Source organism: Streptomyces sp. SDr-06 (assembly GCF_003324565.1).
Lineage (GTDB): Bacteria > Actinomycetota > Actinomycetes > Streptomycetales > Streptomycetaceae > Streptomyces.
In genome coordinates this window covers 57672-114912 of sequence record NZ_QOLA01000020.1, presented here as the reverse complement: position 1 = coordinate 114912, position 57241 = coordinate 57672, and the positions used below count along the sequence as shown (strand labels likewise).

Here is a 57241-nt window from a genome sequence, read left to right as displayed (position 1 = left end):
CGTACTGATAGCCGCCCAGAGTCTCACACGTGATCACTTCACGGTATCGGCCCGAGTCGCACCAGGTTTTGTTTCCATGGTGGCCCGCGCTGCCGAACACCCGCTGGCCCCAACACGACCGCAGCGCGGAATCGCTGGACGCGGGGGCGGCCGTCGGTGACGAGCCGCTGTCCGCGACAGCGCTCGGGGTGATGGACAGCGCTCCTCCCAAGACGAGCGCCGTTGTGGCAACGGTCCTTGCGATACGACCTTTGAGCATGCGGATCCTCCAGTTGTTGACGAGATGTGTGGCCGCGTCGACCACATAACTGGCTCGCGGCGCCTCAACCGGCGCTTCCCCGCGGCGGGTTGACGGCGCGACCCCCTGACGTCGGGGTGCGTACGATGCTGCCGTCTGCCCCCTGCCGCCGACAGGACGTCCGGCGGACGTTCAGCGGACGTTCTCCCGGGTAGGCCACAGTCCCGCAGGGAACTGACGCCGCGTGGCCCAGGGCCGCGCGGCCAGGGCCCTCCGGGCGAGGAGGAGGACATGCCGGAACGGTTCGACACCGTGCTGCGCACCTTCAGGCGGCGGGCCGGACTGACTCAGGAGGAGCTGGCGGAGCGGGCGGGGTTGTCGGCCCGGACGATCCGTGCGCTGGAGCGCGGGCAAGGGCGGACGCCCCGTATGGCCTCGGTGCGGGAGGTGGCCAAGGCGCTCGGGCTGGGGGTGGACGACCAGCGACGCCTGCTCTCCACGGCCGCGGCCGACGAGCCGGAGGCGTCGGCGGAGCCCGGCCCGCTGGGACGCAGGCGCTATCTGCCCTACGACATACCGGACTTCACCGGGCGCACCTCCGAGTTGGACCGCCTCGCGGAGCTGGTCGGCGGCGGCGGCGCGAGCGCGGTGGTGGTTTCGGCGATCGACGGCATGGCGGGCGTCGGCAAGACCACGCTGGCGGTGCACGCCGCCCATCTGATGGCCGGAAGGTTCCCGGACGGCCAGTTCTACTGCGATCTGCACGGCTTCACCCCGGGGCACGCCCCGATGGACCCGGCATCGGCACTGGAGGCACTGCTGCGCATGGCCGGCGTCGACGGCACGCGCATCCCGCACACCCTTCAGGAACGGTCCGCGCTGTGGCGTACCACGCTGTCGGGCTGGCGGGCGCTGGTGTTGCTGGACAACGCCGCGGACGCGGAGCAGGTACGGCCGTTGCTGCCCGGCTCCGCCTCGTGCGCGGTCCTGGTGACCTCGCGGCGGCGGCTCCTGTCCTTGGAGGGTGCCGTCCCGCTCTCGCTCGATGTGCTGCCCGAGGCCGAGGCGTGCGCGCTGGTGACCCTGGTCGCGGGACGCCACCGCTTCACCGACACACCCGAGGCCGTCGCCGAGATCGCCGAGCTCTGCGGCTGCCTCCCCCTGGCCATCCGGATGGCCGCGGCGCGGCTCGCCCACCGCCCCGCGTGGCGGGCGGAAGACCTCATCGCCGAGCTTCGCGTGGGTTCCCCTCGATCCGGCCGCGGCGGCGACGAGCAGGCGGTCAGCGCGGCCTTCACCCTCTCCTACGCGCGCCTCAGCCCGGGCCACCAGCGGCTGTTCCGGCTGCTCGGCCTGCATCCGGGCGCAGATCTCGACCCGTACGCGGCCGCGGCGCTGGCGGGCACGGACGTGGCCACGGCACGACAGCGGCTGGAGGACCTCGTCGACGTACATCTGCTGGAGCAGTACGAACCCCACCGCTATCAACTGCACGATCTGCTCCGCCGCCACACGCTGGAGGTCCTGCACGAGATCGAGCCGCCCGCGCAGCGGGAAGAGGCGGAGCTGCGGCTGCTCGACCACTACCTGCACACGGCGCTGAAGGCCCGTCCCCTGGTGGCGCCGGGACAGCGGCTGCTCGCGTTCGAGGTCGCCCGGCAGCCCGCCGGCACCCCGGACGTGAGCGACCGGGCCGCCGCCTTGGCCTGGTACGAGGCCGAGCACACGAACCTCGTCGAGATGATCAAGCACGCGGCCGCACAGGGCAGGAGTGAGCACGTCTGGCGGTACGCCCATGTTCTCCAGCACTTCTTCGACATCCGAGGACGCACCCTGGACTGGGTCCACACCCATGAACTCGCCCTGGCCGCCACCGAGCACCTCGACGATCGCCTGGCCCACGCCGAAACCCTGATCAGTCTCGCCGTCGCCTGCTGGTACGCCGGGCGCTACGAGGACGCCTTCCACCGCGGGTTGGAGGCACTGGCCCTGTGCCGCGAGATCGACGACGCGTGGGGCGAGGCCGTGATCCTCACCAACTTCGGTATCGCGCAGGGCACTTTGGGGCAGAGCGAGGAGGCCATCGACCTCCACCAGCAGGCGCTGGCTCTCTACAGCGGCATCGACGCGCCCTGGGGCGAGGCCCTGAGCCTGACGAGCCTGGGGACGGTCTATGCCCGGCTCGGGCGGGTCGCCGAGGCCCTCGACCACCATCGGCGGGCGCTCGACCGCTACCGCGGGATCGGTGATCCGTGGGGCGAAGCCCTCACCCTGACCAACATCGGTACCGGCTACCGGCAGTTGGGGCAGTTCGGCGAGGCGGTCGGCCATCATGCGAGGGCGCTCTGCCTCAGTCGCCGGATGGGCGACCGGCGTGCCGAGAGCGAGGTCCTCAACGACCTCGGCGCCACCTACCACGCGGCCGGCCGCCGCGAGGCCGCCCGCCGTCGACACCAACAGGCGCTGGACATCGCCGGCGCGATCGACAACAGCCCGCAGATCGCCCGCGCCCACCAGGGCATGGCCTACGCCCTGGCCCCGGAGGACCCTGCCGCCGCCCGCGATCACGCAAGGCAGGCGCTCGCGGCCCAAGGCGAACTGAGCGCCCCCGAAGCCGCCCAACTCACCACGTTCCTCGACACCCTGGCCCCAGGCCCGCCCCCCGGGCACTGACGCCCACCGGGCGCGCGGTGGACACGCCCCGCCCCGCATTCGCAGGGCTTGGTCGCACGCGATCTTCCACCCTGCCCTCACTCGATGAGGTGAACCATCAGTCACTCGCGCATGGGCCGGAGACGGCCCGGACAGCCTCGACGGGACGTTTCACACGCAGCACGTGCGCCATAGCCGCGCACGCACAGCCAGGGGGGCCGGCATGGGGGCAGCATTCGTCGGCGAGACCCCGCCTCGTCGCGCGTTGAGGCGTGCACCGGTTCTGTGCCGCCACGACTCGATACGCACGACAGCGGCGCCGCACGACCCCCCACCAGTCCGGCCCGGCTCTTCGGGAGCGTCGGCGCGGGCGTTCTGCTCCTGATCCCGGTCCCTGCCCCGCGGTGGCTCAACTTACGCCGCTCCCCGGGGACATGTCCGTCGCCACCCCGCCGCCGCCATCGCGGCGCTCCTAGAGTGCCCCTGGTTCGCACGGTGTGAACGGCTTGAAGGCCTCACGACGTTTGACAAGGAACTGACATGGCCGCATCTCAACCACCGCCCCCGTACCGGCTGTTACGGGCAACCGACCTTGTGGACCTCCAGTTCACGTTTCTCGGGCTGCGGATGGACCGCCCCTTGCTCGGCGCCCGCCGACTGGTGCGCCAGGACGCGGCCCAACCGGCCTACCTCGTCGTCACGTTCGGGCCGCAGCACGTGGCGGAACAGGCCTTCTTCGAGCTGAGCCCGGGTTTGCCCGAACCAGCCCCGCCGCTGTCGGGCTCCCCAGCCTCCACCGCGGGGGCGCCGGGCGCCCCGCTGTCCGGCAGCGAGACCCACAAACCACCCCCTGTGAACTCCCGCATCGCCGGCCGCAGCGCGCTGGTGTTCGCGGTGGGCGCCGACGACGCCATCGAGTACAGCGAGGCCGGACTGCTCACCGCGATGCGGACGCTCGCGCTGCACGTGGTGGACGCCGCCCGGGAGCCGGCCGCAGCGGCGCGGCTCCAGCCGACCGCAATCGGCCAATCCCCGGACGTGTTCCAGGCGCTACGGCTTGCCCGCACCATCGCGGAACTGACAGCGCGTCACGGCCCCGCCGGCCCGGCCGATGCCGGACTGCGTACCGATGAGTCACCCGCCGCGCTCCCCGCCTCCGGTCCGGGCCCCGAGAACCCCCTCGCCGACGCCGCGCATCCGCGCACCGGCATCGAGCTGCCCTACCGGCTGCTGCTGTCGCCCCCGCAGACCGCCGCCTGGACCCACACCGTCGCCCAGGCCGACCCCGCGGGCCGGATCGAACTCTGGCACACCCGGCTCGTCGGGGGACGGGCCCGCGCGGTGTGGACGCGCGACACCGGATTCGATCCCGCCGACCCCCACCCGCTGCCCAAGGGCGGCAGCGAGTTCACCATGGCGATGGACCGCAAGGACCGCTCGTCGGTGGTCCATCTGAGCTCCAACACCAACCTGCCGGACGCCTTCCGGCCCGCGCCGCTGAGCGTCGACCATCTGATGCTGTCGACCATGGGCGGCTGGCTCGACTCACTGGGCCGGTGGGACCGTCCGCCCACGGGCTTCGACGTCACCCAGTGGCGGCACCGGGCCGCCCTCGGCCGGGACCACTACGTACGGATCATGTACCGGGGCCGCCTGTTCCCCTTCGGGCACCTGGCCGATCTGGTCAAGGTCACCGAGCGGAAATTCGACCACGGCCGCCCCGACGGCGCCGCCTACCTCAACCAGCGGTACTTCATCATGGTGCGCGAGCCCGTGCGCACCTACGGCAGGCCGGGCGACAACAGCGACCAGACCCGCCTGCACCGGCTGTTCCCGTTCGGCAGCGTCCGGCTGCTCACCCTGACCACACCCGATCTCCAGCCGCCGCAGACCATCCCGGGCCTGTCCTCCGCCGGTGGCGAACCCAACGAGAAGCTCGCCTTCTTCCCGGTCACCGACAGCGAGGACCCCTTCTCCTTCCAGGTCGCCATGGTCGATGTGGACGGGCGGGTCCTCGAGTTCCGCACGCCCATGGCCTTCATCGGCAAGATCGTGCACGAGACCAAGGCCGACGTGCAGGCGGTCATCCAGCACTACCAGGCGCTCGGCACCGACGCGGTGCCCGGCCCGCCCGACCTCACCCGCCCCGGCGCCAACCGGGTGGTCGCCGATGCGCACGGCCAGGCGCTCGCGTACGCACCGAGCCGCAAGGCCGACGACACCACCCTGTCCACCGGGCAGCTGATCTGGGGCGCGGCCACCACGGACGCCATCCTCGCCCTGGACCCGACCGACAACCCGCGCTTCGTGCCCACGGTCCGCTGGGCGCGGGCCGTCGTCCCCGTGCTGAGCCGCTTCGGCACCGGCTTCGGCGGCGACCAGCCGCAATCGGTGCTCTATGCCGCGCCCTACGTCCAGGACGGATTCACCGACGCGAACAAGGGCCAGGTCTTCGTCGAGCTGGCCCAGCCGGTGGACCTGACCTTCCGCAACGGGGGCCAGAACGCCGGGGCCCTGGCCCAGCCCAACTTCCCCGTCGCCGGTCTCTCCCGGCTGACCGGACCAGTGGCCGCGACACCGGCGCACCTGCTCAGCGCCGATGCCGGGGCTTCGGACAAGTGGGCCAAGCTCGCCCAGGGCCGGTTCAACCCCCTGGACTACTTCGGCGCGCTCGCGGGAGCCAAGCTCTTCGGGATGTTCCCGCTCACCGAGATCATGAGCGAGATCGGCCTGGACAACCTCAAGGCGCCGAACTTCTTCACCGCGACCGTCAACGCCGTCACCTCGTTCCTGGGCGACCTGCGGGGGCTGCGCAACCTGCTGACGGGCGTCGAGGAACAGTTCCCGCAGATCGCCGACCTGGTCATCCGGGTGACGGATGCCGCCGCGGCCTTCGTCCAGGTACTGCTCGACTACCTCGTCAGCCAGCTGGACCACTCCCCCGCCCCCACCACCATCGAGGAGGTGGAGAACGCCTTCACCGCGTTCTCCGATGCCCTGACCGCGCTGCGCAACGCCCTGCCCGCGGCGGTCGACCCGGGTGTGCGCCGGCTCCTCGGCCGCGTCGCCGACCAGGTCGCCACCTGGGACAGCACCGTCGGCCAGGCCCTCGCCCTGAAGAAGGCCGTCGAACTCGCCGCCCTGGGTGCCAAGTTGCCCGATGTCGTCAACTCCCACCTCCAGTGGCAGCCCGACATCCACGCGTGGACCCCCGGAAAGCCGACCCCCACCCGGGCCGAAGACGCCGTGTTCTGGCCGGTGGGCAAACTGACCCTCGTCACCGACGTGCGAGGCTCGCTGCGCCCGGACCTGCCGCAAGCAGCCGATGTCACCTGCACCCTGGGCCAGTTCGACCTGCGCATGGTGCCCGGCTTCGACGCGGTCGTCCTGCACTTCGAGCGGATCCGGTTCACCATGCGCGCCGGGCAGAAGCCCGACGTGGAGGTGAAGTTCACGGGTGTCGACTTCGTGGGCAACCTCGACTTCGTGCAGACCCTGCGCAACATCATCCCCGGCGACGGGTTCAGCGACCCCCCGGCGATCACCGTGGACAGTTCGGGCATCCACGCCAACTACTCGATGCAGCTTCCCAACGCGGCTGTCGGCGTCTTCAGCCTGGAGAACCTCTCCCTGAACGCCGGCCTGTCGGTGCCGTTCATCGGTGACACCCCGCTCCAGGCCGGCTTCTCCTTCTGCCGTCGGGAGGCGCCCTTCCGGCTGACGGTGTCGATGCTCGGCGGTGGCGGCTACTTCGGGATCGTCCTCACCCCCAAGGAGATCGCGGTCCTGGACGCCGCCCTGGAGTTCGGTGCCGCCGTCTCCATGAACTTCGGGGTGGCCAGCGGCAGCCTGTCGGTGATGGCCGGCATCTACTTCCGCCTCGACCTGGCACAGAACAGCGTCAAACTGGTCGGCTATCTGCGGGCCCGCGGGGAGGTCGACGTCCTCGGCATCGTCTCGGCCTCCATCGAGCTGTACATGGAACTGGGCTACGAGAGCGGCTACGCGGTCGGCCGGGCCAGCCTCACGATCAGCATCGAGATCGGCTTCTTCGAGGAGTCGGTGACGATCCACTGCGAGAAGAGGTTCGCGGGAAGCGCCCCGAACACCACGCTCGCCGCCGCCGACGTCTCCCCCACAGCGGCCGCGGCGGGCCCGGTCGTCGCCCCGCCGACCTTCGCCGACCTCATGTCGCCGTACCCCGACCCGGTGACCGGCGCCCGCGTCGACCCGGTCTTCGACTACTGCACGGCCTTCGCGGAGGTGGCCTGACCATGGACAGCATCCGGTGGACCGTGCTCCCCGACGGCGTGGCCGACGGTGACGCGGTACGCGTCTCCGTCCTGGTCAGCCCGAGACTGACCGGCATCACCCGGCTCGGGGCCTCCGACCTCTTCACCGACTGGCCCCGCCACCTGGCCGCCCTGCTGCCCTCGCTGTGGCTGGAGTTCGACGCACCCGCGCAGACACTGGTCAAGGAGTGGCAGCCCACCGGCCGCTACCCGGCCGCCGATTCCTCCCTGTGGCGCACCCTGTTCACCGACGACACCTTCGTACGGCCACCCCAGGCACCGCCCGCGCTCGCCGCAACGGCTCGCCAGACCCTGCGGTCCTATCCGGGAAAGCTGGTCCATGACGAGATCACCGGTCTCTACGCGGCCGTCGCCGTGGACACCACGCGGAGCAGGCTGCGCCGCGCCTGGGCGCGGGAGGAGCGGCTCCTGTGCGAGGAGCCGCCGACGGACCACCGAGGCTGGGAGCATCCCCCGCTGTTCCGGCTGACCGGCATGATCTCGGAGCCCGTTCTGGGTCTCGGCAGGGATCTCAAGTCCGGATACGCCGCCGTGGACGCCGCGCTGTTTCCACGCGACTCCGTTCCCGCCGTCGGAGGCGGCGCCGACCACGCGCCCGTCTGCATGGACCGCACGAGCGCCCCGTACACCGACGCCAAACGACTGCTCGCGCTGGCCGAAGCGGCGCGCTTCTACCACCGCGGCACGGCACCGGTCAGTCTCGCCGAAGCCCCGCAGAACCGCGTCGACTTCCACGACGCGTGCGCTCTCCTCGGCGACTATCCGGAACTCCAGCGCAGGTTCGGGCTCGTGCTCGACCTGAGGTTCCCGGTGCCCGCCACGGTCGCCGACGGCGCGCGGATCCGGGTGCGCTTCGACGACCGGGCCGCCGGCGCCGCGCAGCTCAACGCCCCGGAAAAGCGTCCCTGGACACAGCTGCGCTTCACCCGGGGCAGTGTCTTCGCGGCAGCCGACGGCGGCCTGATCAGCGGCCGCATGCTGAACCTCGGCGCCCCCGACACGTGGCATCTGACCGAGCTGGACGTGGACGGCGCGGCTCTCAAGCACCTCGACTACGCCCGCACCGTCGACACCATGCGCAGCGACCGGCTGCCGACCGGCACGGGGTCGGTCGCCGAACTCCTGGTGAGCACGGCCACCCCGGCCGCCCGGGGCGCCGGGATCACGCTGCTGCACACGGACCGCGACCGGCATCTCGCCGGACTCATCGGAGCCGACCGCAGCCGCCAAGGCGCCACCGGGGACCTCGACCTGACGTCGCAGGACCTGGTCCGCGGCTACCGCGTGGACATCGGCACCCTCGACCCGGCCACCGGGCGGGTCACCCAGTGGCGCTCCTTGCTGCGGCGCCGCGGCAGCTACACCATCCGCCGCCCGGGGCAGCCGCCCGTCGCCGTCCCGGTCGGCCCGGACGAGGGCCTGGTCCGCGCCAGCACGGTGACGGTCGACGCCGCCGACGACCGCCAGCTGTACGGGCACCAGGCCGTGTTCGGCTGGCACGGCTGGAGCCTCGCGGCGCCGCGCCCCGGCCGGACCATCGGCCTCGACGACCAGCCGCACGCCCCCGCCCCGCCCGTCTCGCCCGACGTGCCGCTGGACACCACGTTCGTGCCGGAGCCGGGCTCACTGCCCGCGCTGCGCTACGGCCGCACGTACCGCATGCGCGCCCGCGTGGTCGACCTGGCAGGCAACAGCCTGGACCACACGGCGACCACACCCGACGCCGTCCACTCCGACGCCCTCGCCTATGGCCGCTGGGAGCCGGTGCCCCAGCCGGTGGTGGTGCCGCTGTTGCCGTTCAATGAAGGAGAGTCCACCGAGCGGCTGGTCATCCGCAGCACCGTCACCGACGACGACCGTCCGGTCTCCACCGACGCGTACGCGGCCCTGCGCTCCAACGTTCCCGACCACGCCGCGCACTCCGCGGTGGACGGCCTGGACCGCCGGTACAAGCCGGTCTCCGAGCGCCATGTCGCACCGCCCAAGACGGCGCTCCAGATGGCCGAGGAACACGGCGTGTTCGACCCGGTCTTCGGTGCGGACAAGCCCCAGCGGCTGCGCGAGGAGTACTTCGAGGCCGCCTCCCGCGAGTCCGGGTCGTTCCTGGACACCGTGGTCCGCGACGCCGAATGGCCGCACAGCGAGCACGACCTGCTGCAGGAGCAGGAGATCCACGTCGCCAAGCACTCCGTGCACGACCCGGACCCGCTCACCGCGCTGCCGCTGCCACGGCGCGGTGCCGGTCTCAAACGCGGCGAGTACGTGGTGCACAGCGGCGACCAACTGCTGCTGCCCTACCTGCCGGACGTGCTCGCCGAAGGCGTCATGCTGCGCGGTCTTCCCGGCGACACCGAGAACCGCAAGATCCCCTTCCCGGGTCCGTGGCCACAGGCCAAGCCGTTCCGGCTGCGCGTCAACGAGGGCACGGGCGAACCCGAGTGGCGCGACGGCCTCCTGGAGCGGGTCCTCGACGTCTTCCTCACCAAGGGCGAGGTCGCGACCGTCCGGCTCAGCTGCTACCTCGACCCGCGGAAACTGCCGCTGCTGCGCCAGTGGAACCTGCTCACCGCCTCCTCGTACTGGGCCGGCCTGCCCGACACCGACCGGTCGTTCGTGACCCGGGCCAGCGCCGACGGCGAGAACTGGATGCTCACCCCCTGGGTCGAACTCACCCTGGTGCACGCGGTGGAGAAGCCCGTGCACCGGCCCGAGCTCAGCCACCTCACCACCGCGCGCGACGCCGGTCAGACCGCGGCTCGCCTCAGCGGCCACCTGACCAGTCACGCCGAAAGCACCGGCCACGTCGAGCTGGACGCCTCGTGGAGCGAATGGCTCGACGACGTGACCCAGCCCGCACCCAGCCGTACCGAGGGACACACCCACCTCGAAGACATCACCCTGCGCGCCACCGAGGACGCGGCCGCGGTGAGCCGCACCCACGAGTTCGGCGACACCAGACACCGCAACGTGACGTACACGCCGACCGGCGTCACCCGGTTCCGGGAGTACTTCCACCCCAGCATCACGGAGGACCGCGCCAACGTCACCCGGGTCGGCCCCGGCTCCGACCTCGTGGCGGTGCCCAGCTCGCGCCGCCCCGAGCCGCCGTCGGTGGCGTACGCCATGCCGACGTTCCGCCGCCGTCGGACCGTCGACGACCAGCACGGCACGGTGACCCAGAGCCGTCACTCCGCCGGGCTGCGCGTCCACCTCGACCGGCCCTGGTTCTCCTCCGGCGACGACGAGATGCTGGCGGTCGTCCTGGACCCGGGCACCTCGCTGCCGGACACGTATGCGACACGGTGGGGCGTGGACCCGGTCTGGGGCGACACCACACGGCTGCCGAGCCCCACGGCCGCGCACTTCCCCAACGCGGCGAAAGTACTCACCGGGCTGCGCCTGGCCGAGTCGCCCGACACGGCTCCCCTCCTCGTCGACGCGGTGGCCTACACGCCCGTCTACCACGAGGAACGGCGGCTGTGGTACGTCGACATCGACGTGGACTTCACCGGCACATCCGGCAGCGACACGGCGTACTTCCCCTATCTGCGCCTGGCCCTCGCCCGCTACCAGCCCTTCTCCGTCGAGCCGTTGCAGCTGTCGAAGGTGGAACGGGCCGAGTTCGCCCAGCTCGTGCCGTTCCGGTCGGTCACAGGCCACCGGGACGGCGACAGCCTCACCGTCAAACTGACCGGCCCGGCGCCGTACAACGAACTGGGCGAACTCAGCGGCGCGAACGCGGTCGCGGCAGGCGCGAGCCGCCGGGTCGTCGTGTCCCTGCAGAGCCGGGCGAGCCTCAATGAGGACGACATGGACTGGCAGCAGGTCGGCGCCCCGGTGGAACTGACCTGCCGGGCCGACGGCACCGGGTTCGCCTGGACGGGCGGGCTCACGCCGCCCGGCGGACAGTTGCTCACCCTGTACCGGTTGCTCGTGCAGGAGTACGAGCTGTACCGGACCGACCAGGACACGGCCACCGACACCGTCATCGTGAACGGAACCGCCCTGCCCGCCGCGCGGCGCCTGGTGCACGCGGACCACTTCGGCCTGACGGTCGGCCTGCTCGGCCGCATCGACTTCGCCCTCTAGGAGCACAGCATGCGCCGACTGCCCCTTCCGGCCTGCCTGCTGGCCGCGCTGCTGGCCCTGGTGCCCGGTGCGTCCGCGACCGGCGCCCCGGCCGGCCGGTCCAACGATCCACAGCCGCACCGCGGCGGCGCCGCGATCACGACGACCGTCAGCGCCACCCTGTTCGACTGCACGGCGGGCTTCGCGGTGCGCCGGGTCGAGGACGGCAAGCGCGCCATGGTCACGGCCGGGCACTGCTCCGACGCCCAGAGGGGCGTCCCCGTCGTCTCGGGCCAGACCCCCTACGGCAGCGTCGCACGGGCCTTCTTCGACGACGGAGCTGACACCGGGCTGATCACCGCAACCCCCGCCAAGCCGCAGGTGTACGCCCCGACCATCTGGACCGACGGCGGCCCCGCCGGTGAGCCAGTGGCCCGCCGGGTGCTCGGCAAGGCGGACGCGCCCGTGGTCGGACAGAAGGTGTGTGTGAGCGGCCAGGTCACCAAGCTGCTCTGCGACGTGGAGGTGTTCTCGCTGAGCGAGGGCAAGGAGTGCGAGGACAAGCCCCAGCCGAGACGCTGCACCTTCGGCCTGGCGATCGCGGTGAAGGAACACACCCAGGTGTCTCAGGCGGCCGATTCCGGGGCCCCGGTGTTCGTGCCGGTCGACCAGGTCGTCGACGGACATCCCGTGCACGGCGCGGTGATCGTCGGAATGCTGGTGGCGGGCGGGCCGCGCGTGCAGCACGGGCGGGAGGACCTGTTCGTCTTCCACACCGTGAAACAGATCGAATGCGCGCTGAACGTCAGCGTGCTGACGACGGCCGACGCGGAGTCGGGCGACCCGACCCCACCCGCGCCCCGGGACTGCCGCGCCCCGGTATGAGAGGGCCGGACCGCTCTCAGACCCACGTGGGCACGTGCCCCTCGGCGTAGCGGGCGCCGAAGCCGCCGTGGGGCAGGATCTCGTCGATGGCTTTCAGGTCGGCATCGGTGAGGGTGAGGTCGACGGCCCGTACGTTCTCCTCGATGCGCTGCGAGCTGCGGGTGCCTGGGATCGGCACGACGTGTTCGCCCCGGGTCAGGAGCCAGGCCAGGGCAAGTTGGGAGACGGTGGCGCCTCTTGTCGCCGCGAGGGCCGCAAGCCGGTCGACCGCTTCGATGTTCTTCTCGAAGTTCCCTGGCTGCCAGCGCGGGTCCACGCTGCGTATGTCGCCGCCTTCGTACTGGTCGGCGGGCCTGGCGGTGCCGGTGATGAACCCGCGGCCCAGGGGCGAGTAGGCGACGAAGCCGATGCCGAGCTCGTCCAGGACGGGCAGGAGTTGCTCGGCGTCCCTTTCGAACAGGGAGTACTCGGTCTGCAGAACGGAGACCGGCTGCACGGCGTGCGCCCTGCGGATCGTCTCGGGTCCGGCCTCGCTGAGGCCGAAGTACCGCACCCATCCCGCGTCGATCAGCTCCTTGACCGTGCCCGCGACGTCCTCGATGGGCACGTCGGGATCGACCCGGTGCTGGTAGAACACGTCGATGTGATCCGTGCCGAGGTAGCGCAGGCTGTTGTCGGCGACCTTGCGGATGTTGTCGGGGCGGCTGTTGAGAGGGCCGCCGATCCGCTCCGCGGGCACCGCCATGTCGACGCCGAACTTGGTGGCCAGGACCACCTCGTCACGGAAGTCCCTGACCGCCCGGCCCACCAGCAGCTCGTTGGATCCGGTACCCCAGCCGTACATCTCGGCGGTGTCGAAGAAGGTGACTCCCAGATCGTGGGCGCGGCGGAGGGCGGCGATGCCGGCCGCCTCGTCGGTGGGTCCGTAGGCCATCGTCAGGCCCATCGCGCCGTAGCCGATGGCCGAGACCTCAAGGCCCTGGCTTCCCAGGGTCCGATGCTGCATGGCTCGCTCCTTGGAGAGATTCCAGTGCCGCCCCCGCCGACGCCTGCCCGTCAGCGAGCGTGGGCGGGAGCGGCACTGGAGGGGTATTTTCTGGCGGCCGTTGGGGTCAGAGCGCCGCGGTGACCAGTCCGGTGCGGTGGATACGGGTCTGCTCGGCGACGCGGCGGCCGAGGTGGCGGGCGGTGTTCACATCGGCGTCGTCGACCGCGGGAGTGTCGTTGAAGCTCTGTGCGCCGGCGCCGAGGTAGAAGCCGAGGCGGTTGTTGTCCTGGGGGCTGGAGGTGGTGGTGTTCCAGCCAGGCAGCAGGCCCAGGCTCACCCAGAGCATTCCGTGCTGGGCGGCCAGGAGTGAGAGGTACTGAAGGGTGTGCATCTTGTCGCCGCTCATGGAACCGGAGTTGGTGAACCCCGCGGCAAGCTTGTCGCTCCAGGCCCGGGTGCTCCAGCGCTTGCTGGTGGCCTCGGCGAAGGCGTGGAACGCCCCCGACGCGGTGCCCATGTAGGTGGGGGTGCCGAAGATGATGGCATCCGCGGCGTCCATCAGGTCCCAGTCGGCATCGCTCAGTGAGGCGACGTCCACGCGCTGGGCCCGCGTCCCGGCCAGGGAGCGCGCACCGTCCTCGACGGCCGCGGCGAGCTGCGCGGTGTGGCCGTAACCGGAATGGGACGCGATGACGATCGATATGTCGGACATGGGTATTCCTCCTGCCGCCTTGGCGGCGTGCTCGGTGCTGTGTCGGTGGACGATGAGTCGTCTCGCCGCGGCGGGCGGCCGCGCCGCTCCATGCCTGGAGTGCCAGAGGCCGGAGCCATGGCGAGGCTCACGTCCAGCTGGCGCGTGGCTGCGCCGACCACCCTCGGCCGGATCGACGTTACGGTTTGAACGTTATCACCGATAGAACACCGATGCGCAAGATGCGATATCGTTGTTTCATGAATGAGGGACGACGCGCCGCACGGCACCAGGTACTGCAGGTGGCCGCCAAGCTTTTGGAGGAGGGCGGCAGCGAAGCGGTCTCCACGCGGGCCGTCGCCGCGGCCGCGGGCATCACGGCTCCCGCGCTCTACCGGATGTTCGACGACAAGGACGGACTCCTGGCCGAGCTGGCCGCCTACGGATTCGAGATGTACCTGACCGAGAAGCGCGAGGCGCTGACACTGTCCCCCGACGACCCCGTGGGCGACCTCTACCGCGGCTGGGACCTGCACGTGGACTTCGGAGTGCAGCACCCCGCGTTCTACATGCTCATGTACGGCACCGCCCAGCCCGGCCGGCGCCCGCCGGCCGCGGACGAGGCGCACGCCCTGCTGGTGAGACTGCTGGGCCGGGTGGCCGAGGCCGGGGCCCTACGGGTTCCCGTGGAGCAGGCGACCCGCGTCCTCCACGCGGCGACGACGGGGGCCACGCTGGCGCTGATCGGCGAAGAGCCTTCGGAACGGGACCTGACCACGTCGGCACGCCTGAGGGACACCGTCATCGCGTCGGTCACCACGGACTCGCCCGACCCGTCGGGCTCGGACCTGGCCTCGCGCGCACTCGCCCTCGATGCCGCACTTCAGTCCGCCACCGAGTCCTCGGCCGAGGCCACCGGGGTACCGCTGCGGGACACGGAGACGGCTCTGCTCCGCGAATGGCTCCAGCGCCTGGCGGGCTGAACCGACCACCTCCGCTCAGTCGGCGGAATCAGCCGATCACGCCTCCACGCAGCGGGAGTTGAGCCGCGAGGACCGGCCACACCGCCTTCCGCAGCCGGTCGCCAACCCAATCAGCGCCCCGCGAACTCACCCCCATGACCTCATCACCGGAATGCCGCAGGGACGACCAACTCGCCTCCCCACCAGCCGACTTGAGACGCTCGCTCGACGCCGCACAGGGAACGCGACACCCCCGCGGACACCTCGCCTCGCGCGAGCGCTCCGCTGCGACGCGGCCGCGCGAGACCTCCCTCAGTCGCGGCCCGCGGCCCGCCTCCTGGACCACGCGGTGGCGTCCGCGCCGTAACGGACCAAGAGGCGTGCGAACTGGATGCGTTCCTCCGCCGACCAGGCCGCGGTGATCTCCTCGAACGCCGCGCGCTGTTCAGCGGCGAAGCGGTTCCGCTCGGCCTCGCCGTGCTCAGTGAGTTCGAGCACGGTGCGGCGCCCATCGGCCTGGGATGCCGCCCGCCGCAGCAAGCCCTCCTGGATGCAGGCGGCGACGGTACGGCTGGCCACCGGCTGGGCGATGCCCATCTCGGCGGCGAGACCACCGACGGTGGTCTCGCCCGGCGCGTCGGCGATCACATTCAGGACGAGATTGCGGGAAAGATCCTTGCCCGAAGCAGGTGCGCGACGTCGCAGACGGGACAGCGCTGGGCCGATCTGGCCGAGCGCCAGGTCGTCGGGGTCCTGATCAGGGGAAAAGGCACTGCTCATGGGGCCGAGTCTATCCCGCATCACACATTTGCATGCCTGCCGATAAGTGCATAGCATCAGGTATGTAAATGTTGCCCAGCAAGGAAACGAGGCGGGCCGCCATGGCAACCGCGATCACCAACGCCCACGTCTTCGACGGGGAGAAGTCGCTCGGCGTGCAGACCGTGGTCATCGATGGCGGAAGGATCACTCGGGTCGGCGGGGACGCTCCCTGGGGCAGCGAGATCGTCGACGGTCGCGGCGCCACCTTGCTGCCGGGACTCATCGACGCCCATGTGCACTCCGCCCCCGGGTCCCTGGCCCTCGCCCTGCGGTTCGGAGTGACGACCGAACTGGAGATGCAAGGGATGAACACCCGGGAGAACCGGGGCCACATCACCGACGACGACACGGTGGCCGATGTGCGCTCGGCCGGATTCGGCATCACACCGCCCGGTGGCCACCCCAGCGAGCTGATGCCCGAGGGGTTCCGGCCGAAGTGGGATCTCCCCCCGGTGATGCCCCTGATGCCGTTCTCCACCACTCCCGAGGAAGCGGCCGCCTTCGTCCCTCAACTCCTCGGCCGCGGGTCGGACTTCATCAAGTTCATGATCGACGACGGCAGCGTGGAGGGACACCCGGGGCTGCCCTCGCTCGACCAGGCCACCGTGAACGCGGGGGTGGCAGAGGCCAAGAAGTACGGCGCCCTCACCGTGGCCCACGCGCTCACCGTGGAGGCCACCACAATGGCCGCGGAAGCGGGCATCGACGGCCTCGCCCACGTGTTCATGGACCAGCCGCACACGGCCGAGATCATCGACGTGATCAAGGACGCGGGCATGTTCGTCATTCCCTGCATCAGCCTCAACGCGTCGATGATGGGCATCACCGGCAGCGAACTCGCCGACGACCCTCGGGTCGCCGCCCGCCTCGACAGCAAGTGGGACCAGACGCTGCGGTCCAGCTACAACCGCTACCCGCAGGGCAAGCTCGACGACGTGTACGACACCGTGCGCGCCCTGGACGCCGCCGGTATCGACGTGCTGGCCGGCACCGACGTATCCATGCCCGAGACGTTCTTCGGGGGCCTGGCACACGGAGCCAGCCTGCACCACGAACTGCAGTACCTCGTGGCCGCCGGCCTCACCCCCGCACGGGCCCTGCGCGCAGCCACGGCGACCACGGCGCGCCGCTTCCGCCTCAGCGACCGGGGTCGCATCGCGGAAGGACTGCGAGCCGACCTCCTGCTGGTCGACGGCGACCCGACCAGCGACATCGGCGACACCCTCAACACCCGCGCCGTCTGGCGCCGCGGTACCCGCCTGGCGGCATGACCGCAGGCCCCGTACAGCGTCCGGGAGGGAAACGAGCGGGCTCTTGCGCCCCGATCGCGGCCGATCGCCGTGCGCGTACGGCGAGTTGGCCCGACAGGTGCTCGCCCAGGGGCGGACCCGCCGGAGGCCTTGGGGGTCTCATCCCCGCCGGCCCCGGTGGTTGCGCACGAGCCGCTCCTGCATCACGGGATAGGACGTCGCCGCGGGTGGGGTGCCGCCGTCGCGTACGTCCACGGCCGCGCGCACGGCGGCATCCATCGCGGCGCGGTAGGGCAGCGATCCGGTACTGATGCGCCGCACACCCAGCCGGCCCAGCTCCGCCACGGAAAGCGTGGGGTGGGCCAGGATGTTGACCGGCGCCTCGATGGCGCCGGTCAACTGGCGCAGCTCGGAGGGATCGGTGGCCCCCGGGATGAAGATGCCGTCGGCGCCCGCCGCTTCGTACGCGTGGGCCCGCGCCAAGGTCTCCTTGACCGTGGCCTGCTGGCCGAGCCAGTACGTGTCGACCCGGGCGTTGACGAAGAGGTCGGGCGCGGCGTGCTTGATGGCGGTGATCTTGGCCGCGTGCAGCGCGGGATCAATCAGCCTCTCGTCGGTGCTGTCCTCGATGTTGATGCCGTCGACGCCGAGGCTCACGGTGTACGCCGCCACATACTCGGGGTCGTCGTCATAGCCGTCCTCGATGTCGGCGGAGACATAGAAGGAGGTGCCCCTCAGTCTCTGAGCGAGAGCCCGGGTGGCCTGCCTGCTGGCCCGGCCACCGTCGGGACTGCCACCGGAGGCGGCGACGCCGAAGCTCGTCGTGCCGATGGCGGGGAATCCCGCGTCGGCGAAGGCGAGCGCCGAGGCCACGTCCCAGGCGTTGGGCAGCAGGAGCGGGGAGTGCTGGTGGTGGAGCTCTTTGAACGTCATGTTCGTGACGACCTTTCGGGCAGGCCCCGCTTCCCCGGGCACGGACTGGGACAGGTGGAGACGAGCATGCCAGGTGGGGTGGTCGGGGTTCGCCGGGTGGCGCAAACGTGCCAGGGCGTCCGTCCGCACGGGCCGTCGCCGTGCCCGGGCCGCCCCACCGAACAACCACGATCGGCCAAGCCCCGCCTTCCGCCGCGAGCAGGGACGTCCTTGGGTCGCCAGGGGCTGAGCGGCTCGGTCCGATCCGCCCCGAGTCCGCGGTTTCGGCCGATGAGGCGTACCGTAGCTCTAATTAGTTGCATAATGGCGCAACTCGGCAAGTGTCTATGAGGAGAGCCCCGCAGGGACCGGCTCAGGCTGCCTGTTGCCTCGCGGTGCGTTCATGCCGCGGGCACGGGGGCGTGATGTCCCGGTCTGCGGTTCTCCCAGGGTGGGAGGTTTCTGTGCGGGGGCTGACGAACGCGACCCGGTCGCGATTCACAAGCGGTGCGGAGCCGGAGGACGACTTCGGGCGCACCATGTCGTTCGCGGCGCTCGCGCAGGCGCCCAACCGGCGGCGCACCGAGGCCTGGCTGCTCGGCTTCGTCGTACTGATCACGGTCGGCGGCTACACCTGCACCAGCCTGTCCATGGACGGTGGGCTGCCCTCGGGGCTGCCCGGGTTCGCCGTCGCCGTCTTCCTGCTCGCCGTGGTACCGCACCTGGCGGTGCGGCGCTGGGCGTCCCGGGCGGATCCGTTGATCCTTCCGCTCGCCCTGCTGCTGACCGGACTCGGCCTGGTGCTGATGCACCGGCTCGACATCACCTACGCGGCCGAGCCCCGCCTCAGGATCCCCCAGGCCGGCAGCGGACAGCTGATGTGGACGGTGATCGGGGTGGCCGTCTGCATCGGCGTGCTGCTCGCCCTGCGCGATCACCGCTGGCTGCAGCGGTACCTGTATCTGATGATGGCGGTGGCCCTGGTTCTGTTGATGGCCCCGGCCTTCTTCGGCGCGGACCAGTTCGGCGCCAAGCGGTGGATCATGCTCGGGCCGCTGAGCGTGCAGCCCGGCGAATTCGTGAAGGTCATGATCGCGGTGTTCTTCGCCGGCTATCTCACGGTCAACCGCGACGCGCTCGCACTGACCGGGCGGCGGTTCCTCGGCATGCGGCTGCCGCCCGGGCGGCAGATGGCGCCGATCGCGACGATCTGGGTCCTCAGCCTGCTGGTGCTCATCTTCGAGCGGGACCTCGGCACCTCGCTGATCTTCTTCGGCGTGTTTGTGATCATGCTGTACATGGCCACCGAGCGGACCAGCTGGGTGGTGTGCGGTCTGCTCATGGCCGTCGTCGGGGCCGGAGTGGTCGGCTCGATGGAACCGCACGTCCACGGCCGGGTCGTCGCCTGGCTCCACCCCATGGACGCCTTCACGCCCGCCGGACAGAAGGCAGGGATCTCCGAACAGCTCGGCCAGGCCCTGTTCAGCTTCGGCAGCGGCGGCATCACCGGCACGGGCCTGGGCCAGGGCCATCCCGAACTCATCGGCTTCGCCGGTAACAGCGACTTCATCCTCACCACCGTCGGCGAAGAGCTCGGCCTGGCCGGGGTGATGGCCGTCCTGCTTCTGTACGCGCTCCTCGCGCAGCGCGGACTGCGCATCAGCGTCCTGGCCCGCGACCCGTTCGGCAAGCTCCTGGCGGCCGGCCTGTCCGGCGCACTGCTGCTCCAGGTGTTCGTCGTCTCGGGCGGCGTCATGGGCCTGATCCCGCTGACCGGCAAGGCGCTGCCGTTCCTGGCCAAGGGCGGATCGTCCATGGTCGCCAACTGGCTGATGGTCGCCTTGCTGATCCGCATCAGCGACAGCGCCCAGCGTCGCCGCGAACCGGCTGGGCCGTCCCCGTCGGAGCCGTGACATCCCGCATTCTTGTGCGGGATGCGCCCTCATGCAGGGTCGCGGCCCTTGGTGGTACGGGAGGGGGCTGCCCAGTCCAGCGCGAAGGCGGCGAGCCAGGCGAGCCAGAGGGCGGCCGGCAGCTCCACCAGGAACGCCATGCCCAGTGCCACGTACTGGGCACCGCCGTCTTCCGACGTCGCCACGTCGAACCAGGCGTCCAGGACCAGCAGCGCGGCGGTGGCCGAAGCCACCGGCGAGACCGTCCGGACCTGACGCGCCAAGAGGACGGCGGTTGCCACCAGGCCGGTTGCCTGCAACAAGTCCATCCCGACCCAGGACACCGACCAGTTGCGCACCTGGGTCTGACCGTCCAGCCAGAATCCCAGCACCACCGTCCAGGCCAGCAGAACCGCGGCGGTCACCAGCAGGACCCGAGCTATGACCCGAGGCGCGAAAGGCATGGAGGACGGTCCCGTCTACTGAAAAGCCACTGTGCCTGGCCGACTCTATCGACGGCTCTTCAGGGGCATGCTCGACGGCCGCTGGAGCCGGTACCGCCTTCGCCCGGCCTCTGGTCAGCGGCGCAGACCGTATAGACCGCCTGAGGCGCGTGCTGTCGTCTACTATCTTTGCGTGGAGACGCAAGTTCCCTGCGGATGGACGGTCCCGCCGCACGAATGCGACGTCGGGGCAGACCCACTGACCCTGAGGGCGCCGGTGGGGAGGCGGAGGACATGGATCACCGTCACAGTGGACAGGGCCAGCATCGGCCCCGACTCCGTTCGTCACCGTCTTCCGGCATGCCGTAGCCGACAGCCCACCGTGCGCGGCGTCCGCCGGCCCGCACAGGGCGAGAGGAGGCCGCCATGGCCGAGCTGACCACCTTCGACTTCGCACTCCGGCTCGCCGCGGGTGTGGGCTGCGGCGCACTGATCGGCATCGAGCGCCAGTGGCGCGCCCGCATGGCCGGGCTGCGCACCAACGCGCTGGTCGCCGCCGGGGCCACCTTGTTCGTCCTGTACAGCGAGGCGGTCGGCGACGCGGGCAGCCCCACCCGGGTCGCCTCGTACGTCGTGTCCGGCATCGGCTTCCTCGGCGGCGGTGTGATCCTTCGCGACGGTGCGTCCGTACGCGGGCTCAACACCGCCGCCACCTTGTGGTGTTCGGCCGCCGTCGGGGTCCTCTCCGCCTCCGGACGCCTGGGGCTGGCCCTCATCGGCACGGGCGCGGTCCTCGCCGTCCACCTGACGCTGCGCCCCGCGGGACGCCTCATCGACCGCGTGCCCCAGCACGACCCCGACACCGAAGGCGTACGGGCCACCGTGCACCTCGTCTGCGACCGCGGCGAGGACGCCCACATCCGCGCCCTGCTCCTGCAAGCCATGGCGGGCAGCGGACTCGCCCCCACCGGCCTGCGCGTGCGGCGCGAGGACGACGACACCACGGAGCTGCGGGCCGTCGTCGCGATCAGCGGCGATCCCGCCCGAGCGCTGGAACAGCTCATCGCCCGCCTTTCACTCGAACCCGGCATCCACGACCTCCACTGGCACCTGGACGCCACACCCACCGACACCGAGCGCGACGCGGTGGCCTGAACAGCAACAGACACGCAAGCCCCCGGAACGCCGAGCCATCCAGTTCGCGGCCAGACCTCTCAATGAACAAGCGTCAACCTGGTCGGTCGCCGAAACCACCGCGCCGCCCTCGGCCCGGGAGGGGCCGGGCGTCACCTTCATCGCGGGCGGGACGGCGCGGCCATCCTGGAATCGCACGCATCGTGCTCGTGCCGCTCGCCGAAGCCGTCGCCTGTGGCATCGAAGCGACGCGGATGCTCGACCGTCGCGGGAATGCGCCGACCTGGGAATCGGGTCCGGAAATGCCGAGCAATACCGATGCCGGATGATGATCCCATTCCCGGAACCCACGCCGGGAATGGGCAGCCGGGCACCCTCATCCCGAAATCCGCGACCGCGGCGGCCGAAAACCCGCCCTCTGCCGCTATGCGGACAATGAGTTACGGACAACGATTTCGGCACCCTCCACCTGCGCAGAAACCCCGCAGCCAGCACACAGAAAACGCCAACTCCCCCGCCCCGCCGACCGAAAGAAGCCCCCGCGGCCCAACTCGGCGTCGACGTTCCCAATTTCACCCCAGAACCATGGTCCCGCCCTATCCGAGCGAAAGGACCATGATCGGTGAAAGCGATCAAACGAGGGGGAATCCTACTGGCCGCACTCGTCGCGGTCAGCTCGGCATTCACGGGAGTCGCGTCGGCGGACGTCGCGCCCACGCCCCGGCCCCACCACAGCGCCACCGCCCAACTCACCCCGCTGACAAGGCAGAACGTCGCCCCCAACGCAGCCGTGACCTGTACCGTCGGCCAAGTCAGAACGGACCGCACCAGCTCGTGCGCCTCCGGCGGTCTCCGCGTCGACTTCTACATCGAGCCCCAGCACCAGTATCAGGGCAGCGCCAACTTCGCATGGACCTCGAACGTCCAGCTCGACGCCCGCAACCGGCACCGCTGGACCGACAAGGTCACCCTCCGGCTGCTGTCCACGACCGTCGCGGCCGCCGAACTCGGCGTCGCCACCATCACGGAAACCTGCGGCCACTGCACCGCCACCGGGGGCACCCCGCAGATCACCACCCTGGGCACGACGCGGAATTGGGACATCGTCATCGACTCCCCCGGAGCCGTCACCAACACCGACGCACAGGCCCCGCACCTCACCTACGAGGCGGCCCCGTACACGCCGGTCAGCATCGATCTCGGCCCCAAACTCGACGTGCGGTGCGACAACACCCCCCGCATGAGCCCTGCCGCCGCGGGGGGTTGCGTCTACCCCGACTACACGCCCACCTACGACATCTCCGTCACCGGCCCCTTCGACCAGGTGGCCTGGCACATCGACTGGGCCCAGCACAACCTCAAGAACCACTGGGGATGGCAAGGTCACGGCCCCGCGCTGACGCGCACCATGGACCAGGCCCTGATACGCGCCAACCGGCGCACCGCGTGCCCGTCCTCGATCCCGCGCCCGCCCGGAAAGAGCTGCGACGAATACCCCTTCGCCTCCACCCACCAGGGCGCCAGCGTCAATCCGGACTTCTCCTGCCACATGGTCCCGGCCGCGCAGAACCGCCTCGAAGGTCGCGCCCGGCAGTCCTGGTACAACACCAACCGGCTTCTGGAGAACGACAAGTTCTGGGTCAACGTCACCAACATCCCGACCGTCCGCAGCGACGCCGCGATGCGCCCGCTGGTCCAGTGCCCGTATCACCAGACGCGTAGCGTAAGCCCCTGGGGGACAGCGAAATCGCTGTCCCCCTTCCGCCGCAAGGGAGCCCCGCCATGGCCTCGCTCATCGACCGCGTCTCCAGCCCTCACCTCTTCATTGCCCACGGCACCCTCGACCTCATCGACCTCGACACCTTCGACGACGTCCCCCTCGACCACACCGCCAACGGGCTCGTCGCCGCGCGCGATGACTACGCCGCGGTCGTCTGCGCTGTCGAAGGCGCAGACATCGACGTCACCGCCGAACTCTGGGACGGCCCACCCGCCCTTCGCCTGGACGACTGGCAGGACGTCGCCGAAGTCTCCTTCACCTGGACGACGGCCCGCGTCTCCATCGGCCCTGGCGAAGAGGGCCCCGAGGAAGCACCCGTGCTGACCCTGCCGGGCCCCGGCAGCTACCGCCTCCTGGTGCACGGGAGGAACCGCGACGACGGCGACGTACGCGAGGCCGACGACCCCGTCGAGACCTACCTGCTCCAGCTCTGGCCCGCGCCCCTCGCCGATCCCGTCATCCACAAATCCACCAGCGCCTACGGCGCCGCCCTGCGCGAGCCCCCCGCGGCGCCCACCGGCCTGCGCCCCGACTGGTACGACCAGAAGACCAGCGGATACGGCCCGGACCACCCCGCGGCCCAGCAGTAAGACGTCGACCAGGCTCCGCCGGTCGATTTCAGGGCCGGGCAGCGGGGCGGTGCCGGACAGCAGGCCGGGTGGGGCGCCACCCGGCGGCACGCCGCACCTCACAAACGCCTCAAGCGGTGCGGGAGAGCTTCTTCAGCACGTCCTGTGCGCGCTCGCCCTCGCGAACACCGTCCACGACGGCCTGGTGGTAGGCGCGGCTGTCCTCCTCGGAGTGGCACGGCACGGGGCTGCCGACGAGGGTGTACCACTCGGAGGCGCCGGAGTACTGCACGGCCAGATGCGCCTCGTGCTCCGACCAGGTGGTGTGGATGGTGAGGTCTCCCTGCATCTGGCCGAACCCCTCGGCCTGCACTACGCCGGGAAGGACGTGGATGCCCACCGTGGTCCAAGATGCCCAGGTCATATCGTTCCCTTACGTTGCAGGAGCACCGGGCGAAGCCGGGCCCGGTTGTTTCAAGTCTGGCCTCTGACGACGCCTCGCTCACTCTGGGACACACGGTCCGCGGGCAGGGAGAGTGCTCTCCCGCCTTCCTGCGCGCGGACTTGGACGACGACGAGCTCCACGCTGCTAGTCCGGGTAGCGGATGGCCTTGCGCACCCGGGATTCCACGTCCTGCCGGGTGCCACCGTGGTCCTTCGCGTAGGCGGTGACGGCGGCCTGCACGTCGCGTGCCAGGTCACGCCACGCTCGCCACGCCGTCTCGTACGTCTGTGACTGTCGGGCGGACCAGGAGCGGCCGACCAACGGTCCGTACTGCTCCCGCAACTGCTCCACCTGGGCCTGTGCTGCGTCCACCGTACGCTGCATCTCAACGAGTTCCTCGAACGTGTGCGTCACGATGGGCGATGGTAGAGCGGACGTACGCGCCGCCCCGGCCGCGACCCGCACGGTCAGCACCAGGAATCCCGCAGCTCAGCTGTCGCGGCACCACGGGCGGCTCGACCAGAAGGCATGTCCCTCCGTCGAGCGCGATTCCGGACGCGTGCCTCTTCGGCGTTCATGGTCCGGCTCATCGGGGGCAGGCGAGTCGGCGGGGAGCGGGCCTCCCCCGACAAGACCGGCACTGCCGTCCGGTTTCCGCAACCAGGAAGGAACCCTCATGTCGCAGGTCGAAGAATCCGTCGAGGTCGACGTCCCCGTGCGCACCGCCTACGACCAGTGGACCCAGTTCGAGACGTTCCCCCGCTTCATGGATGGGGTGGAGCGCATCGAGCAGCGCACCAACACGATGACTCACTGGGTGACGAAGATAGGTGGCGTGGAGCGCGAGTTCGACGCCGAGATCACCGAGCAGATTCCCGACGAGCGCGTCGCCTGGACGACCCTCGGCGGCGAGGTGAAGCAGGCGGGTGTCGTCACCTTCCACCGCCTGAGCGACAGCAGCTGCAAGGTGATGCTGCAGCTGGAGTACGACCCGGACGGGTTCGCCGAGAACGTCGGCGACAAGCTCGGCTTCGTCAAGCGTCAGGTCACCGGAGACCTCAAGCGTTTCAAGAAGTACATCGAGGAGCGCGGTCACGAGACGGGGGCCTGGCGCGGCCAGGTGTAATCGCGCGCAGGTGCTGGTCGGCGGCGGTGGTCGACATGCCGCCGTAGCGGATCTCGCGCACGCCGATGTCGCCGTCCCTGGAAGCCGGGCGCTCGTGGACGACAGCGGCAGGGTCCGCCTCGTGCAAGACGGCGGTGTTGGGCCGGGATCTCGGGCTGGTAGTCCTTGACGAGCAGCGCGGTGCGCGCGGCGTCCGCGGCGGGGGCAGTGCTCACGCGAGGGTCCTCCTTGCCGGTGGTGTCCCTGGTCGACGCGGAGTCCGCGGTCCGCGCGCGCCTGGGCTGCGGCCCGCGGGCTTCAGTTGGCGGGTTGCGCTGCCTCACGGGGGCTGCGAGACAGTTCCGGGCTGAGCTGCGTCTGGTCCTGTCGGGGGAGCAGGAGCGGAGTGGTGAGGATGAGCAGTCCCGCGACCGTGAGAGCGGTGCGTGGGCTGGTGGCGTCGGCCAGCAGTCCGGCGAGTGCGGTGAGGATGGCGATGGAAGCCTGCTGGCCGATCGACCAGGCCGACAGGGTGCGGGCGATCAGATGCTGGGGTGTGTGTTCCAGCCGGTAGGTGGCGAGCACCGGGGTGTACAGGCTCATGTTGATGATGATCGCCAGCTCGACGGCCATCACGGTGAGGAGGCCGACGACACCGGGACCGACGAAGGCCAGGCCGATCAGCCAGATGGCGCGCAGGGTGCCGACGATCCGGAAGACCCCATGCCGTCCGAAGCGGGCCACGACACGACGGGCCAGCCGCGACCCGATGAGGCCGCCGAGGCAGGGGGCGGCGAAGGCGAGGCCGTACTGCCAGGGCGGGAACCCGAGCTGGCGCAGCAGGAGCACGGCCAGGAGCGGCTCGGTGGCCATGATCAGACCGCCGACGAGCATCTGGTTGAGGTAGAGGGGCCGCAGGCCGGGGTGGCTCATGATGTGGCGCCAGCCGTCGAGCAACGCGCTCGCCCGGACCGGTCCCTTGTCGTTCACTTGCGGTGCTTCTTCCTGGCCGCGGATCGCGGTGAGGCTCAGTGCGGACAGGAGGTAGCTGAGGGCGTCGGCCACCACCGTGGTGACGGGCCCGAGCAAGCCGATCGCCGCCCCGCCGAGCGGCGGGCCCACCGCGATGGAGCTCCAGTTCGTGGACTCGAACCGCGCGTTGGCGACGAGCAGGTCGTCCGGCCGGACGAGTGCCTTGAGGTAAGCCCCGTCGGCCGCGTTGAACGTGATCTTGGCCGCGGCGACCGCGGCCGAGACCAGGAGCAGCTGGACGAAGCTGAGCCGACCGGCGGCGTAGGCCACCGGGACGCTCCCCATGGCCGCGAACCGGGCCACGTCCATCATGATCATGACGGGGCGCTTGCGCCGGAACTCCACCCAAGGCGCGAGCGGCAACGCGATCAGGGCTCCCACCGCGGGGCCCACCGCGGACAGCGCGGACACTTCGGCGGGCCCGGCGCGCAGGACCACCACGGCGATCAGCGGCAATGCCCCGAACCCCAGCCCGGAGCCGTAGGCACTCACCGCGTACGCCGCCCACAGCCAGCCGAACTGCCGGCCCAGCCGCCTTCTGCCCCTCATGTTCAGCTCGCTCCTTCAACGCCCCGCCCGAACAAACCGATGTTGACCAGAGAGAGCCAAGCGTCGGCGCTTCGGCAGGTCAAACAACCAACCCGTCACCCATCCACAACTGATGGTTGTTGGCTAGGGTGACCGGCGTGGATCTCGAAGCAGTGCGCACCTTCGTCGCCGTCGCCGACTCGGGCCGGTTCCAGCTGGCCGCCGCCGACCTGTCGATCACCCAGCAGGCCGTCTCCAAACGCATCGCCGCGTTGGAGCGTGCCGTCGGTGTCCGCTTGTTCACCCGTGCTCCACGGGGCGCCGAGCTCACCATCGACGGGCAGGCGTTCCTGCCGCACGCCCGCGAACTGCTGCGCAGTGCCGAACGCGCCGTCGCATCCCTACGCCCCGGAAGCCGCCCGCTGCGCGTTGACGTGATCAACTCGCGCGGCGCGGCTTCGAGCCTCATGCGGGGCTTCCACCGCGCCCACCCCGGGATCGACCTCGACGTGATGATGCTGTTCGGCATCGAGACGGCCGTCACCGCCATCCGCTCCGGTGAGATCGACGCCTCCTTCCGTGCCGTCCCGGCGCCCGGCCACCCCCTGCCGGAGGACATCGAGTCCGTCCGGGCGCTCGACGAACCGCTTCAGCTCCTGGTCGGCTCCGACCACGCCCTGGCAGGCGCCCGCTCGGTGACCGTGGCCGAACTCGCCGGGCACCGGATCTGGATGCCGGGCATCGCGCCCGGCACCGAGTGGGGTGCCTACTACGACGACCTCGTCGCCGAGTTCGGACTCACCATCGAGGCGACCGGCCCCAACTTCGGCTCCGACGCGCTCCTCGACACCATCGCCGACACACCGGCCCTGGCCACCTTCATGGGCGAGGACACCCGCCTGGTCTGGCCCGCCGACCATGGTCTGCGCCGCATCCCGGTGACCGATCCGGTGCCCGTCTACCCGCACTCCCTCCTGTGGCACCGCGACAACCCCCACCCCGCGCTGACCACACTGCACACCCACCTCAGCGCCACGACGGCCGACCACGGCGCCGAGGGGACCTGGGCACCGGCTTGGGCGTCTTCACGCTGAGCGCCCCAGGAATTTCAAGTGCCGTGCAGCGACCGGGAGTCACAGCGACCGCCGCGCCTGCGCCAGGTGGGCGGTGCGCGGTTTTCCTGCGGCAGGGCCCTGTTCGACTGCCGTTCGGACCCAGGCGCCGCTTGCGCAACTAGGCAAGTAATTCCGGTATGCTGCCCAGGCGCCGCGCTCATCCGGGCCTCCCCTGACGGAGGTTGGGGTGCGCAGGGGTTCGAGCGCCGCCGAGAGCTGCCATCTGGCTGAGCCGGTGCCCGCTGGGACGACGGAACGTTGGGTGCTCATGAGCGGGGGGAGGCGAAATGGACAGTAGTCCGGGCCATAGTCGGCCCCAGCTGTCGTGTTCCTCGCCATCTCTCCGCGACACCAGGCAACCGCTCCACCCCGTGCTCCCGTCCCGGCGCCGCTCGTCCGGCCGGGGGGCACGGGTGGCGTGACCTGGTGTTGCCCGGTCCCGCCCCGGCGGGTTCAGGGGGTTTCGCCTTGTCTGCCAACCAGCTGCTCATGACCACCTCCGCGCGTCTGCGCGACCGTCGGGTGAAGCTCGCACGCCGTGCCACCGCCGCGAAAGCGGTGCGCAGTTCTCTGGTGTCCCTGGCAGGTCTGACCGGCGGTCCCGTCACCAACCAGGCGGGTGAGGACGTCGGCCGCGTGGTCGACGTGGTGGCCCGGCTGTACGGCACGGACCCCTACCCGCCGGTGACCGGCCTGGTCATCCGCGTGGGACGGCGCCACGCCTTCCTCCCCATCGACGCGGTGGAACACGTCGACGCGGGCCGGGTCCGGCTGCGGACGGCGCGGATGGATCTGCGCGAGTACGAGCGCCGCCCGGGTGAAGTGCTCCTGGCCCGCGACGTGCTCGACCATCAACTCGTGGACGTGGACGGCATCCAGGTCACCCGGGCCGCCGACCTGTACCTCGCGCCCCTGGCCGAACGCATCGTGCTGGTCGGCGTGGACGTCTCGCTGCCCACCCTGTTGCGCAGGCTGGGCCCACGGCGCTGGCAAGCTAGGCCCACCCCCGAGCGCGTACTGGACTGGCAGTCGGTGGCCCCGTTCGCCGAACACGCCACCGAGGGACCGGCCGAGGTCAGCCTCCGCGGCACGCGCTCCTCGCTGCACCAGCTCAGGCCCGCCGACCTGGCCGACGTCTTGGAGGACCTGGGCCGCGCGGAGCGCCAGCAGCTGCTGACCTGGCTCGAACCCGGGCACGCCGCCGACGCCCTGGAGGAGATGGAGCCCGGCGAACTGGAGAACCTTCTGCGCGAGGCGGGCCCCTCCTACGCCGCACAGATGCTGGGCGAAATGGAACCCGACGAGGCCGTCGACGCGCTGCGCGACCTCGGCGCGGGCGAGCGCAGCACCCTCCTGGACCGCATGGCCCCGGCGCAGGCCACCAACCTGCGCGGGCTGCTGGCCCGCCCTGAGGACACCGTGGGCGGCGCCATGACCACACGGCTCGTCACCGCGCTGCGCGAGCACACCATCGCGCAGGTCCGCGGCCAGCTGGCCGAACAGGCCGAGCACCGCACCGAGATCGACGCCGTGGCCGTCGTGGACGCCGACGGCCGACTGATCACCGACGTGCCCCTGTTCCACCTCACCGTGGCCGAGGACACCTCGACCATGGGTGACGTGGTGGACTGGCTCGCCCAATTCGGGCCGCAGGTCGCCCTCCGCCCCGACACCGCCATCGACGAGGCCGCCGACCATCTGCTGGCCTCCCGCGCGTCCTCCCTGCTGGTCATCGACGAGAACGAGCTCCCGCTGGGGCGCATGCTTGCCGACGACATTCTCGACGCGCTTCTCCCCGAGCGCGGACGACGCCACTTCCGGAGGTTCTTGCAGTGACCAGCGACGCAGACACCACCGCGGGGGACGTCGCCCCTCCGAACACACGGCAACCGGCGCCTCGCAGGGGCTGGCGGAAGATCGTCGCCGTATCGGCCGTCGCGGGCCCGGGACTCGTCGCCGCCAACGCGGGCAACGACGCCGCGGGCATTGCCACGTACGCCTCTGCCGGCTCCCAGTTCGTCTACTCCACCCTGTTCTTCATGGTGCTCGTCACCGTGGCCCTGGTGATGGTCCAGGAAATGGCGGTCCGGCTCGGCGCGTACACCGGCAAGGGACTGGGCGCCCTGATCCGCGAACAGTTCAGCCTGCGCCTGACCGCCCTGGCCGTCTTCTGCCTGCTGCTGGCCAACACCGGCCTCGTGGTTTCCGAATTCGCCGGCATCGGCGCCGCGTTCGAGCTCCTCGGCGTACCCAAATGGGCCGTCATCCCCCCGGCCGCGCTGCTGCTGTGGGCTCTGGTGCTGTTCGGTTCCTACCGATGGGCCGAGCGCATCTTCCTGATCATGTCACTGGCCTTCTTCTCCTACCCCGTCGCCATGATCCTCGGCCACCCCGACTGGAGCCAGGTCGGCTCACACCTCGTGATCCCGCACATGGAGGGCAGCCAGGCGTTCATCCTGCTCGCGGTCGCGCTGATCGGCACCACGGTCAGCCCCTACATGCAGTTCTACGCCGCGGCCGGGGTCGTGGACCGCGGCGCGAAGCCCGAGGACTACAAGCTGATCCGGGCCGACGCCATCCTGGGCGCCGTGTTCGCCTGCCTCATCAGCCTGACCATCATCATCGCCACCGCCGCGGCCATCGGAGGAACAGGCCCCCTGGAATCCGCCGCCCAGGCGGCCCAGGCGCTCAAACCCGTCGCCGGGCAGGGAGCCGAACTCCTCTTCGCGTTCGGCCTGATCGGAGCCTCCGCTTTGGCCGGGGCCGTGGTGCCGCTGTCCGCCAGCTACGCGATCGGGGAAGCCGCCGGCGTCGAACGCTCCGTCTCCCGCCGCTTCCGCGACGCGCCCCTGTTCCTCGGCCTGTTCACCGCCCAGATCATCCTCGGCGCGGCCGTCGCCCTCACCCCGGTCAACGTCATCCAACTCCTCATCGGCACTCAGGTGCTCCAGGGCCTGATCAGCCCCATCGTTCTGGTCTACCTCCTGGTCCTGACCAACCGCCGCACCGTCCTGGGCGCCGCGGCCAACGGGCCGCGTTACCGCATCGCCGCCACCATCGTCGTACTGGCTGTCGCGGCCATGTCCACCATCCTCCTCGTCCAGACCATCCTGAGCTGGCTCGGCTGGGCCTGAGCCCGGACCTGCCGCTAGCGCGCGGCCCCGCCCCCTTCGGTATGCGTGCGGCATCGGCTTGCCCGGCTCGACCATCTCCGGCCTGGCCGCCCGTTGGAGGCCGACGGAATGGTCATCGCCGAACGGTTCCGGGGGCGACGTCCTTCCGCCCTCCGAGAAGGTTCGCCCTACGACAACGTCGGCGTTGGCGCGTCCGGGTCGTAGGCGGACTTGACGCGTTGCATCTTCGGGTAGTTCGCGCCGTGATGGGCCTGCTGCCAGTCGGTGAGTTCGGGGTCCAGGCCGTTGGTGTAGCCGTCGGCACCCAGATGCGTCTGCAGGGCGCCGTAGGTGTCGCACAGCCACACCAGCCGACGCCGGGCAGGTGGTGCAACTGTCCAAGGCGGGGATCGAGCTCACCGGGCGAGCCGACGAAGATGCCGGTCACCGAGGGCAGTGAGGGCATGCCCAGTCGCTGAACTGCTCGAAGGCGCTGCACACCGCACGCGGGGTCCTGGGGTCGGCGTTGAAGAGCGTCCAGCCCTGGATCACGGAAGCGGTCGCCGTGGCGCGCCAGGGGACCATGAACCGGGTGTAGGTGAGGTGGCTGTGAGCGATCAACTTCAGCTGGACCACCGGGGCCCTGCGGGCGGGCCCGGCGCCGCCCCCGGACGAGAGTGCGCTGTCGTGTCACAGCTCATTCGCTCACGAGCAACTCCCCTCACCTGGGCCTCCGTAGTTTCGGGGTGTGCCGCGGCGCGTATCGCGGCGGCCTTCCTTCCCGTCCTACCAAGAGGTCCACCCATGTTCGACATCGACCACGTGCACGCCGCCCCGAGCGGTGATCTGCTCACCCCCGACAACTCGGTCATGCTCTTCGTCGACCATCAGCCGCAGATGTTCTTCGGCACCGGGAGCGGCGACCGGACCGCCATCATCAACAGCACGGTCGGCCTCGCGAAGGCCGCGGTGGCCTTCGACGTGCCGGTCGTACTGACCACCGTGGCCGCCGAATCGTTCTCCGGGCCGCTCCTGCCGCAGCTCGCCGAGGTGTTCCCCGACCACGACATCGTCGACCGTACGTCGATGAACGCCTGGGAGGACGAGACGCTCGTCGCCGCGGTCAAGGCGACCGGACGCAAGAAGATCATCCTCTCCGGTCTGTGGACCGAGGTCTGCCTCGTGCTTCCCGCACTGTCCGCGCTGGAACAGGGCTACGAGATCTACGTGGTGTCGGATGCCTCCGGTGGCGTGAGTCCCCTCGCGCACGAGCACGCCGTCCAGCGGATGACGGCCGCCGGTGCGGTGCCGGTGACGTGGGTCCAGGTGCTGCTGGAACTCCAGCGCGACTGGGCGCGCACCGAGACGTACGGCGCCGTGATGGAGATCGTCAAGGCTCACGCGGGCGCTTACGGGCTCGGCGTCGTGTACGCCCAGAGTCTGCTCGGCGCGCACGCGGCGGGCTGACCGGGCATGGACACCGGCATCCTGATCCTGCGTCTGCTCGTGGGCCTGCTCGTCGCGGGCCACGGCGTGCAGAAGGTCAGTTCGCACCTCGGTGGCAAAGGGCTGGCCGGCGGCACGCGGGAGTTCCGCGCCGACGGATTCCGCGGCGGCACGCTCACCGCGCTCGCGGCCGGGGGCGGTCAGATCGGCTCCGGTCTGCTGCTGGCCGCGGGCCTTCTCACTCCGCTGGCGGCGACCGGAGCCATCGGCGTCATGACCGTCGCCCTCACCGTGAAATGGCCCAACGGCCTCTGGGTCCAGAACGACGGCTACGAGTACCCGCTGGTGCTCATCGTCACGTCCGGCTCCCTCGCCGCCATCGGACCCGGAGCGTACTCCCTCGACGCCGCCCTCGGACTGGCGTCCTACCCCCTGTGGTGGACGGCCCTCGTCGTCGCGGCGGGGGCGGGCAGCGGCCTGCTCACCCGACTCGTACTGCACCGCCCGGGCCCTTCCCGGCCCACCTACACCCTGTAAACCGGAGCATCCGTTGCCCACTGCCCCCACTGCCGCGCCCGCACGGAGCGGCGGCCAGCCGCTGCTTCACCAGAGCGGACCCGAGACCCAGGCCTTCGGCACCCTCAAGCAACTGCCCATCGGCCTGAGTCACGACACCCGCCTGTACGCCTGCCAGCGACTCAACCACGTGCTCGCCGACACCCAGATCCTGTACTCCCTCTACAAGAAGCATCACTGGCTGATGCGGGGAGCCACCTTCTACTCCCTCCATCTCATGCTGGACAAGCACGCGGACGAACAACTGGCCATCGTGGACGCCCTGGCCGAGCGGATCCAGATCCTGGGCGGAGTCGCCGTCGCCGACCCGCGCCATGTCGCGGAACTGACCTCCGTCCCCCGCCCGCCGGACGGCGTCGAAGAGGTACCGGTCATGCTGTCGCGCCTGCTCGACGCCCACGAGCGCATTCTGATCGACACCCGCGACGCCGCGGCTCGCATCTCCGCCGAGGGCGACGAGGGCAGCACAGACCTCCTCGTCTCCCAGGTCCTGCGCACCGGCGAAGCCCAGGTGTGGTTCGTGGCGGAGCACCTCGTCGACACCCCGCTGGTGCGTGCGTAGGAGGACGGACGAACGGCGTCGCGGGGCTCGGCCGCCCGCCCCCTCCTGTCCCAGCCGGGACGTACCAACCCCAACACCCCATGTACTGAAGGAGTTCCATGTCCTCGACCAACCGTCCCAACCCGGCGGATCCGACCACCCCAGCCACGGACACCGCGGAGCGACCGCGCCCCAGGCCCACCGTCGTGCTCGTTCACGGAGCGTTCGCCGACGCCTCCAGCTGGAGCGGCACCATCCGCCGACTGCACCACGCGGGCCATCGGGTGATCGCACCCGCGAACCCGCTGCGCGGTCTCTCCGGCGACGCCGCCTATCTGCGCGGCATCCTCGCCACTCTCGAAGGCCCCGTCGTGCTGGTCGGCCACTCCTACGGGGGTGCGGTCATCAGCAGCGCGGCCGTGGGCAACAGCCAGGTGAGGGCCCTCGTCTACATCGCCGCCTTCACTCCCGACCGCGGCGAGAGCGCGCTGGAACTGTCCGGCAAGTTCCCCGGCTCCACTCTCGGCGAGACCGTTCAGGAACTGCCTTACCCCCTCCCCGAGGGCAGCGGCACCGAACTCGTCATCGACCGGGCCAAGTTCCCCGGCCAGTTCGCCGCCGACGTGCCCCTCGCCGACGCAGCGGTGCTGGCCGCCACCCAGCGTCCGGTGGCGACGGCCGCGCTGGAGGAGGCGGCCGGGGACGCGGCGTGGAAGGCGATCCCCTCGTGGGCGCTGATCGCCGCCGCGGACAAGAACATTCCCCCGGCCGCCGTGCGGTGGATGGCCGAGCGCGCCGGCTCGCACATCACCGAGGTCGACGCCTCGCACGCCGTGCCGGTGTCACGGCCCGATGCCGTCGCCCGCGTCGTCCTCGACGCCATCGACAGCACCTGCTGAACCCAGCCACCGACCCCACCCTTCACCCCCAAGGAGAACCCCCATGTCCGAGCTGCCCGTCCTCGAATCCGCCGCCCAGGCATTCGCCGACGCCACCGCCGAGCCGCCGTACCTCTACCAGTTGCCCGTGCAGGACGGCCGCAAGGCCGTCGACGACGTCCAGAGCGGAGACGGCATCACGCTGCCGCCGGTCGACGAGGAGTGGATCACCGTCCAGGGTGGTCCGACCGGCGACGTCCGCGCCCGCATCGTCCGTCCCCGCGGCGTCACCGGTCCGCTGCCGGTCATCCTCTACATCCACGGCGCGGGCTGGGTCTTCGGCAACGCGCACACCCATGACCGGCTGGTGCGCGAGCTCGCCGTCGGCACCGGTGCGGCGGTCGTGTTCCCCGAGTACGACCTGTCACCCGAGGCGCGCTACCCGGTGGCCATCGAGCAGAACTACCGGGTCGCGCAGTGGGTGGTCGGCGAAGGACACGACAGAGACCTGGACGGCACCCGGCTCGCCGTCGCGGGTGACTCGGTGGGCGGCAACATGAGCGTCGCCCTCACCCTCATGGCCAAGCAGCGCGGCGACGTCCGCCTCACGGCCCAGGTGCTGTTCTACCCGGTCACCGACGCAGCCTTCGACACCGGCTCCTACCGGCAGTTCGCCGAGGGCTACTTCCTGCGGCGCGACGCCATGCGCTGGTTCTGGGACCAGTACACGACCGACGAGGCGGAGCGCGCGCACATCACCGCCTCCCCGCTGCGGGCCTCCCTCGGCCAGCTCTCCGGTCTGCCGCCGGCGGTCGTCATCACGGCCGAAGCCGATGTGCTGCGCGACGAGGGCGAAGCGTACGCCGCCAAGCTGCGGGCCGCGGGCGTTCCCGTCACCGCCCTGCGGGTGCTGGGCACGATCCACGACTTCGTCATGCTGAACACGCTGCGCGACACGCAGGCCGCGTCGCTCGCCATCACCACCGCCGTCACCGCGCTGCGCGAGGCTCTCGCATGACGAGCATGCCCGTCGCCGGGGTGCAGGCCGCCCAGCACCCCGAGCACCCGGCGGCCGACCTCGTCGTCCGCAACGCGAAGGTGTTCACGGGCGACCCCGCCCGCCCCGAGGCCCGTGCCGTCGCGATCCGCGACGGCCGGGTCTCGGCCCTCGGCGACGACCACGACCTGGCCGGGCTGATCGGCCCGGAAACCCGTGTCGTCGACGCGTTGGGGCGCCGGGTGGTGCCCGGTCTGAACGACTCGCACCTGCACGTCATCCGCGGCGGCCTCAACTACGTACTGGAGCTGCGCTGGGACGGTGTGCGCAGCCTGCGTCACGCCCTGGCGATGCTGCGCGAGCAGGCCGGCCGCACCCCCAGGGGGCAGTGGATCCGGGTGGTCGGCGGCTGGACCGCGGAGCAGTTCGCCGAACGCCGGATGCCGACCGTCGCCGAACTGAACGCCGCGGCGCCCGACACCCCCGTGTTCGTCCTGCACCTGTACCAGTCGGCCCTGATGAACCGGGCCGCGGTGCTGGCCGCCGGGTTCACCCGCGACACCCCCGATCCCCGCGGCGGCCAGATCGTCAGGGGCCGGGACGGCGAACCGAACGGTGTCCTGCTGGCCGCGCCGAGCGCCCTCGTCCTGTACTCCACGCTGGCCAAGGCACCCGCCCTGGACGAGGCGGACCGGCGGACCTCGACGCGGCACTTCCTGCGCGAACTCAACCGGTTCGGGCTGACGTCCGCGGTCGACGCCGCGGGCGGCTTCCAGAGCTTCCCCGACCACTACGCCACCGTCGTCGATCTGGCGCGCTCGGGGGAGCTGTCGCTGCGCATCGCCTACCACCTGTTCCCGCAGACCCCCGGGCAGGAACTCGCCGACCTCAAACGCTGGACCGAGACCGTGAAACCGGGGGACGGAGACGAGTGGCTGCGCCTCAACGGGGCCGGTGAGAATCTGACGTGGGCAGCCGCCGACTTCGAGAACTTCTCCGAGCCGAGGCCCGAACTCGGCTCCTACGAGGGCGAGTTCGAGCAGGCCGTCCGCATGCTGCTGGAGAACGGATGGGGCTTTCGCCTCCATGCCACCTACGACGAGACGATCCGCCGTGATCTGGCGGTCTTCGAGAAACTGGCTGCCGAAGGACTGTTTCCCGGCGGCAACCGGTGGCTGTTCGACCACGCCGAAACCGTCTCGGGCGACAGCCTCGACCGTATCGCGGCCCTCGGCGGCGCCCTGTCGGTGCAGAACCGGATGTCCTTCCAGGGCTCGGTCTTCCTCGACCGGTACGGTGCCGAGGCCACCGCGCACACGCCGCCCGTCCGGGCCATGCTCGACCGGGGCCTGACCGTGGCCGCCGGCACCGACGCCACCCGGGTCTCCTCCTACAACCCGTGGGTGGCCCTGCACTGGCTGGTGACCGGCCGCACGGTCGGCGGCAGGGCGCTCTATCCGCGCGAGAACCTCCTCGACCGGGAGACCGCGCTGGTCCTGTACACCCGGGGAGGGGCCCGGCTCACCGGCGAGGAACACGTCAAGGGGAGTCTGCGCGTGGGGAGTTACGGTGACCTGGCGATCCTCTCGGACGACTATTTCAGCGTGCCGGAGGCGGCGATCCCCGACATCGAGTCCGTGTGCACCGTCGTCGGCGGTCGGATCGTCTACGCGGATGCCGAGTACGCGGGCCTGGACGAGGACATTCCCCCGGTCAGCCCCGACTGGGCACCGGTGGCCCGTTTCGGCGGCTACCAGTCGGGCGGGGCTCAGCAGGCGACCGCCATGGCCGAAGCGGTTGCCGAATCCGAACGCCACCGCCAGTGGCGGGTCGCCCGCGGCCTCGGCCCCGAAGCGCCCTCGCCCTTCGTCGACCCGTGCTTCGCGCACTGAGGGCCGACGCCCGCCGAACCGACACCGACCCACACGAGGAGACCGAGCCGATGACCACAGACCCGGCCGACGGCGGCCGTCGCTTCGAACCCGACCTCAGAGCGATGACGCGGATCACCCTGCGTCCCATCGCCTCACCCCTGCCCCTGGGGTTCTTCACCGTGGCGATCGCCTCCGTGATGACGGGCTGCCTGCAGCTGGGCATCTTCGAACCCGCCGACCGGCGCGCCGTCGCCCTGTGTGTGTTGCCCGCCTTCTTCCTCCAATTTTTGGTCAGCATCCTGGCGTTCGGGGCCCGGGACGTCATCGCCGCCACCCTCATGGGCACGTTCGCCGGCAGCTGGCTGGCGTACTCCCTCGTTCTGGGCAGCGGCGCACCCGGAGGAGTGCGCGTGCTCGGCGTGTTCAATCTGGCGTTCCTGTGCTTCGGCGCGCTGATGGCCTTCGTGACGCGGCCCAAGCGGGCCCTGTGGTTCGTCATCGTCACCTCGCTGCCCCGGTGGGCGGCCACCGCCCTGGCCGGGCTCGGCGGAACGGAATGGCTCACGCGGACGTCCGGCGCACTCGGCCTGGCGGTGGCCCTCGTCGCGACATACGCCGCCTTCGCCCTGATGCTGGAGGACATGCGCAGCGAGGAGGTCCTGCCCATCGGCCGCAGCGGCCCCGCCCACCACGCCGTCGAAGGCGACCTCACCACCCAGCTCCGCAACCTGGAGCGACACGCGGGCGTGCGCCGCACTCTGTGACACCGCCCCCTTCCCCACCCTTCACGACGAAGAGAGATCTCAGTGCAGTTCGGCATTTTCACCGTGGGCGACGTCACGCCCGACCCGACATCCGGGCGGGCCCCCACCGAACACGAACGGATCAAGGCGATGGTCGCCATCGCGCTCAAGGCGGAGGAGGTGGGCCTGGACGTCTTCGCGACCGGAGAACATCACAACCCGCCTTTCGTCCCCTCCTCCCCCACCACCATGCTCGGCTACATCGCGGCCCGCACCGAACGGCTGATCCTCTCCACCTCCACCACCCTGATCACGACCAACGACCCGGTGAAGATCGCCGAGGACTACGCGACGCTCCAGCATCTGGCCGACGGGCGCGTCGATCTGATGATGGGCCGCGGCAACACCGGCCCGGTCTACCCCTGGTTCGGTCAGGACATCCGCGACGGCATCCCCCTGGCGATCGAGAACTACGCCCTGCTGCGGCGCCTGTGGAGCGAGGACGTGGTCGACTGGGAGGGGCGCTTCCGCACCCCCCTCCAGGGGTTCACCGCCACCCCGCGCCCCCTGGACGGCGTGCCGCCCTTCGTGTGGCACGGCTCGATCCGCAGCCCCGAGATCGCGGAGCAGGCCGCCTACTACGGCGACGGGTTCTTCGCCAACAACATCTTCTGGCCCAAGGACCACTTCCGGCGCCTGATCGAGCTCTACCGCCGCCGCTTCGCCCACCATGGCCACGGCACGCCCGAGCAGGCCGTCGTGGGGCTCGGCGGACAGGCCTTCATCCGGCGCAACTCCCAGGACGCCGTCCGCGAGTTCCGGCCCTACTTCGACAACGCCCCCGTCTACGGACACGGCCCGTCCCTGGAGGAGTTCACCGAACAGACTCCGCTGACGGTGGGCAGCCCGCAGGAAGTCATCGAGAAGACGCTGGCGTTCCGCGAGAGCTTCGGCCACTACCAGCGACAGTTGTTCCTGATGGACCACGCGGGTCTGCCGCTCAAGACCGTTCTCGAACAGCTCGACCTGCTCGGCGAGGAAGTGGTGCCGGTGCTGCGCAAGGAGTTCGCGGTGGGCCGTCCCGCCGACGTTCCGCCCGGCCCCACCCACGCGTCGCGCACCGCGCCCACGGCCGGAGACCAGCGATGAGCGCGCCGGCACCGGTGCCGCGTCCGCTGCGGCTGGCCGTCGTGTCCGCCGGGCTCTCGTCGCCGTCCTCAAGCAGACTGCTCGCCGACCGGCTCACGGCGGCTGTCACCGGCGCGCTGGACGGCGTGGGCGCCACCCTCGTGGTGGACGTGATCGATCTCCGCGAGCGGGCGGTGGACATCGCCCACAACATGACCACCGGGTTCCCGCCGCCCGCGCTCAGCACGGCACTTGAGTCCGTGACGTCCGCGGACGGTCTCATCGCGGTGACTCCCGTCTTCAACGCCTCCTACAGCGGGTTGTTCAAATCCTTCTTCGATGTCGTCGACCGGGACGCGCTCGTGACCACACCCGTGCTGCTCGGCGCCACGGGCGGCACCGCCCGACACTCCCTGGCACTGGAGCACGCGCTGCGTCCGCTCTTCGCCCACCTGCGAGCCACGGTCACGCCGACCGCCGTGTTCGCGGCTCCGGAGGACTGGGGCGCGAGCGGCGGGGTCCGCGGCGCCGCGCTCGACACCCGGGTGGCGCGCGCCGCCGGTGAGCTGGCCGCGCTCATGCGCGCCGGGCACCGCCGGCCGGCGGATCCCTATGCCGAACTGGTGCCGTTCGAGGCGCAGTTGAGCGGGCTGCGGCCGCAGCGGCACTGAGTGGGTGCTGCGGGCCGGGACCCGGATCACACGCTCCGGGCACCGGCCTGCCATTCGCGCGGCGACACGGCATAGGCGGCTCGGAAGGCGCGGCTGAAGTGCGAGGGGTTCGCGAAGCCCCAGCGCTGGGCGACGGCCGACACGGCCGGATCCGCCGCCCCTTCCCGCCCCACGAGATCGCGTCTGCACCGCTCCAGTCGCTCGTGCCGCACCCAGCGGCCCACCGTCGTTCCCTCCGCCCGGAACAGCTTGTGGAGGTAGCGCACCGAGATGTGGTGCTCGGCCGCGATGCGCTCGGGCGACAGTGCGGGATCGGCCAGGTGCCGCAGCGCGTACTCCTTGATGCGCGCCAGCAGGGCGTGCGTGGCCTCCGAGGACTGCGGGTGCAGCAGGCCGCGGCGTTCCCGGACGAGGACGGCGAGCAGATCGGTGGCGGTCATGGCCAGGCGCCTGGCCGTGTACGCGTCGTATCCGGCCGCCCAGCGGGAGAGACGGGTCAGATGCCCGGCGACCAGCCCGGAGGTGCCGTGCCGGCCGTTGAAGACGGTTCCGGTGATCGCCCGCAGATCGGATTCGGACACGCCCAGCTCGCTCTTGGGCACACGTACCGCGGTGAACCGGAAGTGGTCCGGCTGCTCCCGCGTATAGGGGCGTCCGGCGTCCGAGCAGGTGAAGGTGCCGGGTGTGACGAGGGCCTGGCGGCCGTCCTGCGTGAGCCGGGCGGTTCCGGTGTGCTGCAAGGTGACGGTCAGGAACTGGGCCCCGCCGCGGGCGATCAGGCGCCGGTCGCGCGACACCGTCTGCGGACCGGCTTCCACCTCCGAGAACTGCAGGGACCCGAGCGGTCGGCTGACGATGGTGCCCGGCGAGGGATCGGTTTCGTGCAGCGTGAGGTCGAGCGGGATGAACGTGTCGGACAACAGGCTGTGCCAGTAGTCCTTCCGTTCAGCGGGCGACAGCGGCGAGGTGGTGACGACGCTCAACGGATCCTCCGAGCGGGGGTGGGACTGTCTTGTCGCCCAGTGTTGAATCCCGCGCCGCCGGTGCCATCCGTCAGATGACTTAGCCTTTGTTACGTCATCGCCCCGCCTCTGGTCACTCGGCCGTTTCGCGCTCCACCACGTCGCGCAGTTGCCCCCGCGAGGTGACCCCGAGCGCGGGAAAGACCTGGTAGAGGTGGGTCCCGACAGTGCGCGGCGACAGGAACAGGCGCTCCCCGATCTCGCGGTTCGTCAGCCCCTGCGCGGCCAGCCGGACGATCCGTTGGCGCTGCGGCGTCAGCGTGCGGAACGCGCTGTGCGGCGCGGCCTCGATCGCCACGCCCGCCGCGCGCAGCTCCGCCTGGGCACGCTCGCTCCAGTGCACCGCGCCAAGGCCCTCGAACACCTCACGCGCCTTGGTCAGAGCGGCTCGCGCCTCGGCGATCTGCCGCTGCCTGCGCAGCCACTCGCCGTACTCCAGCCAGATCTGGGCGCGCTCGAACGGCCAGCGGTGTCCGGCCGGGTCTTCCAGAGCGCTCTGGAAGTGCGCTCCCGCCTCCGCGGGCTCGGCCAGCAGCGCGCGTGCCCTGTTGAGGATCTGCCGCAGTCGCGGCGATGCGCCGTCGGCCACTTCCGCGACGACCTGGTTCAGGGCCGCCGAGGCGTCGTGGGTGTGCCCGGTGAGCAGGGCCGCCGCGGCGAGGTCGGCGACGGCGTAGCAGGACAGGTGGTAATGGACCGGCGTCCCCGACCAGTCGAAGAGGGACCGGAAGTGTCCGTAGGCCGAGGCGTGGTCACCCAGCGCGGTGGCCGCCAGGCCCGCCGCCCGGCGGGCGCGGACCACGGTGCCGGCCGCGCCGGCGGGCTCCGTCACGGCCAGCGCCGCATGGGCGTGCCTCAGCGCGATGTCCGGTTCTCCGGTCAGGGCGCACAGCGTGGCCAGGACGGTCAGGGCCCGCACCGCTCCCAGCGTGTGTTCGCCCGCCAGGAACCGTCGGGCCAGCGACTCGACCCCGAGCCGTGCGTCCGCCCACCGGCCGCTGTCGAGATGGGCCCAGGCCAGATCGGCGGCGGTCATCCCGCCGTGGAAGGCCGCGGCGTGCTCCCACTGCGGGTTCGCGACCTCGGTGAGCAGGCCGACCGCCGTCTCCGTCTCGTCGAGCAGCATGCACAGCACCCCGAGCGTGTGGGTCTCGGTGGGAATCCGGCCCGGCGCCGAGGCAGCGGCCCGAAGGTGGGCGCGTACCCGGTGCCCCGCGCCGAACGGGTCGGTGACACCGGCGTCCCACAGGTCGTACGGACGCTTTTCCATACCCTCCTGCGCCCGGTCGGCCAGCAGCCTCAGCAGTCGTTCCCGCTGGCGCGGAATGCCCGAGTGGTACGCGATTCCGGTGGCGATGGTGGAGGTGCCCTCGTCCAGCCGTGCAACGTCGCTCAACGTGTCCGGGACGACCAGGGCGAAGGCGCACTCCATCCGCATCATCAGCATGTTCACCAGCCCGGTCAGGGCCGATATCCACGGCGTCGCCGCCGGATCCTCATTCACCGACGCGGCCTTCGCCGCCAGGGTCTCCGCCTGCGCGATGTCACCGACCAGCACCCCGACGTAGGCGGCCGTCGTCAACAGGCGCGTCCGGTCGGCGGCCGCGGGGTGCAGTTGGGCGGAGCGCTCCAGGCCACTCAGGGCTTCGACGAGGGCGCCGCGGCTCAACGCCCGCATCGCGGTGCCCTCCAGAGCGGCGGCCACCCCGGGATCCGGGGCCACGGTCGCCGCCGACAGCTGCCAGGCCCGACGGTCGGGGTCGTGATCCAGCACGGCGGCGAGCGCCAAGTGGACCCGGCGACGCTCCGAGAACGGCGCGGCGCTGTAGATCGCCGACCGGATCAGGGGGTGCCGGAAGGCGATCCCGTCCGCGTGGAGGCTCACGAGGCCCGCCTGTTCGGCGGGCTCCCAGACCTCCATGTCCGTGCCCGGCGGAAGGGCGGCCAGGACCGCGGACAGGTCAGCACCTTCGGCCGCTGCCGCGACGAGCAACGCTTCCTGGGTCCCCGACGGAAGTTCACCGACCTGCGCGGTGAAGGTCCGCTCGACCAGATCGGTCACGGGGAGGTGGCCCAGGGGCGAGAGCCCGCCGTCCCGGGCCGCGGAACGCGCCAGCTCGACCAGGGCCAGCGGGTTACCGGCCGCCGTGTCCAGGACGCGGCGGCGAACGGCTCCTGCCGGCGGTGCGGGCTGAGCACCGAGCAGTTCCTCCGCCTCGGCCGGAGACAGGGCGGGCACCAACAGCTCCGGGACCGAGGGATCGAGCCAGTCGGGCCGCCGCGTGCCGCGCGCGGCGACAAGCAGCCCGATCGGCTCGCCCGCTAGGCGCCGTGCCAGGAACCCGAGCACCTGGAGGCTGCCCTGATCGATCCACTGCGCGTCGTCCACAGCGAGCAGCAGCCGCTGTTCCGAGGCGAGCTGGGACATCAGGGTCAACACGGCCAGGCTCATCATCATGTGGTCGGGAGGCGTGGGGTCGTCACCGAGCCCGAAGGCGCCGAGCAGCGCGGCCCGTTGCCGCGGCGGCAACTGCTCGGCCCGGTCCAGGAGCGGCATCAGCATCTGGTGCAGCCCCGCGAAGGCGAGCTCGGTCTCGGCCGCGCTGCCCCGTACGCGAAGAACCCGGGTCCCCTCTTCGAGAGCCTCGTGAACCGCCATGTCGAGGAGGGTGGTCTTGCCGACGCCGACCTCGCCGAGCAACAACATGGCCGCGGGGGCCGTCCGCGATGACAGTGCCGTGGCCATGGTCGACCGTAGGTCCTGACGCCCGATCAACACGTGGGATACCGAACCTTCACACCAGTAGTGACATCCGCCGTACGTACGGAGGAGCGGACGGCACGACAGGGAGCATAGTCGGCGACGGAACGGGTTCCTCCCGTCCGACGCCCGCGGCTGCCCCGGCGGTCCCAGAAGGGCACCAGCACCTCGCCGTGTGCCAACGGCGGACGCAGCGTCAGATGGTCGCGGGCCCAACCGGAGCAGCCCTCCTCACGGGCACGTGCGCCGGCCCTTCACCGCTCCAGGGTCCGGTGAGGTACTCGGCGTAATGTCCTGCCTCAGCGAGACCGCCAACAGCCCCAGCCACAGGCCCACGGTGATCAGGTGAACCCGCTGCGCCATTCCCTGCCCGCCGGGCAGGCCGACGTACGGGCCGGCAGACAGGACAGCCGAAGCCAAGGACACCGGCAGCAGCCAGCACGCCCAACGTCCCGCCCACACACGTTCAGCGGAACCCGACCGCCTGGCGATCACGAAGGCGGCCATCGAAGCGAACAGTGTGAAATGCACCAGGCCGCTCGTCAGCGTATGCGCCACACTGTCCACCGGGCACCCCGCCTCAAGCGAGGGCGCGCACGGTATCGGAAACGCCACGTCCACGAGCGAACATGCCCCGAACATCGCCAGCGCGCCCCACCCCACGAGGGGCCAACTCCCTGGCCGCGTCCTCACGCCCAGACACGCCGCGGTCACCACCAAGACGGCCGTGCCCACCTCCACCGCGCTGAACAGCACACGATGGGGCTGGTCCGCGGCGAAGGCCTCACTGACGTAGGAGTCCCCTTGGTCCAGCCCCGTCGCCACCCAGAACTGCAGAAGCCAGTCGTTGTACGCCACAGCTCCCGCGACCAGACATCCGGCCGCTGCCCGACGGCCGAACGCCGAACCGTCACGCCTCGGTCCGCCGGGCGCGCCGCGGAAACTCGGCACGGCGTCTCGCCCAACCATGTGCCCACCACCGATGTCGTCCACCATCGCGCGCCGCCCCGCCGGACGCGGGCACGGACCATGCTGTTGCCGGGGTCGGCGCCCGGGGACACCCGCGCACCAGCCCGCTTCCGCCTGGCCCGGCACCGCATCAGCGTGCTCCGCATCGCTGTGCGGCGGTACCTCCTGCGGATACCGAGGTCGAGGGCCCTTGCGCACTTCCCGCCCCGCTTGACGAGGGACATAGCGGTACCTTCCTACACACTCTCCGGAAGCGAGCCCACGACACCCCAGCTCGCGCGGGTGCCACCCCACTGATGCCTTGCCACGCTCCACGGGCACCGGCGCGACAGCGTCCCCGAGGAACCCGCACATGCGGGCACGGGCACTGTGGGAGCCGACGGGTGGACCGCACCGGATCATCCAAGCGTCAGGACACCTGAACACCCGACGTCAACCGTCAACCGTCAACGGAGCATATTGGAAGGGGTGTTGGCGTACATGCGCGACGAGGCGCACCACCGGACCCGTCGGGCTCTGCCCAACGGCTGGTGCCGGAAGGCGGTGCGGTCCTTCCCCGTCGGCGAGGCGGCCTCGGACTGAGCGCCGCCTTGCCGGAGCGAGCTCCTGCCTCCGCTCGCCGTACCGCTCAGGAGAAGTCCGCGGCCGTGATGCCATCGGGATGCCCGGGCGGCCACTGCACCAACTCGATCCGGTAGCCGTCCGGGTCGGTGAGCCATGCGGTCTTCGGGCCGCGAGGACCACCCGGGTACTGGACGGGCCCGGGCTCCAGGCCCGCGTCGGCCAGCCGTTCCAGGGTGTCGGTCAGCGTGTCCACCTGGATCGCCAGGTGGTCGAAGCCCGTGCCCACGTCGACGCGCCCGCCATCAGGGCGGTGGACCAGTTCGAGCGAGGCCGCCGGTTCGCCGGGGAAGCTGAGGATCGCGAGCCGGCCCGCGTCGCCTCCCTCGATCCTGCCCAGTTCCCCATAGCCCAGAGCGGTGTAGAAGCCGAGGGAACGGTCCAGGTCGGTGACACGGTAGGAGACGAAGAGCGTCTTCACGCGGCCTCCCCGCATCGGCGCACCCGGTAACGCAGGTGCGTGACATCCCGGCCGTCGAGCCGTCGGACGAGGTCGAGTTCGATGTGATCGCTACCGAGGTGCTCGAACAGGCGTCGGCCGGCTCCGAGAAGCACGGGAATCAGGTGGATCTCCATCTCGTCGAGGTGCCCGGCTCGCAGGAGCGCCTGAGCCGCGCCCGCCCCATGGACCATGACCGGTCGGTCCCCGGCCGCCGCACGGGCCTGCCGCGCGCAGTCCTCGACGTCGGTGACGAATCGCGCGTGGCCGGGTGGCACGTCACCGTCGTCCACATGGTGGGTGAGGACGAAGATGGGCACGCCGTCATGATGGTCGCCCTGCCAGCGTTTGGCGAGTTCGAACGTCCGACGGCCGGAGATCAGCGCGCCGGTCTCCAGCGCCTCGCGGTAGATCTGGCCGCTGGGCCCGTCGGATTCCCGGTCGTCGAGCCAGTTGAACAGACGTCCACCGGCGCGCCCGAGCTCCTGGCCCGGTCGATCGTCCGGACCGGCGATGTAGCCGTCGAGCGACATCGACATGTACAGCCGAATCGGGTGATCCATTCTGGTCTCCACCTCTCCTCCGTCGTAGGGGGACGCTTGACCTCCCGCCCCGTCGGGACTGGAGTGTCAAAAGGGAGACCTCAGGCAGCGGGCAAACTCATCGCCCCGGCCGAGGCATAGTCCGGAGCGGTCGCTCCGTTGCGGTCTTCCGGCGGCACCCCGGTGCATTGGTCGGCCCCACGTGATCGGAGCAGGCTCCGGCCCGCCCCCGGGCGAACGGGCGGGGCACCTTCACGGGCCGCCGATGCCCGTCCCGGACTACCGCTGTTTCGGGCGCGCCCCCGGAGCGCGGCCGTCGTCACAGAGTGCGGTCCGGACGGCGGACGTCATGTCGGCGTTCTGGGCATCGGTACCGCCCGGGTAGAGATTCACCATCACCGTGGCCTGACGGTCGGCGGCGGCAGCGCCCGTCGTCTGATAGCCCGGCACCCCACCGTCGTGACCCCAGGCGAGGCCGCCGCACGGCAGGGGGTGACTCTCCAGGCCGAGGCCGTAGGCCCCGCCGTCCGGGCTTCCGGTCGGGCGGGTCCTCATCATCTCGTGGAGCTGGGCGGGCCGGAGCAGCTTGCCGTGCACGAGTCCGTCCAGGAAGCGGTTGAAGTCGGCGCCGCTGGAGATCATCGAGCCGCTCGCGCCCGCGAGCGTGGGGTTGAGCGCGGTGATGTCCTGGAGCGGCGCGTCCTCGCCCGGCCGGGCATAGCCGCGCGGGTGGGGCCCGCGCATCTCCGTGTCGTCGCCCGGGACGGACGTCTGACGCAGGTGGAGCGGTTCGATGACGCGTCGGCGGATCTCGTCGCCGTACGGGTGGCCGGTCACCCGCTCGATGAGCATGCCGGCCAGCACGTAGCCGGTGTTGGAATAGCTCCAGCCGGTGCCTGGTGCGAACGTGGGAGGGTGGGCGAGCGCGAGCTTCACCAGGTCACGGGGTTCGTAGTGCGCCAGGGGGTTGTTGAGGACGTCCTGCGGCTGAAGGGAGTCCAGATAGTCCGGGATGCCACTGGTGTGCTGGAGCAGCTGGCGGACGGTGATCCGTCGTCCGTCATTGCCGTGGCCCCGCACGATGCCCGGCAGATAGCGCTCCACCGGTGCGTCGAGGGACACGCGGCCCTCCCCCACCAGCTGGAGCACGACGGTCGCCACGAACGGCTTGGTCATGCTGCCGATCCGGAACCGGCTGTCGCCGCGCATCGGCGCGCGGCTCTTCACATCGGCGACGCCACTGGTCAGCACGGTGGCCCCGGACCGGTCCGCCACTGCTAGGAGCGCACCGGGAGCGCCGTCCGTCGTGGTCAGCTGGTGCAGGAGTTCACGGAGCCGGGGGGCGTCGGCGGCGGCATGAACGGGGGTCGCGTGTGCCGCGTTCTGCCGCGCCGAGCCGTCGTCGCCCTGCGCGGCCGCCGCGCCGCCGACCACCGCGACCAGTGCGAGCAGACCGGCCGACACACGTGGATATGAGGTCATGTGAGCGTCCCCGGTGGTGAGTTCGGTCCCGGTCCAGCGCCACGCGTCGTCCTCGGGTCGACGCGTCGTCCCGCGCCACCCCCATGGTGTCCGGGGCGTGGAGCGCGGCACGATGGGGCGACCACCCGGGCCGGGGTGGGGACAACCCCAGGCCCCCCCGAGAGTCACCTCCCGGGCGCCTGCCGTGGCCGCCCGACCGGCCGGGACAGGGCCGGACGCCCCGGGTCCCTGCCCCAGCGCCGAACGGTCCACCGGCTTAGCTCGCCTCGATGAGGCCCTCGGGGCCTGAACACCACCGCCGGGGTCAGGCCTTCCTGCCCGACCGCTCTCAGGCCACCGTCAGTTCCTGGTCCCGTCCGTCTCGCTCCCCGATGCCGCCCGTGCCGCCGGTCGTGCCGCTCTTGCGCCGCGCGTTGGCGTAGAGGACGAGCAGAGACGCCACCACGCTGAACGCCAGCGTGATGATCACCGACCAGGTCGCCACGTGCCCGTAGCCTCCCGGGTTGCGGGGGTCGAGGAAGTCGTACGGGTACCAGCCCGCGCTCGGGCCACGCAGCAGCGAGTAGGCGAGGTAGAGCAGCGGGAAGGCCAGCCACGGGAGGGCCTTGGTCCACGGAATACGGCGCAGCGGAGGGCGCAGGAGCCAGTCGGCGAGGAAGACGGCCGGCATGACACCGTGCACGACGTCGTTGGCCCAGATGATCGTGTTCGCGTCGATGGTTCCGGCCAGCAGGCTCCAGTAGACCGCTCCGGTGATCACCAGATAGAGGGTGGCGGCGCCCCGCACCAGGTCCGGAACGGGGCGGGTGCCCCACAACAAGGCGACCGCACCGGTCAGGAGGACGGCGACACCGAACAAATTCGAGAGATTGGTGAAGTACGAGATCCAGTTCGCGGCGCCCTCGTCGGTGTGCGTCGCTCGGTTCAGCGTGGCGGCGAGTGCGGCGACGGCCAGCAGCGCGAGCCCTGCTTTGACCGACCCTTCCAGCCTGGTGCTTATTGACATGGCCTGGATGTTACTTGCGTGTAGATCAGCGGATGACCCGGAGCAGCGCGTAAGGGCCGGCTCTGGGACCCGCGGCGTGGTGGGCCCCAGGGATCAGGGCGCGCACGGTGCCTGGCGTCAGGTGGTCTCCGATGCCCGCCGCGTGCGGGCCGGGCTGTACCCGGTCTCGACGGCGGCGTGGGGCGATGGCAGGCGTGGGGAGCGGCCCGTCGGCGAAGTGACCGGGCTGCACCCGCGGGTACGCACGGCCAGGACCACAGCCGCGGCACCGCTGGTGACCAGGCACCACAAAACGCCGAGCGCCGCGTAGGAGAGGCCGGGGCCGGTGCGGGTGAATGCGGCGGCGGCCGTGGTCTGGCTCGGCCCGAACAGGGGCAGCAGGACCAGCCATGGCTGGTCCGCGCGCGGGTTGGTCAGCGGGTTCTGCAGGGTGAGTTCGACGAAGATGCACGCGATCACGACGAACAACCCGCTCAGCTCGCTGCGCAGCGACGCGCCGAGCAGGGTGCCGATGCCCCCGTAGGCCAGTGCCGCGGCCCAGCCCGCCAGCCAGAGCATCCCGGGCTGCGGAGCCCCCACGGTCAGACGGAGTACCACCGTGATCTGCACTGCGAGCAGGGCGGCGACGGCGATCATGGCGGTGAATCGGGCGAGGGTGAGCGCGGTGCGGGGGTAGCCGGCGAGAACGAGCCGCTGGTCCATCTCCCGGGCCTTGAATGTCGTCATGAACATCATGAAGCCGATCACCGTGGCGGCACCGGGCAGGGAGCTGGTGATCTGAGTCGCCTTGCTGACGTCGCTGACGACCTGGACGTCGAGGACGTCCAGGCGGAACGTCAAGGGAGTGTGCGACAGCGATGCCCCTCCGATCCACACCCACCCCGGGATGAAGACGACGGCCATCAGGACGGCCAGGCGGTTGTGCACGTGTCCGAGCAGGGTCAGGCGCAGCGCCACCACAAACGCCGTGGTCCACGGCCTCATCGGGGTTCTCCTTGCGGAAGCGGTGTGAGACGACCGGCGCGGAGGTGGTGGATGGTGTCGAAGCGCGCCTGGTCGTGCAGGAGATGAGAGACGACGACGATCGCGCAACCGTCGCCGCGGAGTTGATTCACCAGGGCCCAGAAGCGCTCATAGGTGGTCCAGTCGAAGCCCTGGTGGGGTTCGTCCAGGATCAGCAGGTCGGGAGTGTGCATCAGGGCGAGCGTGAGGTTGAGCTTCTGGCGGGTGCCACCGCTGAGCCGGCCCAGGCGCTGATGCCGACTGTCGGCGAAGTTCAGCACATCGAGGAGTTCACCGGCCCGGTCGAGGTCAGCGAGCCGGTAGGCGGCCTGGAACAGCCGCAGGTGCTGGGCCACGGTCAGGGTGTCGTCCAGGTGGATCCGCTGTGGACAGTAGCCGAGGACGCCCGACCGCGCGATGCTGCCGCGGTCGGGTGCCAGCTGCCCTACGGCGATGCGCAGCAAGGTGCTCTTGCCCGTCCCGTTCTCCCCCGCCACGCCCACCAGGGCGCCCGGTGGCACCGTGAGGTCGACGCCGTCGAGGACCTGGATGGGCCCGTAGGACTTGCTGATGTCGCTCAGCAGCAACCGGGGTGGACCGACGCTCGTCTCCCGGGTCCTCGCCGTCGGCGGTCTGTGCTGCGCGGGAACCGGTGTCGCGGTCTGTGCCCGGGCGCTGTCGCGGTGCGATGGGCGTCCGGCGAACCGCAGGTGGGGCAGCAGCGTGTGCGCCGGGCCGTGCTGTCCTTCGCCGGGCTGTGCCGGGTACGGACCTCGTGCTGTCATGGGGCGGAACTCAGCGTTCCCGACGCGGAGTTGGAGGTGCCGCTGCGTTGTCCGGGCATGGACGGGTACGGGGCCGCGATCGCACGGGCGATGGCGCGGGCCTCGACGCCGGCCTGGTGCAGGGCGCCACTGAGGGGGTTGGTGAACCCCGCGAAGTACAGATGGGGCGCGGCGGGGATCGTCCGCGCGCCGTGCGCGGCCGGCCGACCGAGCGCGTCGAGCAGGTCGGGGCCGGGCAGCAGCGACTCGAGATGGGGGCGGTAGCCGGTTGCGGCGATCACGGCGTCCGGGACCAGATGAGAGCCGTCGGCCAACACAACTCGCCGCCCGTCAAAGGCGGTTACGGCAGCCACGGGCTGGACCATACGGGCCCGCACCGACTTGACGAAGCCGTGGTCCAGCACGGGGTTGTTCCCCTCGCGCGCGTTGCGCGTGAACGGCCCGGCGGTGGGCCGCGCCACGCCGTAGGAGGTGAGGTCGCCAACCGCGCAGCGCTGCATCAGCAGAGCGGAACGGTCACGCCAGGACAGAGGCAGGAACTCCGTCATGCGTCCGACGGTGTGCCAGCGGCTGGAGCTGCGCGGCAGGATGTTCGGCGGGGTCCGCAACGCGATCCACACCTTCCTCGCCCCGGCTTGGGCCAGCACGCCGGCGATCTCGGTGCCGCTGTTCCCGGCGCCCACCACCAGGACCGAGCGCCCTCGGTAGGGCGCGGGGCTGCGGTAGTCGGCCGAGTGCAGGAAGTCGCCGCTGAACGAGTCGCGTCCGGGCCAGTCGGGCACGTGCGGGGTGTGGCAGCGCCCGGTGGCCACCACCACCGCCCGTGCCGCGATGGTCTCGTCACCGGTCTGCACTTTCCAGTACGGGCCTCCCGTACCGGATGCGGCAGCGGCCTCGATCCGTCGCGCCCGGGTCGCCAGGCGTACCTCCAGGCGATGGTGTTCGCGGTAGCGCTCCAGGTACTGGACGAAGTCGTCGCGCGCCACCCATGAGCCAAACCGGCGAGGCAGTGCGAGGCCGGGCAACCGTGATCCGCCCCGGGCGGTGTGCAGCCGCAGGTGGTCATAGCGCTGCGCCCAGCTCACGCCCACCTGTTCCCCGCGCTCCACCACCACGACCGGAACACCTGTCCGGCGCACCGTCGCCGCGACAGCCAGGCCGCTGGGCCCGGCTCCGATGACGACCACGGGCGCGCCGTCCCTGCGAGTTTCTCGGGGTGCTGGGGGTGTCTTCGGCATCACCGCGTCAACGAGCCCGCATCACAAAGGACACGCGGGCCCGTGCCGCGTCGGTAGCATGCGCCGCATGGCCATCAGACTTGAGAACGTCGGCATCGCCGTGCGTGACCTCGAAGCAACGATCTCCTTCTTCACCGACCTCGGCCTCACGGTGGTCGGCCGGGACACGGTGAGTGGCGACTGGACGGACACCGCCGTAGGCCTTGATGGCAATCACGCCAAGATCGCGATGCTGCAGACACCGGACGGGCAGGGTCGCCTTGAGCTCTTCGAATACATCCACCCGGAGGCGATCGAGTCGGAGCCCACTCGTCCCAACGACATCGGCATGCATCGCGTCGCCTTCTCCGTCGACGACATCGACGAAGCCCTTGAGACGGCCGCGCGGCACGGATGCCATCCCCTGCGCGGTGTGGCGACCTACGAGGACATCTACAAGCTCACCTACGTCCGCGGTCCCAGCGGCATCCTTGTGATGCTCGCCCAGGAGCTGAAGAAGAACTGACAGGTGATCGGGCCCAGGCCCACTCGCCAAGTGCAGCCCCGCACCCGGCGGCCCCTCGGCCGGATGGCATGATCGCGACGTGACCAGCGAACCGCTCCGCCCGGGCTCCGCGCGGTATGTCCTCTTCGATGTCGACGGGACGTTGATCGACGCGGTGGCCAACCAGCGTCGGGTCTGGGAGATGTGGGCGAGGAGATACGGACTCGACGCCGCCTCGGTCCACGAGGTCGCGCTGCGGACGCGACCCATGGAGACCTTCGCGACGGTGGCCCCGGAGCGAGACCCGCGGCAGTGCCTGGCCGCGTTGCATGAACTCGAGGACGAAGATGTCCGGTCCGGTGCCTACGCCGCGTTCGACGGCGCACCGGAGCTACTGAACGGCTTGCCCTCCGGCCGTTGGGCACTGGTCACCTCGAACTACGAGCACCGGGTGCGCGGTCGGTTCGCCCGCACCGAACTGCCCGTCCCGGCCGTGCTCGTGGACGCCGCCGCCGTGGAGGAAGGCAAACCGTCGCCGGCCCCCTACCTGCTGGCCGCACGGCGTCTCGGCGCGAAGCCGGAAGAGTGCCTGGTCATCGAAGACGCGCCGTCCGGTGTCGAGTCCGGCCTGCGAGCCAACATGACGGTCTGGGGCGTCAACACCCCGGCACCCGTCCAGGGCGTGCACCGTCACTTTCCGAGCCTGCTCGACGCGGCGCCCGACATTCTCGCCTTCGCGACGGGGTCCCTTCGGGGTTCCACGGTCTGAGCGATCCGTTTCCGGCAGCTCGCCCACGTCGGCCGCGTGGGATCTGGGCGCGGTGAGGTGAGGACGCGCAGCGGAGCCGCGTCGAATACCGCCGCTTGCCCGCCTTCTGCCGTACCGCTTCGGCACGTTGGTGGCCGCGGCACGCCGCCGATGCCTTGCCGAAGTGGGCGCCGCGGCCGGCGAAACGACCGCTGCGCGTACGGGGGCTCGCGAACGCCTAGCGCGGCCTGAGTCCGTCGACGACGACGGCCAGCATGCGGTTCAGCTGGGGGCGCTGCTCGGGCGCGCCTGCCACGGAGAGCAATCCGGCGAGGATGCTGCCCACGTCGGCCGGGTCGATGTCGGGTCGCAGCTCCCCTCTCGCGGAGCCGGCCTGGAGCAGCGTCGCCAGGATCTGCTGAACCTCGTCGCACACCGGTCCGGTGCCGAAGCGGCCGGAAGCGCTCATGGCGACCAGGGCCTCGCAGATGCCGCGTCGTTCACCGGCCCAGTCGGCGAAGCGCAGCATCCACGCGTGGAGGGCCTGTGCGGGCGGCTCGGTGGCCAGCAGGGTGTGCGCGTCATCGCGCAGGGGGCGGATCTGGTCCCGGTAGACCTCTTCGACCAGGTCCTCCCGGGTAGGGAAGTGCCGGTACAGGGTGGCGTTCCCCACTCCCGCGCGCTTGGCGATCGCGTCCAGCGAGATCGCCCGTCCGGATGCGAAGGCTTCGGCGGCCGTGGCGATCAGCTGCTCGCGGTTGCGCTGCGCGTCGGCGCGCAGGGTGCTGCGTGGAGGTGTCATGACCTTCGCGATCGTGAGTGTCGGACAAGTCTCGGAAGCCGTTGCGGGGAGGTCCCCGGTTCAGTGTACGGTGTGTCAAGTGGGGAGGTCCCCGGTTGCGGGTGCTCCCCCTTCTTCAGTGACGAGGGGTTTGCCATGCCTACAGCCTCACCACCGGGGGACGCGGCGCGCCGATGGCGGTGCCGCCCCGCTCCCACTCGAAGGGGCTTGACCCCGCCTGAACATCCACGGGCCTGCGACCAGCCCGGAAGCGGCACACGCCAAGCACCACAACCGCACAGGAGCACACGATGACGCTCACGCTCGACACCTACCGGCAGCTGGGACGTTCCGGCCTGCGGGTCTCACCGCTCGCGCTCGGCGCGGCCACCTTCGGCAACGACTGGGGCTGGGGTGCGGAGCAGGACGAGGCGCGGAAACTGTTCGACCTCTACGTCGAGCGCGGGGGGAATTTCATCGACACGGCGGTCACCTATACCAACGGCACCTCCGAGCGCATGCTCGGCGAATTCACCCGCGACCGGCGCGACAGTCTGGTCCTGGCGACCAAGTACACGACGCTGCGTCGCCCCGATGACCCCAACTCCGGGGGCGCGGGCCGAAAGAACCTGTTCCGCTCCGTCGAGACCAGCCTGCGTCGGCTGAACACCGACTACATCGATGTGCTCTATCTGCACGTATGGGACTCCACCACGCCCGTGGAGGAAATTCTGCGCGGCCTGGACGACCTCGTACGCCAGGGCAAGATCCTCTACGTCGCCATCTCCAACACCCCGGCCTGGCAGATCTCGCGCATGCAGATGATGGCCGACCTGCGCGGCTGGGCGCCGCTCACGGCGCTGCAGCTGGAGTACAACCTGGTCGAACGCACCGGTGAGCGTGATCTCCTGCCGATGGCTCAGGAGCTGGGCCTGGGAACCGTACTGTGGTCCCCCTTGGCGGGCGGGATCCTCACCGGGAAGTACAGCCGCCAGGACATCACCGCGCCGGCGTCCCACCAGGCCGAGAGCACCCGCCGGAGCTTCAACCAGGCGCTGGGCGGAGTGACCGGGCGCAGCCTCGCCATCGCGGACGCCGTCAAGGAGGTCGCGGCGGAACTGGGCCGGACCCCCGCACAGGTCGCACTGGCGTGGACCTTGCACAACCCTGAGGTGACAGCGCCCATCATCGGGGCGCGAACTGTCGAGCAGCTGCGGGAGAATCTGGGAGCCCTCGAGGTCGACCTCACCGCGTCCCAGAAGGCGCGCCTGGACGAGGTCAGCGCGATCGATCCCGGCTTCCCGCACGCCATGCTCGCCAGTGACCACATCCGCGTCCTGACCCGCGGAAACCTGAAGATCCAAGCCCGCCGCTGACGGGTACCGGCGCGATCCCCTCCGAGGCCCGCCGACCACGCGAAGGCACGCCCGCCCTCAAGTGGGCGCCAATCCATGGTTGTTGACCCGGCTCCGCGCCGCTCGGCATCCGTCCCGGCAGGAGGACGGATGCCGAGCGGCACGCGACGGCGCGGTCAGCGGCTCGTCGTCGGGCCCTGCTCGGCGACGGTGTTACTCGTGACCGTTCCGTCGGCGCCGGCCAGCGTCACCAGGTGCCGGACCCCGTCGGGGCCGAGGACCACGGCCTGCCAGGCGCTGCCGCCGCCCTGCTGGGCGACCACCGACAGCGATTCCACCTTGCCGCCGGAAACGGCACCCGCGGCCTTGTCCACGGCCTGCGCGGCCGGGAGCGCGGGAAGCGGCGCCGGGGCCTGGACCACCGCGCCCGGCAGGGAACCCCAGCGGCCTCGCCCGGCCTCCCGGGCCTTCTTCGCACCGTCCCGGCCGTCCTCCTCCGGACCGCCCCGGTGGCTCCGGCCCTCGGCGGCGTACCGGCCTCCGGCACGCTCCTCGTGGTGGTGGTGCTCCGCCACCGCCGCGGCCGCCGCACCGCCGCCGATCAGCACCACGAGCCCGAGCGCCACCCATCGGATGCGCCCCTGGCGGGTCAGCCGGGCGAACCGGCCGCGGCGCCCCGGCGCCTTGCCGGTCGGCCCGGCAGCCTCCTCGCCCGGACCCACGGGGTACTCGGGAGGCTGGGGGTTGGACTGAGTCATCTGACTGCTCCTCGCGTTCCACCGGACACGCGCCCGGCTCGGGCAGAGCATGCGGGTAGCATGCTGAAGCTCTGCTGAAGCGACCTGAAGAACCCTTCAGCAAGCCGACGGCGCGACCTGAGAACCTTGACCCCATGCGCGTACTGGTGGTCGAGGACGAGCGGCGGCTGGCCGCGGCCCTGCAACGAGGGCTCCAGGCCGAGGGCTTCTCGGTGGACGTCGCCCACGACGGGCCGCAGGGCCTGTGGCTTGCGGGTGAGCACGACTACGACGTCATCGTGCTCGACATCATGCTGCCCGGGATCAACGGCTACCGCGTCTGCGCCCGGCTGCGCGCCGCGGGCTGCGAGTCGGGCATCTTGATGCTGACCGCGAAGGACGGCGAGTACGACGAGGCCGAGGCCCTCGACACCGGAGCCGACGACTTCCTGTCGAAGCCGTTCTCGTACGTCGTCCTCGTGGCCCGGCTGCGCGCGCTCGTCCGGCGCACGGGCCGACGCAGCCCCCAGATCATGGAGTTCGGCGACCTGGTGATCGACCCGGCCAAACAGCGCTGCACCCGCGGCGGGACCGAGGCCCGGCTGACGTCGCGCGAGTTCGCCGTGCTCGTCCATCTGGCCCGGCGCGCCGGTGAGGTCGTGCCCAAGCGGGAGATCCTCGAACAGGTGTGGGACGCCGCCTACGAGGGCGACCTCAACGTCGTCGAGGTCCACGTCAGCGCGCTGCGCCGCAAGATCGACGCCCCGTTCGGGCGGGCCGCGGTGGAGACCGTGCGCGGCGCGGGCTACCGGCTGGCGGCCGACGGTGGCTGAGCGGGACGGACGCCCAGACATCGCGCCCGGCACCGTGGTTCACCGGGTCATCGCCATGCCGCGCCGTCTCGCCCGGCGGCTGCGGCCCCGGTCCGTGCGGGCCCGCGCCACGCTGGGCGCCTCCGTGGTCGTCGCGCTGGCGCTCGGCGTCGCCTCCTTCGGGCTGCTCGGGCTGCTTGAGAACAACCTGCTGCGCAACGCCCAGAACGCCGCCGAACGACAAGCCGTCGTCACCGCCGGACTCGCGGCCGCAGGCCGCCTCGACGCCGTGCTGACACCCGACCGCGGCACCGATTTCCTCCAGGTCGTCGACGCCAGCGGGCGGGTGCTCGCGGCCAGCCCCAACCTGGCCGGCCGCCCCGCGCTGTCCACCGCGCGCCCCAGCGCACCGGGCACCGTACGAGGCACCTGGAACGGCAGGCCGGTGCGCGAGGAGCACCGCCAGCGCGTCGTCCAGGTCACCACCGCCACCAGCAAGGGCCTCGTCACCGTCTACGCGGGAACATCGCTGCGGGAGGCCGACGCGGCGGACGAGTTCATCCGGGCCTCGCTCATCTTCGCCGTGCCGCTGCTCGTCCTCACCGTCGCCCTGGTCACCTGGCGGGTCACGGGCTGGGCCCTGCGCCCCGTCGAGGCGATCCGCGC

At 71.0% G+C, this 57241-nt stretch carries 51 protein-coding genes and 1 pseudogene (2 of these 52 only partly in view); 29 read left to right on the top strand and 23 right to left on the bottom strand.

What is annotated here, in order from left to right:
• A protein-coding gene (locus tag DT019_RS40815) for a hypothetical protein (protein WP_262985351.1) crosses the window boundary here: on the bottom strand, positions 1-37 show its 5' end (the start). 95 nt of this gene lie to the left of the window's left edge; 37 of the gene's 132 nt are visible here — the first part of the coding sequence; it begins with the start codon at positions 35-37; its stop codon lies off the left edge, out of view.
• 492 nt (positions 38-529) lie between these two features.
• On the opposite strand from DT019_RS40815, the gene DT019_RS30610 reads away from it, so the two are divergent.
• The 4 genes from DT019_RS30610 (at position 530) to DT019_RS30595 (ending at position 12156) form a co-directional block, all read left to right on the top strand.
• Positions 530-2911, top strand: a complete 2382-nt coding sequence (locus tag DT019_RS30610) for an ATP-binding protein (RefSeq protein ID WP_114040208.1) — start codon at positions 530-532, stop codon at positions 2909-2911.
• A gap of 519 nt (positions 2912-3430) precedes the next feature.
• Entirely contained in the window at positions 3431-7162 is a 3732-nt protein-coding gene (locus DT019_RS30605) for a hypothetical protein (RefSeq protein WP_114040207.1), read from the top strand.
• 2 nt (positions 7163-7164) lie between these two features.
• On the top strand, positions 7165-11292 hold the full coding sequence (locus DT019_RS30600; RefSeq protein WP_114040206.1) for a hypothetical protein: 4128 nt from the start codon (positions 7165-7167) through the stop codon (positions 11290-11292).
• A gap of 9 nt (positions 11293-11301) precedes the next feature.
• Positions 11302-12156: a hypothetical protein gene (locus DT019_RS30595; RefSeq protein WP_114040205.1), complete on the top strand. Its 855-nt coding sequence runs from the start codon at positions 11302-11304 to the stop codon at positions 12154-12156.
• Positions 12157-12172: 16 nt separating this feature from the next.
• On the opposite strand, the gene DT019_RS30590 is transcribed toward DT019_RS30595, so the two are convergent.
• Positions 12173-13162, bottom strand: a complete 990-nt coding sequence (locus tag DT019_RS30590) for an aldo/keto reductase (protein WP_114040204.1) — start codon at positions 13160-13162, stop codon at positions 12173-12175.
• 106 nt (positions 13163-13268) lie between these two features.
• On the bottom strand, positions 13269-13856 hold the full coding sequence (locus DT019_RS30585) for a flavodoxin family protein (protein ID WP_114040203.1): 588 nt from the start codon (positions 13854-13856) through the stop codon (positions 13269-13271).
• Positions 13857-14095: 239 nt separating this feature from the next.
• Here DT019_RS30585 and DT019_RS30580 point away from each other — a divergent pair, with 239 nt between their 5' ends.
• Positions 14096-14818, top strand: a complete 723-nt coding sequence (locus DT019_RS30580; protein ID WP_114040202.1) for a TetR/AcrR family transcriptional regulator — start codon at positions 14096-14098, stop codon at positions 14816-14818.
• A 291-nt stretch (positions 14819-15109) separates the two neighbouring features.
• Here DT019_RS30580 and DT019_RS30575 read toward each other — a convergent pair whose 3' ends face one another.
• Entirely contained in the window at positions 15110-15577 is a 468-nt protein-coding gene (locus tag DT019_RS30575; RefSeq protein WP_114040201.1) for a MarR family winged helix-turn-helix transcriptional regulator, read from the bottom strand.
• A 101-nt stretch (positions 15578-15678) separates the two neighbouring features.
• On the opposite strand from DT019_RS30575, the gene DT019_RS30570 reads away from it, so the two are divergent.
• Positions 15679-16890, top strand: a complete 1212-nt coding sequence (locus DT019_RS30570; RefSeq protein WP_114040200.1) for an amidohydrolase family protein — start codon at positions 15679-15681, stop codon at positions 16888-16890.
• 138 nt (positions 16891-17028) lie between these two features.
• On the opposite strand, the gene DT019_RS30565 is transcribed toward DT019_RS30570, so the two are convergent.
• On the bottom strand, positions 17029-17802 hold the full coding sequence (locus DT019_RS30565; RefSeq protein WP_114040199.1) for an isocitrate lyase/phosphoenolpyruvate mutase family protein: 774 nt from the start codon (positions 17800-17802) through the stop codon (positions 17029-17031).
• A 518-nt stretch (positions 17803-18320) separates the two neighbouring features.
• Between DT019_RS30565 and DT019_RS30560 the strand changes: the two genes are divergently transcribed.
• On the top strand, positions 18321-19694 hold the full coding sequence (locus DT019_RS30560; protein ID WP_114040258.1) for an FtsW/RodA/SpoVE family cell cycle protein: 1374 nt from the start codon (positions 18321-18323) through the stop codon (positions 19692-19694).
• 29 nt (positions 19695-19723) lie between these two features.
• On the opposite strand, the gene DT019_RS30555 is transcribed toward DT019_RS30560, so the two are convergent.
• Entirely contained in the window at positions 19724-20137 is a 414-nt protein-coding gene (locus tag DT019_RS30555) for a hypothetical protein (protein WP_147267364.1), read from the bottom strand.
• 405 nt (positions 20138-20542) lie between these two features.
• On the opposite strand from DT019_RS30555, the gene DT019_RS30550 reads away from it, so the two are divergent.
• Together DT019_RS30550 and DT019_RS40810 are read left to right on the top strand one after the other, a co-directional pair.
• The gene (locus tag DT019_RS30550; RefSeq protein ID WP_114040197.1) at positions 20543-21271 is read left to right on the top strand and encodes an MgtC/SapB family protein; all 729 of its coding nucleotides are present in this window, start codon (positions 20543-20545) and stop codon (positions 21269-21271) included.
• A 182-nt stretch (positions 21272-21453) separates the two neighbouring features.
• Positions 21454-21579 carry a hypothetical protein gene (locus tag DT019_RS40810; RefSeq protein WP_262985350.1) on the top strand — a complete coding sequence of 42 codons (126 nt, stop codon included), beginning with the start codon at positions 21454-21456 and terminating at the stop codon, positions 21577-21579.
• 559 nt (positions 21580-22138) lie between these two features.
• Here the strand turns inward: DT019_RS40810 and DT019_RS40455 are convergent.
• Positions 22139-22354 (bottom strand): hypothetical protein, encoded by a 216-nt coding sequence (locus DT019_RS40455; protein WP_223279844.1) that lies wholly within the window; start codon positions 22352-22354, stop codon positions 22139-22141.
• A 136-nt stretch (positions 22355-22490) separates the two neighbouring features.
• Here DT019_RS40455 and DT019_RS41120 point away from each other — a divergent pair.
• A pseudogene (locus tag DT019_RS41120) lies at positions 22491-22883 on the top strand (NucA/NucB deoxyribonuclease domain-containing protein); the annotation flags it as partial.
• Between the two features lie 149 nt (positions 22884-23032).
• Positions 23033-23620, top strand: a complete 588-nt coding sequence (locus tag DT019_RS40450; RefSeq protein ID WP_223279843.1) for a hypothetical protein — start codon at positions 23033-23035, stop codon at positions 23618-23620.
• Positions 23621-23729: 109 nt separating this feature from the next.
• Here the strand turns inward: DT019_RS40450 and DT019_RS30535 are convergent, their stop codons facing one another.
• Together DT019_RS30535 and DT019_RS30530 are read right to left on the bottom strand one after the other, a co-directional pair.
• Complete coding sequence (locus DT019_RS30535) at positions 23730-24023, bottom strand: hypothetical protein (RefSeq protein ID WP_114040194.1); 294 nt, start codon at positions 24021-24023, stop codon at positions 23730-23732.
• Between the two features lie 165 nt (positions 24024-24188).
• A complete protein-coding gene (locus DT019_RS30530; RefSeq protein WP_114040257.1) occupies positions 24189-24458 on the bottom strand; it encodes a hypothetical protein in 270 nt (89 codons plus the stop codon).
• Positions 24459-24720: 262 nt separating this feature from the next.
• Here DT019_RS30530 and DT019_RS30525 point away from each other — a divergent pair, with 262 nt between their 5' ends.
• Positions 24721-25170 carry an SRPBCC family protein gene (locus DT019_RS30525; protein WP_114040193.1) on the top strand — a complete coding sequence of 150 codons (450 nt, stop codon included), beginning with the start codon at positions 24721-24723 and terminating at the stop codon, positions 25168-25170.
• A 297-nt stretch (positions 25171-25467) separates the two neighbouring features.
• On the opposite strand, the gene DT019_RS30520 is transcribed toward DT019_RS30525, so the two are convergent.
• The gene (locus DT019_RS30520) at positions 25468-26730 is read right to left on the bottom strand and encodes an MFS transporter (protein ID WP_114040192.1); all 1263 of its coding nucleotides are present in this window, start codon (positions 26728-26730) and stop codon (positions 25468-25470) included.
• A 137-nt stretch (positions 26731-26867) separates the two neighbouring features.
• On the opposite strand from DT019_RS30520, the gene DT019_RS30515 reads away from it, so the two are divergent.
• The 3 genes from DT019_RS30515 (at position 26868) to DT019_RS30505 (ending at position 30958) form a co-directional block, all read left to right on the top strand.
• Complete coding sequence (locus DT019_RS30515; protein ID WP_114040256.1) at positions 26868-27803, top strand: LysR family transcriptional regulator; 936 nt, start codon at positions 26868-26870, stop codon at positions 27801-27803.
• Positions 27804-28292: 489 nt separating this feature from the next.
• Positions 28293-29660 (top strand): magnesium transporter MgtE N-terminal domain-containing protein, encoded by a 1368-nt coding sequence (locus DT019_RS30510; RefSeq protein WP_114040191.1) that lies wholly within the window; start codon positions 28293-28295, stop codon positions 29658-29660.
• Positions 29657-30958 (top strand): NRAMP family divalent metal transporter, encoded by a 1302-nt coding sequence (locus tag DT019_RS30505; RefSeq protein WP_223279842.1) that lies wholly within the window; start codon positions 29657-29659, stop codon positions 30956-30958. Before DT019_RS30510 ends, DT019_RS30505 begins: the two co-directional genes overlap by 4 nt.
• A 167-nt stretch (positions 30959-31125) precedes the next feature.
• On the opposite strand, the gene DT019_RS30500 is transcribed toward DT019_RS30505, so the two are convergent.
• The gene (locus tag DT019_RS30500) at positions 31126-31305 is read right to left on the bottom strand and encodes a BBE domain-containing protein (protein WP_223279841.1); all 180 of its coding nucleotides are present in this window, start codon (positions 31303-31305) and stop codon (positions 31126-31128) included.
• Between the two features lie 436 nt (positions 31306-31741).
• Between DT019_RS30500 and DT019_RS30490 the strand changes: the two genes are divergently transcribed.
• The 9 genes from DT019_RS30490 (at position 31742) to DT019_RS30450 (ending at position 39791) form a co-directional block, all read left to right on the top strand.
• The gene (locus tag DT019_RS30490) at positions 31742-32404 is read left to right on the top strand and encodes a hydrolase (protein ID WP_114040188.1); all 663 of its coding nucleotides are present in this window, start codon (positions 31742-31744) and stop codon (positions 32402-32404) included.
• Positions 32405-32410: 6 nt separating this feature from the next.
• The gene (locus DT019_RS30485) at positions 32411-32920 is read left to right on the top strand and encodes a DoxX family protein (protein ID WP_114040187.1); all 510 of its coding nucleotides are present in this window, start codon (positions 32411-32413) and stop codon (positions 32918-32920) included.
• 13 nt (positions 32921-32933) lie between these two features.
• Complete coding sequence (locus tag DT019_RS30480) at positions 32934-33521, top strand: Dps family protein (RefSeq protein ID WP_114040186.1); 588 nt, start codon at positions 32934-32936, stop codon at positions 33519-33521.
• Positions 33522-33619: 98 nt separating this feature from the next.
• Positions 33620-34399, top strand: a complete 780-nt coding sequence (locus tag DT019_RS30475; RefSeq protein ID WP_114040185.1) for an alpha/beta fold hydrolase — start codon at positions 33620-33622, stop codon at positions 34397-34399.
• A 43-nt stretch (positions 34400-34442) separates the two neighbouring features.
• Complete coding sequence (locus DT019_RS30470) at positions 34443-35396, top strand: alpha/beta hydrolase (protein ID WP_114040184.1); 954 nt, start codon at positions 34443-34445, stop codon at positions 35394-35396.
• Positions 35393-37267 (top strand): amidohydrolase, encoded by a 1875-nt coding sequence (locus DT019_RS30465; RefSeq protein WP_114040183.1) that lies wholly within the window; start codon positions 35393-35395, stop codon positions 37265-37267. The genes DT019_RS30470 and DT019_RS30465 overlap by 4 nt, the downstream gene beginning before the upstream one ends.
• Positions 37268-37317: 50 nt before the next feature.
• Complete coding sequence (locus DT019_RS30460) at positions 37318-38013, top strand: GPR1/FUN34/YaaH family transporter (RefSeq protein WP_114040182.1); 696 nt, start codon at positions 37318-37320, stop codon at positions 38011-38013.
• Between the two features lie 42 nt (positions 38014-38055).
• Complete coding sequence (locus DT019_RS30455) at positions 38056-39141, top strand: LLM class flavin-dependent oxidoreductase (RefSeq protein WP_114040181.1); 1086 nt, start codon at positions 38056-38058, stop codon at positions 39139-39141.
• Positions 39138-39791 (top strand): CE1759 family FMN reductase, encoded by a 654-nt coding sequence (locus DT019_RS30450; protein WP_114040180.1) that lies wholly within the window; start codon positions 39138-39140, stop codon positions 39789-39791. The genes DT019_RS30455 and DT019_RS30450 overlap by 4 nt, the downstream gene beginning before the upstream one ends.
• A gap of 26 nt (positions 39792-39817) precedes the next feature.
• Here DT019_RS30450 and DT019_RS30445 read toward each other — a convergent pair whose 3' ends face one another.
• From DT019_RS30445 to DT019_RS30400, 10 genes are all read right to left on the bottom strand, one after another.
• Positions 39818-40774, bottom strand: a complete 957-nt coding sequence (locus tag DT019_RS30445) for a helix-turn-helix domain-containing protein (protein WP_114040179.1) — start codon at positions 40772-40774, stop codon at positions 39818-39820.
• A gap of 112 nt (positions 40775-40886) precedes the next feature.
• The gene (locus DT019_RS30440) at positions 40887-43592 is read right to left on the bottom strand and encodes a helix-turn-helix transcriptional regulator (RefSeq protein WP_223279840.1); all 2706 of its coding nucleotides are present in this window, start codon (positions 43590-43592) and stop codon (positions 40887-40889) included.
• A 213-nt stretch (positions 43593-43805) separates the two neighbouring features.
• Complete coding sequence (locus DT019_RS39865) at positions 43806-44432, bottom strand: DUF998 domain-containing protein (RefSeq protein WP_189390071.1); 627 nt, start codon at positions 44430-44432, stop codon at positions 43806-43808.
• 739 nt (positions 44433-45171) lie between these two features.
• Positions 45172-45585 carry a VOC family protein gene (locus DT019_RS30430; protein WP_114040176.1) on the bottom strand — a complete coding sequence of 138 codons (414 nt, stop codon included), beginning with the start codon at positions 45583-45585 and terminating at the stop codon, positions 45172-45174.
• Positions 45582-46166 (bottom strand): dihydrofolate reductase family protein, encoded by a 585-nt coding sequence (locus DT019_RS30425; protein WP_114040175.1) that lies wholly within the window; start codon positions 46164-46166, stop codon positions 45582-45584. Before DT019_RS30425 ends, DT019_RS30430 begins: the two co-directional genes overlap by 4 nt.
• Positions 46167-46424: 258 nt before the next feature.
• Positions 46425-47627 (bottom strand): serine hydrolase domain-containing protein, encoded by a 1203-nt coding sequence (locus tag DT019_RS30420; protein WP_114040174.1) that lies wholly within the window; start codon positions 47625-47627, stop codon positions 46425-46427.
• 328 nt (positions 47628-47955) lie between these two features.
• Positions 47956-48633: a Pr6Pr family membrane protein gene (locus tag DT019_RS30415; RefSeq protein WP_114040173.1), complete on the bottom strand. Its 678-nt coding sequence runs from the start codon at positions 48631-48633 to the stop codon at positions 47956-47958.
• A 117-nt stretch (positions 48634-48750) separates the two neighbouring features.
• Entirely contained in the window at positions 48751-49617 is an 867-nt protein-coding gene (locus DT019_RS30410) for a hypothetical protein (RefSeq protein WP_114040172.1), read from the bottom strand.
• Complete coding sequence (locus DT019_RS30405) at positions 49614-50420, bottom strand: ABC transporter ATP-binding protein (protein ID WP_114040171.1); 807 nt, start codon at positions 50418-50420, stop codon at positions 49614-49616. The genes DT019_RS30410 and DT019_RS30405 overlap by 4 nt, the downstream gene beginning before the upstream one ends.
• The gene (locus tag DT019_RS30400) at positions 50417-51607 is read right to left on the bottom strand and encodes a flavin-containing monooxygenase (protein ID WP_223279839.1); all 1191 of its coding nucleotides are present in this window, start codon (positions 51605-51607) and stop codon (positions 50417-50419) included. Before DT019_RS30400 ends, DT019_RS30405 begins: the two co-directional genes overlap by 4 nt.
• A 118-nt stretch (positions 51608-51725) precedes the next feature.
• Between DT019_RS30400 and DT019_RS30395 the strand changes: the two genes are divergently transcribed.
• Together DT019_RS30395 and DT019_RS30390 are read left to right on the top strand one after the other, a co-directional pair.
• The gene (locus DT019_RS30395; RefSeq protein ID WP_114040254.1) at positions 51726-52163 is read left to right on the top strand and encodes a VOC family protein; all 438 of its coding nucleotides are present in this window, start codon (positions 51726-51728) and stop codon (positions 52161-52163) included.
• A gap of 79 nt (positions 52164-52242) precedes the next feature.
• Positions 52243-52911, top strand: a complete 669-nt coding sequence (locus DT019_RS30390) for an HAD family hydrolase (RefSeq protein ID WP_114040169.1) — start codon at positions 52243-52245, stop codon at positions 52909-52911.
• Between the two features lie 217 nt (positions 52912-53128).
• Here DT019_RS30390 and DT019_RS30385 read toward each other — a convergent pair whose 3' ends face one another.
• Positions 53129-53692, bottom strand: a complete 564-nt coding sequence (locus DT019_RS30385; protein ID WP_114040168.1) for a TetR/AcrR family transcriptional regulator — start codon at positions 53690-53692, stop codon at positions 53129-53131.
• 290 nt (positions 53693-53982) lie between these two features.
• On the opposite strand from DT019_RS30385, the gene DT019_RS30380 reads away from it, so the two are divergent.
• Positions 53983-55047: an aldo/keto reductase gene (locus DT019_RS30380; RefSeq protein WP_114040167.1), complete on the top strand. Its 1065-nt coding sequence runs from the start codon at positions 53983-53985 to the stop codon at positions 55045-55047.
• 155 nt (positions 55048-55202) lie between these two features.
• On the opposite strand, the gene DT019_RS30375 is transcribed toward DT019_RS30380, so the two are convergent.
• Positions 55203-55784 (bottom strand): hypothetical protein, encoded by a 582-nt coding sequence (locus tag DT019_RS30375; RefSeq protein ID WP_114040166.1) that lies wholly within the window; start codon positions 55782-55784, stop codon positions 55203-55205.
• A 134-nt stretch (positions 55785-55918) separates the two neighbouring features.
• On the opposite strand from DT019_RS30375, the gene DT019_RS30370 reads away from it, so the two are divergent.
• Complete coding sequence (locus DT019_RS30370) at positions 55919-56596, top strand: response regulator transcription factor (protein ID WP_114040165.1); 678 nt, start codon at positions 55919-55921, stop codon at positions 56594-56596.
• Positions 56589-57241: the beginning of a sensor histidine kinase gene (locus DT019_RS30365; RefSeq protein WP_223279838.1), read on the top strand. It continues 784 nt past the right edge of the window; the window shows 653 of its 1437 coding nt (coding positions 1-653); the start codon lies at positions 56589-56591; the stop codon falls past the right edge of the window. The genes DT019_RS30370 and DT019_RS30365 overlap by 8 nt, the downstream gene beginning before the upstream one ends.

Bases quoted from the DNA above. Each gene is read 5' to 3' on its own strand.
- DT019_RS30610 (WP_114040208.1), top strand. From the start codon at position 530: ATGCCGGAACGGTTCGACACCGTGCTGCGCACCTTCAGGCGGCGGGCC.
- DT019_RS30605 (WP_114040207.1), top strand. From the start codon at position 3,431: ATGGCCGCATCTCAACCACCGCCCCCGTACCGGCTGTTACGGGCAACC.
- DT019_RS30600 (WP_114040206.1), top strand. From the start codon at position 7,165: ATGGACAGCATCCGGTGGACCGTGCTCCCCGACGGCGTGGCCGACGGT.
- DT019_RS30595 (WP_114040205.1), top strand. From the start codon at position 11,302: ATGCGCCGACTGCCCCTTCCGGCCTGCCTGCTGGCCGCGCTGCTGGCC.
- DT019_RS30590 (WP_114040204.1), bottom strand. From the start codon at position 13,162: ATGCAGCATCGGACCCTGGGAAGCCAGGGCCTTGAGGTCTCGGCCATC.
- DT019_RS30585 (WP_114040203.1), bottom strand. From the start codon at position 13,856: ATGTCCGACATATCGATCGTCATCGCGTCCCATTCCGGTTACGGCCAC.
- DT019_RS30580 (WP_114040202.1), top strand. From the start codon at position 14,096: ATGAATGAGGGACGACGCGCCGCACGGCACCAGGTACTGCAGGTGGCC.
- DT019_RS30575 (WP_114040201.1), bottom strand. From the start codon at position 15,577: ATGAGCAGTGCCTTTTCCCCTGATCAGGACCCCGACGACCTGGCGCTC.
- DT019_RS30570 (WP_114040200.1), top strand. From the start codon at position 15,679: ATGGCAACCGCGATCACCAACGCCCACGTCTTCGACGGGGAGAAGTCG.
- DT019_RS30565 (WP_114040199.1), bottom strand. From the start codon at position 17,802: ATGACGTTCAAAGAGCTCCACCACCAGCACTCCCCGCTCCTGCTGCCC.
- DT019_RS30560 (WP_114040258.1), top strand. From the start codon at position 18,321: ATGTCGTTCGCGGCGCTCGCGCAGGCGCCCAACCGGCGGCGCACCGAG.
- DT019_RS30555 (WP_147267364.1), bottom strand. From the start codon at position 20,137: ATGCCTTTCGCGCCTCGGGTCATAGCTCGGGTCCTGCTGGTGACCGCC.
- DT019_RS30550 (WP_114040197.1), top strand. From the start codon at position 20,543: ATGGCCGAGCTGACCACCTTCGACTTCGCACTCCGGCTCGCCGCGGGT.
- DT019_RS40455 (WP_223279844.1), bottom strand. From the start codon at position 22,354: ATGTCCCAATTCCGCGTCGTGCCCAGGGTGGTGATCTGCGGGGTGCCC.
- DT019_RS40450 (WP_223279843.1), top strand. From the start codon at position 23,033: ATGGCCTCGCTCATCGACCGCGTCTCCAGCCCTCACCTCTTCATTGCC.
- DT019_RS30535 (WP_114040194.1), bottom strand. From the start codon at position 24,023: ATGACCTGGGCATCTTGGACCACGGTGGGCATCCACGTCCTTCCCGGC.
- DT019_RS30525 (WP_114040193.1), top strand. From the start codon at position 24,721: ATGTCGCAGGTCGAAGAATCCGTCGAGGTCGACGTCCCCGTGCGCACC.
- DT019_RS30520 (WP_114040192.1), bottom strand. From the start codon at position 26,730: ATGAGGGGCAGAAGGCGGCTGGGCCGGCAGTTCGGCTGGCTGTGGGCG.
- DT019_RS30490 (WP_114040188.1), top strand. From the start codon at position 31,742: ATGTTCGACATCGACCACGTGCACGCCGCCCCGAGCGGTGATCTGCTC.
- DT019_RS30485 (WP_114040187.1), top strand. From the start codon at position 32,411: ATGGACACCGGCATCCTGATCCTGCGTCTGCTCGTGGGCCTGCTCGTC.
- DT019_RS30475 (WP_114040185.1), top strand. From the start codon at position 33,620: ATGTCCTCGACCAACCGTCCCAACCCGGCGGATCCGACCACCCCAGCC.
- DT019_RS30470 (WP_114040184.1), top strand. From the start codon at position 34,443: ATGTCCGAGCTGCCCGTCCTCGAATCCGCCGCCCAGGCATTCGCCGAC.
- DT019_RS30465 (WP_114040183.1), top strand. From the start codon at position 35,393: ATGACGAGCATGCCCGTCGCCGGGGTGCAGGCCGCCCAGCACCCCGAG.
- DT019_RS30460 (WP_114040182.1), top strand. From the start codon at position 37,318: ATGACCACAGACCCGGCCGACGGCGGCCGTCGCTTCGAACCCGACCTC.
- DT019_RS30450 (WP_114040180.1), top strand. From the start codon at position 39,138: ATGAGCGCGCCGGCACCGGTGCCGCGTCCGCTGCGGCTGGCCGTCGTG.
- DT019_RS30425 (WP_114040175.1), bottom strand. From the start codon at position 46,166: ATGGATCACCCGATTCGGCTGTACATGTCGATGTCGCTCGACGGCTAC.
- DT019_RS30420 (WP_114040174.1), bottom strand. From the start codon at position 47,627: ATGACCTCATATCCACGTGTGTCGGCCGGTCTGCTCGCACTGGTCGCG.
- DT019_RS30415 (WP_114040173.1), bottom strand. From the start codon at position 48,633: ATGTCAATAAGCACCAGGCTGGAAGGGTCGGTCAAAGCAGGGCTCGCG.
- DT019_RS30410 (WP_114040172.1), bottom strand. From the start codon at position 49,617: ATGAGGCCGTGGACCACGGCGTTTGTGGTGGCGCTGCGCCTGACCCTG.
- DT019_RS30405 (WP_114040171.1), bottom strand. From the start codon at position 50,420: ATGACAGCACGAGGTCCGTACCCGGCACAGCCCGGCGAAGGACAGCAC.
- DT019_RS30395 (WP_114040254.1), top strand. From the start codon at position 51,726: ATGGCCATCAGACTTGAGAACGTCGGCATCGCCGTGCGTGACCTCGAA.
- DT019_RS30385 (WP_114040168.1), bottom strand. From the start codon at position 53,692: ATGACACCTCCACGCAGCACCCTGCGCGCCGACGCGCAGCGCAACCGC.
- DT019_RS30380 (WP_114040167.1), top strand. From the start codon at position 53,983: ATGACGCTCACGCTCGACACCTACCGGCAGCTGGGACGTTCCGGCCTG.
- DT019_RS30375 (WP_114040166.1), bottom strand. From the start codon at position 55,784: ATGACTCAGTCCAACCCCCAGCCTCCCGAGTACCCCGTGGGTCCGGGC.
- DT019_RS30370 (WP_114040165.1), top strand. From the start codon at position 55,919: ATGCGCGTACTGGTGGTCGAGGACGAGCGGCGGCTGGCCGCGGCCCTG.